50 protein-coding genes (2 of these 50 cut by a window edge) are annotated in these 57,671 nt (G+C 65.7%); 5 read left to right on the plus strand and 45 right to left on the minus strand.

Features of this window, described 5'->3' with window-relative positions; genetic code table 11:
- Positions 1 to 83, plus strand: the 3' portion of a protein-coding gene (locus AB0H49_RS22430; protein ID WP_357254025.1) for a hypothetical protein. It extends 1,159 nt beyond the left edge of the window; the window shows 83 of its 1,242 coding nt (coding positions 1,160-1,242); the start codon falls outside the window, past its left edge; it ends in the stop codon at positions 81 to 83.
- Positions 80 to 1,174 (plus strand): tyrosine-type recombinase/integrase, encoded by a 1,095-nt coding sequence (locus AB0H49_RS22435; protein WP_357254027.1) that lies wholly within the window; start codon positions 80 to 82, stop codon positions 1,172 to 1,174. Before AB0H49_RS22430 ends, AB0H49_RS22435 begins: the two co-directional genes overlap by 4 nt.
- 263 nt (positions 1,175 to 1,437) lie before the next feature.
- On the opposite strand, the gene AB0H49_RS22440 is transcribed toward AB0H49_RS22435, so the two are convergent.
- From AB0H49_RS22440 to AB0H49_RS22550, 23 genes are all read right to left on the minus strand, one after another.
- Positions 1,438 to 2,925, minus strand: coding sequence for a carboxylesterase family protein (locus AB0H49_RS22440; protein ID WP_357254029.1), 1,488 nt, complete (start codon positions 2,923 to 2,925; stop codon positions 1,438 to 1,440).
- Positions 2,926 to 3,173: 248 nt separating this feature from the next.
- The gene (locus tag AB0H49_RS22445; RefSeq protein ID WP_357254031.1) at positions 3,174 to 3,524 is read right to left on the minus strand and encodes a MarR family winged helix-turn-helix transcriptional regulator; all 351 of its coding nucleotides are present in this window, start codon (positions 3,522 to 3,524) and stop codon (positions 3,174 to 3,176) included.
- Between the two features lie 439 nt (positions 3,525 to 3,963).
- Positions 3,964 to 5,001 carry an alpha/beta hydrolase family protein gene (locus AB0H49_RS22450; RefSeq protein WP_357254033.1) on the minus strand — a complete coding sequence of 346 codons (1,038 nt, stop codon included), beginning with the start codon at positions 4,999 to 5,001 and terminating at the stop codon, positions 3,964 to 3,966.
- Between the two features lie 644 nt (positions 5,002 to 5,645).
- A complete protein-coding gene (locus AB0H49_RS22455) occupies positions 5,646 to 6,632 on the minus strand; it encodes a LacI family DNA-binding transcriptional regulator (protein ID WP_357254035.1) in 987 nt (328 codons plus the stop codon).
- A 2-nt stretch (positions 6,633 to 6,634) separates the two neighbouring features.
- Complete coding sequence (locus tag AB0H49_RS22460) at positions 6,635 to 7,885, minus strand: alpha-hydroxy acid oxidase (RefSeq protein WP_357254037.1); 1,251 nt, start codon at positions 7,883 to 7,885, stop codon at positions 6,635 to 6,637.
- Positions 7,885 to 9,348 (minus strand): rhamnulokinase family protein, encoded by a 1,464-nt coding sequence (locus AB0H49_RS22465; RefSeq protein WP_357254039.1) that lies wholly within the window; start codon positions 9,346 to 9,348, stop codon positions 7,885 to 7,887. The genes AB0H49_RS22460 and AB0H49_RS22465 overlap by 1 nt, the downstream gene beginning before the upstream one ends.
- A complete protein-coding gene (locus tag AB0H49_RS22470; protein WP_357254041.1) occupies positions 9,345 to 11,381 on the minus strand; it encodes a bifunctional aldolase/short-chain dehydrogenase in 2,037 nt (678 codons plus the stop codon). Before AB0H49_RS22470 ends, AB0H49_RS22465 begins: the two co-directional genes overlap by 4 nt.
- 53 nt (positions 11,382 to 11,434) lie before the next feature.
- A complete protein-coding gene (rhaI, locus tag AB0H49_RS22475; RefSeq protein ID WP_357254211.1) occupies positions 11,435 to 12,583 on the minus strand; it encodes an L-rhamnose isomerase in 1,149 nt (382 codons plus the stop codon).
- Positions 12,584 to 12,808: 225 nt separating this feature from the next.
- Positions 12,809 to 13,723 (minus strand): SGNH/GDSL hydrolase family protein, encoded by a 915-nt coding sequence (locus AB0H49_RS22480; RefSeq protein WP_357254043.1) that lies wholly within the window; start codon positions 13,721 to 13,723, stop codon positions 12,809 to 12,811.
- Positions 13,724 to 14,113: 390 nt separating this feature from the next.
- Complete coding sequence (locus AB0H49_RS22485) at positions 14,114 to 15,292, minus strand: alpha/beta hydrolase (RefSeq protein ID WP_357254213.1); 1,179 nt, start codon at positions 15,290 to 15,292, stop codon at positions 14,114 to 14,116.
- Positions 15,293 to 15,454: 162 nt separating this feature from the next.
- Positions 15,455 to 16,414 (minus strand): alpha/beta hydrolase, encoded by a 960-nt coding sequence (locus tag AB0H49_RS22490; protein WP_357254045.1) that lies wholly within the window; start codon positions 16,412 to 16,414, stop codon positions 15,455 to 15,457.
- A 445-nt stretch (positions 16,415 to 16,859) separates the two neighbouring features.
- On the minus strand, positions 16,860 to 17,774 hold the full coding sequence (locus AB0H49_RS22495; protein WP_357254047.1) for an SGNH/GDSL hydrolase family protein: 915 nt from the start codon (positions 17,772 to 17,774) through the stop codon (positions 16,860 to 16,862).
- A 274-nt stretch (positions 17,775 to 18,048) separates the two neighbouring features.
- On the minus strand, positions 18,049 to 19,050 hold the full coding sequence (locus AB0H49_RS22500; RefSeq protein WP_357254049.1) for a hypothetical protein: 1,002 nt from the start codon (positions 19,048 to 19,050) through the stop codon (positions 18,049 to 18,051).
- Positions 19,051 to 19,234: 184 nt separating this feature from the next.
- Positions 19,235 to 20,527, minus strand: a complete 1,293-nt coding sequence (locus AB0H49_RS22505; protein ID WP_357254051.1) for an MFS transporter — start codon at positions 20,525 to 20,527, stop codon at positions 19,235 to 19,237.
- Positions 20,524 to 22,122 (minus strand): CocE/NonD family hydrolase, encoded by a 1,599-nt coding sequence (locus tag AB0H49_RS22510; protein ID WP_357254052.1) that lies wholly within the window; start codon positions 22,120 to 22,122, stop codon positions 20,524 to 20,526. The genes AB0H49_RS22505 and AB0H49_RS22510 overlap by 4 nt, the downstream gene beginning before the upstream one ends.
- Before the next feature lie 89 nt (positions 22,123 to 22,211).
- Positions 22,212 to 22,382, minus strand: coding sequence for a hypothetical protein (locus AB0H49_RS22515; protein ID WP_357254054.1), 171 nt, complete (start codon positions 22,380 to 22,382; stop codon positions 22,212 to 22,214).
- Between the two features lie 35 nt (positions 22,383 to 22,417).
- The gene (locus AB0H49_RS22520) at positions 22,418 to 23,221 is read right to left on the minus strand and encodes an SGNH/GDSL hydrolase family protein (protein WP_357254056.1); all 804 of its coding nucleotides are present in this window, start codon (positions 23,219 to 23,221) and stop codon (positions 22,418 to 22,420) included.
- Positions 23,222 to 23,718: 497 nt separating this feature from the next.
- Positions 23,719 to 24,612, minus strand: a complete 894-nt coding sequence (locus AB0H49_RS22525) for an alpha/beta hydrolase fold domain-containing protein (protein ID WP_357254215.1) — start codon at positions 24,610 to 24,612, stop codon at positions 23,719 to 23,721.
- 289 nt (positions 24,613 to 24,901) lie between these two features.
- The gene (locus AB0H49_RS22530) at positions 24,902 to 25,522 is read right to left on the minus strand and encodes a TetR/AcrR family transcriptional regulator (RefSeq protein WP_357254058.1); all 621 of its coding nucleotides are present in this window, start codon (positions 25,520 to 25,522) and stop codon (positions 24,902 to 24,904) included.
- Between the two features lie 45 nt (positions 25,523 to 25,567).
- Positions 25,568 to 26,245, minus strand: a complete 678-nt coding sequence (locus AB0H49_RS22535; protein ID WP_357254060.1) for an SDR family NAD(P)-dependent oxidoreductase — start codon at positions 26,243 to 26,245, stop codon at positions 25,568 to 25,570.
- A complete protein-coding gene (locus AB0H49_RS22540) occupies positions 26,239 to 27,264 on the minus strand; it encodes an alcohol dehydrogenase catalytic domain-containing protein (protein WP_357254062.1) in 1,026 nt (341 codons plus the stop codon). The genes AB0H49_RS22535 and AB0H49_RS22540 overlap by 7 nt, the downstream gene beginning before the upstream one ends.
- Positions 27,261 to 28,121 carry a fumarylacetoacetate hydrolase family protein gene (locus AB0H49_RS22545; RefSeq protein ID WP_357254064.1) on the minus strand — a complete coding sequence of 287 codons (861 nt, stop codon included), beginning with the start codon at positions 28,119 to 28,121 and terminating at the stop codon, positions 27,261 to 27,263. The genes AB0H49_RS22540 and AB0H49_RS22545 overlap by 4 nt, the downstream gene beginning before the upstream one ends.
- Positions 28,118 to 29,023, minus strand: a complete 906-nt coding sequence (locus AB0H49_RS22550; protein WP_357254066.1) for an SMP-30/gluconolactonase/LRE family protein — start codon at positions 29,021 to 29,023, stop codon at positions 28,118 to 28,120. Before AB0H49_RS22550 ends, AB0H49_RS22545 begins: the two co-directional genes overlap by 4 nt.
- A gap of 240 nt (positions 29,024 to 29,263) precedes the next feature.
- Here AB0H49_RS22550 and AB0H49_RS22555 point away from each other — a divergent pair, with 240 nt between their 5' ends.
- On the plus strand, positions 29,264 to 29,914 hold the full coding sequence (locus AB0H49_RS22555; RefSeq protein WP_357254068.1) for a TetR/AcrR family transcriptional regulator: 651 nt from the start codon (positions 29,264 to 29,266) through the stop codon (positions 29,912 to 29,914).
- An 11-nt stretch (positions 29,915 to 29,925) separates the two neighbouring features.
- Here the strand turns inward: AB0H49_RS22555 and AB0H49_RS22560 are convergent, their stop codons facing one another.
- From AB0H49_RS22560 to AB0H49_RS22610, 11 genes are all read right to left on the minus strand, one after another.
- The gene (locus AB0H49_RS22560; protein ID WP_357254070.1) at positions 29,926 to 31,641 is read right to left on the minus strand and encodes a dihydroxy-acid dehydratase; all 1,716 of its coding nucleotides are present in this window, start codon (positions 31,639 to 31,641) and stop codon (positions 29,926 to 29,928) included.
- Positions 31,638 to 34,109, minus strand: a complete 2,472-nt coding sequence (locus AB0H49_RS22565; RefSeq protein ID WP_357254072.1) for a glycoside hydrolase family 2 TIM barrel-domain containing protein — start codon at positions 34,107 to 34,109, stop codon at positions 31,638 to 31,640. The genes AB0H49_RS22560 and AB0H49_RS22565 overlap by 4 nt, the downstream gene beginning before the upstream one ends.
- A 290-nt stretch (positions 34,110 to 34,399) precedes the next feature.
- Entirely contained in the window at positions 34,400 to 36,964 is a 2,565-nt protein-coding gene (locus AB0H49_RS22570) for a family 78 glycoside hydrolase catalytic domain (RefSeq protein ID WP_357254074.1), read from the minus strand.
- Positions 36,965 to 37,041: 77 nt separating this feature from the next.
- Positions 37,042 to 37,320, minus strand: coding sequence for a hypothetical protein (locus tag AB0H49_RS22575; RefSeq protein ID WP_357254076.1), 279 nt, complete (start codon positions 37,318 to 37,320; stop codon positions 37,042 to 37,044).
- Positions 37,321 to 37,547: 227 nt separating this feature from the next.
- Positions 37,548 to 38,294, minus strand: coding sequence for a hypothetical protein (locus tag AB0H49_RS22580; RefSeq protein WP_357254078.1), 747 nt, complete (start codon positions 38,292 to 38,294; stop codon positions 37,548 to 37,550).
- A 15-nt stretch (positions 38,295 to 38,309) separates the two neighbouring features.
- Complete coding sequence (locus AB0H49_RS22585) at positions 38,310 to 39,029, minus strand: hypothetical protein (RefSeq protein ID WP_357254080.1); 720 nt, start codon at positions 39,027 to 39,029, stop codon at positions 38,310 to 38,312.
- 257 nt (positions 39,030 to 39,286) lie between these two features.
- The gene (locus tag AB0H49_RS22590) at positions 39,287 to 41,530 is read right to left on the minus strand and encodes a glycoside hydrolase family 3 C-terminal domain-containing protein (RefSeq protein WP_357254082.1); all 2,244 of its coding nucleotides are present in this window, start codon (positions 41,528 to 41,530) and stop codon (positions 39,287 to 39,289) included.
- On the minus strand, positions 41,527 to 43,752 hold the full coding sequence (locus AB0H49_RS22595; RefSeq protein WP_357254084.1) for a family 78 glycoside hydrolase catalytic domain: 2,226 nt from the start codon (positions 43,750 to 43,752) through the stop codon (positions 41,527 to 41,529). The genes AB0H49_RS22590 and AB0H49_RS22595 overlap by 4 nt, the downstream gene beginning before the upstream one ends.
- A 3-nt stretch (positions 43,753 to 43,755) precedes the next feature.
- Positions 43,756 to 43,890: a hypothetical protein gene (locus tag AB0H49_RS22600; protein ID WP_357254086.1), complete on the minus strand. Its 135-nt coding sequence runs from the start codon at positions 43,888 to 43,890 to the stop codon at positions 43,756 to 43,758.
- A gap of 361 nt (positions 43,891 to 44,251) precedes the next feature.
- A complete protein-coding gene (locus AB0H49_RS22605; protein ID WP_357254088.1) occupies positions 44,252 to 45,172 on the minus strand; it encodes an alpha/beta hydrolase fold domain-containing protein in 921 nt (306 codons plus the stop codon).
- A gap of 33 nt (positions 45,173 to 45,205) precedes the next feature.
- The gene (locus AB0H49_RS22610; RefSeq protein ID WP_357254090.1) at positions 45,206 to 45,718 is read right to left on the minus strand and encodes a phenolic acid decarboxylase; all 513 of its coding nucleotides are present in this window, start codon (positions 45,716 to 45,718) and stop codon (positions 45,206 to 45,208) included.
- Between the two features lie 47 nt (positions 45,719 to 45,765).
- Here AB0H49_RS22610 and AB0H49_RS22615 point away from each other — a divergent pair, with 47 nt between their 5' ends.
- Positions 45,766 to 46,236: a MarR family transcriptional regulator gene (locus tag AB0H49_RS22615; RefSeq protein ID WP_357254092.1), complete on the plus strand. Its 471-nt coding sequence runs from the start codon at positions 45,766 to 45,768 to the stop codon at positions 46,234 to 46,236.
- Between the two features lie 129 nt (positions 46,237 to 46,365).
- Here the strand turns inward: AB0H49_RS22615 and AB0H49_RS22620 are convergent, their stop codons facing one another.
- From AB0H49_RS22620 to AB0H49_RS22665, 10 genes are all read right to left on the minus strand, one after another.
- Complete coding sequence (locus tag AB0H49_RS22620; protein WP_357254094.1) at positions 46,366 to 47,034, minus strand: hypothetical protein; 669 nt, start codon at positions 47,032 to 47,034, stop codon at positions 46,366 to 46,368.
- Positions 47,035 to 47,060: 26 nt separating this feature from the next.
- Complete coding sequence (locus AB0H49_RS22625; RefSeq protein ID WP_357254096.1) at positions 47,061 to 48,020, minus strand: MlaD family protein; 960 nt, start codon at positions 48,018 to 48,020, stop codon at positions 47,061 to 47,063.
- On the minus strand, positions 48,017 to 49,078 hold the full coding sequence (locus AB0H49_RS22630; RefSeq protein ID WP_357254098.1) for an MlaD family protein: 1,062 nt from the start codon (positions 49,076 to 49,078) through the stop codon (positions 48,017 to 48,019). Before AB0H49_RS22630 ends, AB0H49_RS22625 begins: the two co-directional genes overlap by 4 nt.
- On the minus strand, positions 49,075 to 50,181 hold the full coding sequence (locus AB0H49_RS22635; protein WP_357254100.1) for an MlaD family protein: 1,107 nt from the start codon (positions 50,179 to 50,181) through the stop codon (positions 49,075 to 49,077). Before AB0H49_RS22635 ends, AB0H49_RS22630 begins: the two co-directional genes overlap by 4 nt.
- The gene (locus tag AB0H49_RS22640) at positions 50,181 to 51,209 is read right to left on the minus strand and encodes an MlaD family protein (protein WP_357254102.1); all 1,029 of its coding nucleotides are present in this window, start codon (positions 51,207 to 51,209) and stop codon (positions 50,181 to 50,183) included. The genes AB0H49_RS22635 and AB0H49_RS22640 overlap by 1 nt, the downstream gene beginning before the upstream one ends.
- On the minus strand, positions 51,197 to 52,147 hold the full coding sequence (locus tag AB0H49_RS22645) for an MlaD family protein (RefSeq protein ID WP_357254104.1): 951 nt from the start codon (positions 52,145 to 52,147) through the stop codon (positions 51,197 to 51,199). Before AB0H49_RS22645 ends, AB0H49_RS22640 begins: the two co-directional genes overlap by 13 nt.
- Positions 52,148 to 52,194: 47 nt before the next feature.
- The gene (locus AB0H49_RS22650) at positions 52,195 to 53,163 is read right to left on the minus strand and encodes an MlaD family protein (protein ID WP_357254106.1); all 969 of its coding nucleotides are present in this window, start codon (positions 53,161 to 53,163) and stop codon (positions 52,195 to 52,197) included.
- 109 nt (positions 53,164 to 53,272) lie between these two features.
- On the minus strand, positions 53,273 to 54,139 hold the full coding sequence (locus AB0H49_RS22655) for an ABC transporter permease (protein ID WP_357254108.1): 867 nt from the start codon (positions 54,137 to 54,139) through the stop codon (positions 53,273 to 53,275).
- Positions 54,136 to 54,984, minus strand: a complete 849-nt coding sequence (locus AB0H49_RS22660; protein ID WP_357254110.1) for an ABC transporter permease — start codon at positions 54,982 to 54,984, stop codon at positions 54,136 to 54,138. Before AB0H49_RS22660 ends, AB0H49_RS22655 begins: the two co-directional genes overlap by 4 nt.
- Before the next feature lie 388 nt (positions 54,985 to 55,372).
- The gene (locus tag AB0H49_RS22665) at positions 55,373 to 55,969 is read right to left on the minus strand and encodes a TetR/AcrR family transcriptional regulator (protein ID WP_357254112.1); all 597 of its coding nucleotides are present in this window, start codon (positions 55,967 to 55,969) and stop codon (positions 55,373 to 55,375) included.
- Between the two features lie 60 nt (positions 55,970 to 56,029).
- Here AB0H49_RS22665 and AB0H49_RS22670 point away from each other — a divergent pair, with 60 nt between their 5' ends.
- The gene (locus tag AB0H49_RS22670; RefSeq protein ID WP_357254114.1) at positions 56,030 to 56,791 is read left to right on the plus strand and encodes a nuclear transport factor 2 family protein; all 762 of its coding nucleotides are present in this window, start codon (positions 56,030 to 56,032) and stop codon (positions 56,789 to 56,791) included.
- 770 nt (positions 56,792 to 57,561) lie between these two features.
- Here the strand turns inward: AB0H49_RS22670 and AB0H49_RS22675 are convergent.
- Positions 57,562 to 57,671 carry the 3' portion of a hypothetical protein gene (locus tag AB0H49_RS22675; RefSeq protein ID WP_357254116.1) on the minus strand. Its footprint extends 73 nt past the window's final position, so 110 of the gene's 183 nt are visible here — the last part of the coding sequence; its start codon lies off the right edge, out of view; it ends in the stop codon at positions 57,562 to 57,564.

Raw genomic sequence — 57,671 nt, forward strand, 5'->3', positions numbered from 1 at the left:
AGGTCATCGCTGTATATCCACAGCAAGTTGTCGCCGGGGCTCTGTGGGCACACCGTCGTCGAATCTGGGAGCACAAGCCGTGACCACAAATGACGACATCAGCACCGCACTACACCTGCTATCGCGTCTCGGGTTGACCGTCAAAGACCTGCAAACAAGTCCGCACGCGACAGATCCAGTGCCGACGTTCCGGTCCTACATCCACATCGTTTCAGGAAGAATCAACGACAGCACACTCCGCAACTACAGAACATACTGGCGGCACCTCGAAAAGCACTGGGGCGACCGACATCTCGATGAACCAAACCCTGCCGAGATAGAGGCACTGGTCGAAACATACCGAAAACACGCTGCGATTCGCGCCAACACCCGCGATGGACGAAGCGCCGCCCGCATGTTCGTTTCCGCCCTCCGGCATCTCTACCGACACGCCGAACGCGACGGCTTCGTTCACCCCTCCACCAACCCAGCCGCAGCCGTGCGCAAACCCCCACAACTGGCCAGTGCCCGCCACGCCCTCACCCCCCAGCAGATCAACCAACTCGCCCAAGTCGCATCCACCACAGGCAACGACCCGCAACTCGATGCGCTGCTGGTCCGATTCCACATCGAGACCGCATGCCGCCGCGGTGGCGCACTGCGCCTACTTGTAGCGGACCTGAACATCGAGCACTGCCTCGTCAGGCTTCGAGAAAAGGGAGGCACCCTCCGATGGCAACCGATATCGCCAACCTTGATGCGGCATCTCGTCCAGCACGTCCACGATCGAGGCGGCACAACCCGAACCGATCACGTGTTCCGCTACCGCAACGGCCGCCCGATGGGCCGCCGCCGCTACGACACCCTCAACCAGCGTCTTCGCGCCCACCTCCCCTGGGCCGCCGCACTCCAAATCACCGCGCACTGGTTCCGCCACACCACCCTGACCTTCGTAGAACGCGAGTTCGGCATCGCAGTCGCGCGAGCCTACGCCGGCCACACCGGACCCGGCACCAGCTCCGGATCCCGATCCACCCTCATCTACGTCAAGGCCGGACTGCCGGAAGTCATCGAAGCACTCGTCACACTTACCGGCGATCCCCACCCACTCTCCAGCACCGACCAACAACCGCCAATCACACCAACGAAAGCCACAGGGACCACGGAAACGCCACCTGCACACGCGCCCGGTTGAGATTCTCACCGAGCCCGGAGGCTCGGCGCTGCCGGCAGGTACTTCTGCGCGTAGCGGGCTCGAACGATGTTGAGATTCTCGCCGAGCTCGGAGGCTCGGCGCTGCTCGCCCGCCGGATGGCAGATCGCCAACCGTGGAGGCGCCGTTTCCGAAGCTGTCGCTTAGGAGACGCACTTTGAAACTGCCGATCAGCCACGCCCCGAGGGGGGTCGAGCCGGTCAGCATCGCTGCCGGAATTGGGCGGCCAGTTGCGCGCTGCGCAGCTACTCGATCTGGTCGATGCTCGACCACAGGTCGCAATGATGGTCCTGCGCGAACGACGCTGCGGTTGCGACGCGGTCGCTCCCCATCTCGAGGGTGGTACCCGGTTCTGTCGGCCAAGGTGAGAACTCGGCCGTGACTGGATCGCCGGTGTGGGCGAACTGAGCCCAGCTGCGCTGGACATGCCGAGAGAGCACGTCTGCGGCAGGCGGCAGCGGCACGTCCACTCCCATCAATCCGGAAAAGACGTACGGGATTTCGGCTGTATGAAAAGCGCCAGGCAGCACGGGATTCTGCCCCAACGGAGCGTCGTTGAACCGGTATTGCCACACCTGAGCACCGCCGCGCCGGGCGGCCTCGGTTGTGAATAGCGCAGGGCAGGCGAAGAATCCATCGGTGATCACCTTCTCTTTGGCTTTGGCCGGAGCAGCGAACCCCGCCAGAGGATAGCGATCGATCACCAGAGAACTGTTGTCGCCGAACATCTCTCGCACCCACGAGAGGTAGTCATCGCCCGTAGGAATGGTTCCGCGAGCGTAGTCCAACAGAGCGATGAAGGTGGCGCCCTCGTCCGCGTTGCTTCCGACGACCATGGGCATCCCTCGTGCCGCACCGGCCGCCAACGCCTCCTCTGGACCGGAGTTCACGACAACCCCATCTCGGACCGGGGCCCATGTGACCGCCAGTGACGTCAACGCCGCCCCCGGGGAGTTGGCCAGCCGATCGGCTGGCAGCGTGCGCAGACAGTGCAGACGCGTTTCCGGCTCCCCGCAGCCCAGGCTGGCGGCGTAGTTGGTCGAACGCTCGTAGGCGACCTCTCTACTGGGAGGAGAAAGAGGGCTTCGGGCGCACGAGCCGCTCTCGATGATGGCTCGATCGAAGAGATCGCTCGCCAGCGGGGAGGCGATCTGGGTGCAAACGCTCATCCCTCCGGCGGATTCGCCAAAGATCGTTACGTTGTCCGGATCCCCGCCGAATGCGTCCGCGTTGGCGCGAATCCAACGCAGAGCGGCTTGTTGATCGAGCGCACCGTATGTTCCGACGATACCGCCGGTCTCTTCGGACAGCTCGGGCAAGGCGAGAAAACCGAGAGGCCCCATCCGGTAATTGGGGATCGCCACAATCACCTGGCCGTCGCGCACAAGCCTGGCCGGGGAGTCGTATTGAGCGTTGGATCCGAACACGAAAGCACCACCGTAGAGCCACACCATCACGGGCAGCTTGGCGCTGGAAGCGTGCTGCGGGGCGTAGACATCCATACTCAAGCAATCCTCGCTGGACTCCTGCAGCGCCAAACCGTTCGGCAGCAGGGAGGTCTGCGGACATTGCGGGCTGTGCCGAACCGCCGGACGCAGCCCTGTCCACGGGACCGCGGGCCGCGGCGGCGCGAAACGATTCTCACCCGCGGTCGCGGCCGCGAACGGCACTCCGAGATACTTCACCACACCGTCCGCACGGGTTCCGAGAATCGCACCACCTGTGACTGTCACTACCGGGTCCTGAGCCGCGCCGAAGGGTTGCGCACCAACTGCCGGCTGCACAACTGCCGACACGACGACCAACGCCGTCAGGACGACGACCGCGGCGCCCCATCTAGTGATCTTGTGTCGACAATGAAGAACGCGGACCCACAACTTGAAACTCCTGACCAATTACTTTTGATGCAAAAGTACATTAGAGGGTCACCACTCCAAGGGGAACCCCCTCGCCGAGCTATCGCCCCCAGTGAATGCTTCACCTAATCACTCAGCACCCCCAACAACCTCCGCAGCGCCGGCAATGCACCCTCCAGCGCCCGCCTATCGACAGGCGGTAGCTTCGCCAGCGAGTCACGTAACATAGCGGCACTGGCGCGGTCGTATCTGGCCAGCAGGTCGCGAGCCTCGGCCGATGCCACCAGAACGACCACGCGCCCATCGGTCGGCGACGAAACACGCTGAACCAGGCCATCAGCGGACATGGTCCGTATCAAATTGCTTATCGTCGACTGCGCCACCTTGAGTTCGGTCGCCGCAAGACTGGGGGTCGACCCACCCGTCGCCACCAGAAGCCGAAGCAGTTCGATCTGCGCGTCCGGCAGATCAGGCAAACCCTCCGACGCCCTTGTGCGACGCAATACCGCACGGCGGAGCGGGCCCAGTAGTGCGCTGAACTCAGCCTCGACAGATAGCCTTGGGGTCGTTTCGGTTCGACCTGCGGGAGCGTCCATAGGTTCATTCTGCATCGACGCCACCGAGCGTCCGCCGCTTCCGACCTGCCCAGCAGCGTGGTTACGGGCACCGCTCTCAGCGAATGGGACCACCCGGTCTCAGAGTCTTGCTCGACCCGTCGAGGCCGAGACGGGCCGCGGCCGAACACAGGCGGAACTCGGCAGAGGACATCGTGCGGAAGTGCAGCGTGCCGACGAGCTGACTACCGCTGGCAAGACCAGCGAAGATCGCCGCCGAGCTCCCTCTCGACGATGTACCGGTCGGCACGCTGAACCAGATCAATTGCGTCACAACGGTCGCGACATCGTTCCGAGGGTTCTATCCGATGGATGCGGACAAATCCGGGAGCATGCGAAATACTTGATCCTGCCAGTTATTCCAGGCGTGAATGCCGAAGGCGGGGAAGTCGTAGGTGACGTTGGCCGCGCGCAAGGCTGCCATGCGGACCTGAAACGCGCGGGTGTTGACCAGAGCGAGCGCTTCCAGCGCTATTCCGTTGAGGGTGCCGATACTGGGCTTGTCGGTGGCGGTGGGGCGGCCACTGGCCGCGGAGACCCAGACCCGGGTGTTGTTCTCGATCAGCCGGGGCGCGAACACGAACGGGTCCATCCGAAGCCACTTGGGATCCCATGGCGCGGCCATGGAATCGACGTTGTAGCCTCCGGCGTCGATCATGGCGATTCGGATAGCCTCGCGCATGCCCGGCGCGGAGATATTGAGATAGCCGGAGAAGGACCCGGCGAAGCTGAACTGGTCGGGATAGTAGGCGGCGAGGGTCAGTGCGGCGCTGCCACCCATCGAGAGGCCGAACACACCGTTGCGGTTCGGGTTGAATCCGAGCCGGTCCCGCAGCGCGTAACGCAGCTCATGAGTCAGGAAGGTCTCCCACCGATAGGCGTAGGACTTGCCGGGGCCAGCTGAAAAAATCTGCAAGCCACCGGATCCCGAGGACGAGCCACTGGAAGACCCCGAGGACGAACCGCTGGAAGACCCCGAGGACGAACCCGCGCCGGGCTGAATCCCCAGGAAGCTCGACGGGGCGTTCCAGTCGGTGTAGAAACTGGATTGCCCGCCGATCGGCATGACGACGTTGATGTTCCACCGTGTCAGTTCCCGGGCAGCCTCCGTCTCGATTTCCCAACCGTTGAGATCTTCGCGCGCTCGCATGCCATCGAGGGCATAGACGACGCGATCCGTGTTGCCGTCGACGGCGCGAAACACCCGCGAATTGATCGGGCCCATACTGGAGTCCACCCAGAAATCGAATCCATCAGGGTTGAACGCCGCGGATGAGCGCGGGGCGCCGACGATCGCAATGCCCGCCACGACCGCGAGTGACAGCAGCGAAGCCAGCAATTCGCGTGCTGCCCTGCGCTGGCGGGGTAGGCGCCGCCGGGATGGGGTTTCGGAGTTCCGAAACTGCATCATTGACCTTTCCAGGAAGATGGACTGCAAGCCCTAGAAACAGAGATCGTCTAGATCATCTGCGGGAAGCGAGAGCGACGAGATCCGCTGTGGTGCTGCGCTACTCGTTCACAACTGTCGGCGAATCCACTGGTCGCGTTACCCAAATGTGATATAGACCTCACTCGCCGAGGGATTTCAATGACGTCCATCTTCTCGCCGATCTCCCGAATCGATCGTCTGATCGAAGACACGACGAATCCAATTGGTCGGGAAACTCATTCGATCTGCGCGACAAGTCCATCTAGTGCACCCAGCGCGAACGCAAGACGGCGCCCGCCACCACCCGCGATATCGTTTCGTGATTCCGGGTCGAGTGCGCGCGACCCGATCAATCCGACCGACGACTATTCGTAACAGGCGAAGCCATCGGCAGGGCCCTCACCACTCGCCTTCGATGGACCGCGGACCCGCCCGCGCACCGCCTCGATCGCGACGCCGGTGCGAGCGACCGGCCGGGCCCGCTGGCGGAGTTGGTGACGGCTGGCGACGAATACGTGGGACGAGCTGCACGGGGCGTTGCCGATGGAGAGGTCTCATGGGCGTGCGCTCGACGCTCGAGGTACGAGGGTCGGGGTGAAGCAGATGTGCTCGGTGGCGGCACCGCTGTCCGCCGCGGCGACGAGCAGGTCTATGGCGGAGGCGCCGATGAGGCCGCTGGGCTGGCGTATCGATGACAAAGGCACCATGGTGGATTCGGCGAAGTCGATGTCGTCGTAGCCGATGAGCGCGATGTCGTCGGGGACGCGCACGCCGTGCCGGGTCAGCGCTTGCAGGACACCGATCGCGAGCAGGTCGTTGGCGCAGAAGACCGCGTCGGGCCTGCCTGTTGTCCCAGCCAGGATCCGCTCGCCCGCATCGCGGCCTGCCACGACCGTGGGCGCGGGGGTCTCGATCAGCTCCAGTACCGCCCCGGCGTGGTCTTGAATCGCGCTGCGGGCCCCGGTGAGTCGGTCGGCGACCTGCCGTAGCGAGCGTGGGCCTCCGACGAAGGCGATCCGGCGTCGCCCGGTCGAACACAGGTGGTCCACGGCCATTCGGCCGCCGCCGATGTTGTCGACAGCGACGGAGGAGAACGGGGTGCCTGTGCCGTCGCGGTCGACCAAGACCACCGGGATGCCGCGCTTGCTCAGTGCGCGGAGCCGGTCGAGGTCGTCGCCGGAGGGCGAGATCATCAAGCCGAAAACGCGTTGCTCGTCGAATGTTTCGAGGTAGAGGCGTTCACGGTCGATCTCGTCGTCAGTGGAGCCGAGCAGCACGACGAGGTCGTGCTGGGCGGCACGTTGTTCGGCGGCGCGGGCGATGTCGGAGAAGAACGGGTTGCCGATGTCCAGGACCACGAGCCCGACGCAGCGGGAACTACCGGCTTTGAGTTGTCGTGCGGCGTCGTTGCGGACGAAGCCGAGTTGTTCGATAGCGGTGTGCACGCGTGCGACGGTGGCGGGGGCGACTTTCTCCGGTGCGTTCAGGACATTGGAAACGGTGCCGACCGAGACTCCCGCGGTCACGGCGACCTCCTTCATGCTCACCACCGCTGCCCCCCGGGCAATGGTCTGGGGGCGAGTGCGGTCAGCTGGGTGACGTGCTGCGGCGTCAGCTCCTCCAGGCTGGTGACCCCGAGCAGGCGCATGGTGCGTTCGACTTGTTCGGACAAGATGGCGATGGCGCGGTCGACCCCTGCTTCGCCACCGGCCATGAGTCCGTAGAGGTAGGCGCGTCCGATGAGGGTGAAGCGGGCGCCCAGCGCGATCGCGGCGACGATGTCGGCGCCGGAGGTGATGCCTGTGTCGAGCATGATCTCGGTGTCGCGGCCCAGCTCTGCGGCGACCGAGGGCAGCAGGTGGAACGGGACCGGCGCACGGTCGAGTTGCCGCCCACCGTGGTTGGACAGCACGATGCCGTCTACTCCGACATCGACGACCGCGCGGGCGTCGGCCAGGGTCTGCACGCCCTTGACCACCAGCTTGCCCGGCCACTTGTCGCGAATCCAGGCGAGGTCGTCGAAGTCCACGGTGGGGTCGAACATGGTGTCGAGCAGTTCGGCGACCGTGCCCGACCAGCGGTCCAGGGATGCGAAGGCCAGCGGTTCGGTGGTGAGGAAGTCGATCCACCACCGCGGGCGCGGCAGGGCGTCCAGAACGGTCGCCGGAGTCAGCGTCGGCGGAATGGTCATGCCGTTTCGCTTGTCGCGCAGGCGCGCTCCGGCGACCGGGACATCCACGGTGACGAGCAGGGTGTCGAACCCGGCGCGCGCGGCGCGTTCCACCAGGGCCATCGACCGGTCGCGGTCCTTCCACATGTATAGCTGGAACCAATTGCGGCCGTGTGGATTCGCTCGCGCGACATCCTCGATGGACGCGGTTCCCATGGTGGACAACGAGAACGGGATACCGACCCGGCCCGCCGCACGAGCGCCGGCGTATTCGCCTTCGGTCTGCATCATCCGCGTGAAACCGGTCGGTGCGATCCCGAACGGCAGCGACACCGGCGCGCCGAGCACCTGCCATCCGGTACTGACCTTGGAGACGTCGCGCAGGATCGCCGGGTGGAATTCGATGTCGCGGAAGGCCTGCCGGGCGCGTGCGATCGACAGTTCGGCTTCGGCGGAGCCATCGGTGTAGTCGAAGGCCGCTTTCGGGGTGCGCCGTTTGGCGATCGCGCGCAGGTCCTCGATGGTGAGCGCCGCATCCAGGCGGCGCTTGTTCCTGTTCCACTCGGGCTTCTTGAATCGCAGTAGCGGGGCGAGGTCGCGTGGTTTCGGAATCTGCCGTTTCATCAGCCTGCCTTCTCGGTCGCTGTGGTGTGGCGCGGTGTGTACCGCTCGGGGGCGAACGCTGCCGCGGTTGCCGCCCGCAATGCCTCCAGATCGCCGCTGAGCAATCCGTGCGCTCGCGCTTGGATCAGTATGTTCCCGATCGAGGTGGCCTCCACCGGACCCGCCAGCACCGGCAGACCGGCGTGGTCGGCGGTGAGCTGGCACAGCAACCGGTTCTGCGCGCCGCCACCGACCATATGAACCGTGCGCACGTCGGTTCCCGACAATCTCGCCGCGGTGTGGACGCCGTGGGCGAAAGCTGCGGCGAGGCTTTCGATGATCGCGCGCACCATCTCCACCCGGCTCGCCGGGATCGGCAGCTCGTGCTCGGTGTACCAGCTCGCGATCAGGGCGGGGATGTCGCCCGGTGTCAGGAATCGTGGATCGCCGACATCGAAGACCGCGGCCGGAGCGGGGCAGGCAGCGGCGTGGTCGAGCAGTCGGGTCAACTCGACGCGGGTGCCGTCGCGCTCCCACTGCCGTGCCGTCTCACTGAGCAGCCACAACCCCATCACGTTGTGCAGGAATCGGATTCGGTTGTCGGCGCCGGTCTCGTTGGTGAAGTTCGCTGCCCGGCTCGCCGCGGTGAGCACTGGGGCGTTCAGCTCGACACCGACCAGGCCCCAGGTGCCGCACGAGATATAGGCAGCGGTCTCGGGCGCCATCGGTATTGCCACCACCGCCGAGGCCGTGTCGTGTGAGGCGACGGCCGCGACCTGTAGGGAACGGTCCAGCCCGAGTTGTGTTGTCACCGATGGCAGGACAGGGCCGAGAGGTGTGCCCGGGTCGACCAGATCGGGAAACAATCTCGCGGGCAGGCCGACTCGCGCGTGTAGCGCCCGGTCCCAGTCGCCATCGATCCCGAGCAGTCCCGTGGTGGAGGCGTTGGTTCGTTCGGTGACCAGAGTGCCGGTGAGCCAGTACCCGATCAGATCGGGTATCAGCAGGGCTTGCTCGGCGATGTCGAGGTTTCCGTCGAGCTGTTCTGCCGCCAGCTGATAGATCGTGGTGAACGGCAGGAACTGGAGACCGTTACGCTCGAACAGCTCTGACGCCGGTATCGCCGCGTGCACCGCGTCGACACCACTACCGCTGCGGGTGTCGCGATAGTGGTGCGGCAGGCCGAGCAATCGGCCGCCACGCAGCAAGCCGTAGTCGACGGCCCAGGAGTCGATACCGACCCCGAGCAATTCCGGCGCCTGGCGGCCGGCCTCGGCGAGACCCCTGCGCAAGTGCCCGTACAGGCCCGCGATATCCCAGTGCAACGCTGTGCGTCGACCGTTCCACACCTCGACAGGATCATTGGGAAACCTGGCCACCTGCTGGATATCGAGACGGTCGGGACCGACGGTGGCGAGGATGACGCGTCCGCTGGTGGCTCCGAGATCGACCGCCGCGAGCTGCCCGGTGCGCTGGCTCCTCATCGGAGAAAGGCCGCGGCCACGCCCGCGTCGACCGGGACATGCAGGCCGGTGGTATGGGTGAAATCCGCACCGCACAGCGCGAAGACCGCGTTGGCGACATGCTCGGGCAGCACTTCGCGTTTGAGCAGGGTGCGCTGGGCGTAGTACCGGCCGAGGGCGGACTCCTCGACGCCGTAGACGGCCGCACGCTGTGCGCCCCACCCTCCGGCGAAGATTCCCGAACCGCGCACCACGCCATCGGGATTGATCCCGTTGACCTTGATACCGTGCTCGCCGAGCTCGGCGGCCAGCAAGCGAACCTGGTGTGCTTGATCGGCTTTCGTGGCAGAGTAGGCGATGTTGTTCGGTCCGGCGAACACGGAATTCTTCGAGGAGATGTAGATGATGTCGCCGCCGAGGCGCTGATCGATCAGCGCCTTCGCCGCGGCCTTCGACATCAGGAACGAGCCGCGCGCCATCACGTTGTGCTGGAGATCCCAGTCGGCCGCGGTGGTCTCCAGCAACGGCTTCGACAGCGAAAGGCCGGCATTGTTGACCACGATATCGATGCCTCCAAAGGCCAGCACACAGGCGTCGACGGCAGCCTGCACCTGCGCTTCGTCGGTGACGTCGGCGCTGATGCCGATCGCGATATCAGCGGTCCCGATCTCGGCGGCGACCGCCGCGGCCTTGTCGCCGTCGAGGTCAGCGATCACCACGCAGGCGCCTTCCGACGCCAGGCGCCGCGCGATCGCCTTTCCGATGCCAGAGGCCGCACCGGTCACCAGCGCGATCCGGGTGGCCAGAGGTTTGGGTGCGGGCATCCGGGCCAGCTTCGCTTCCTCGAGCGCCCAGTACTCGATCCGGAACTTCTCGGCCTCGTCGATCGGTGCGTAGCGGGAGATGGATTCCGCGCCGCGCATGACGTTGATCGCATTGAGGTAGAACTCACCTGCTACCCGTGCGGTCTGCTTGTCCTTGCCGTAGCTGAACATCCCGACACCGGGGATCAGTACGATGGCCGGGTCCGCGCCGCGCATCGCCGGTGAATCGGCGGTGGCGTGGCGTTCATAGTAGGCGCGATAGTCCTCGCGATAGGCCTCATGCAACTCGGTGAGCCGGGCCTGGCATTCGGTGATGCTCGCCGCGGCGGGAAGATCGAGCACCAGCGGTTTTACCTTGGTGCGCAAGAAGTGGTCGGGGCAACTGGTGCCTAGAGCAGCGAGACGCGGATGTTCGACGGCGGCGAGGAATTCCAGGACGGGTTCAGCGTCGGTGAAATGCCCGACCTGTGGTCGGTCGGTGGAGACCAGACCCCGCAGGAAAGGGGCGAGCGCGGCGGCCTTGGCACGGCGCTGGTCCACCGGCAGCGACGCGTATCCGGGGAGATCAGGCCCGAAAGGGGCTGCGCGGCCGTTGTCTTCGATGAATCGTCGCGCGGACTCGATGATCTCGAGCGAGTGCGCTTCGGCTTCGTCGGAGGTCTCACCCCAGGCGGTGATGCCGTGACCGCCGAGGATCACGCCGATAGCCTGCGGGTTGGATTTCCTGATCTCGGCGATGTCGAGTCCGAGCTGAAACCCCGGCCGTCGCCAAGGGACCCAGATCACTCGATCGCCGAAGATCTTGCGGGCGAGTTCGGGCCCGTCGGCAGCGGTCGCCAGCGCGATCCCGGAGTCGGGGTGCAGATGATCGACGTGCGCGGCGTCGACCAGACCGTGCATGGCGGTGTCGATGGACGGTGCGGCACCACCGCGGCCGTGCAGGGTGTAGTCGAGTGCGGCGACCATCTCGTCTTCGCGGTCGAGCCCCGGATAGACCTCGGTCAAGCCGCGCAGCCGGTCCAGCCGCAACACGGCCAATCCCTGCTCGGTCAATGTGCCGAGGTCACCGCCGGAACCCTTGACCCACATCAGGTCCACGGGTTTGCCGGTGGCCGGGTCGTTTCCGGTGCCCTTGGCGGAAGTGTTTCCGCCGGCGTAGTTGGTGTTCTTCGGATCCGATCCGAGCCGGTTCGACCGGGCGATCAACTCCGCGATCGTGGTGTGCGACATGATGACGTTTCCTCGATTCAGCTAACGGTAGGTTCAGCGGTCGGTTCTGGATATCAAGCGCCCCAGCCTGATTGATTGCCGCCGATTCGTTCGGTGTCGATCTGCCGCTGATAGCCGGACCGCGCGAAGGCGGCCATGGGGTCCTCGGGCAGACCACGCTCGGCGCGCCAGCGGGCCAGCCGGGGGCGGACATCGGTGTAGAAGGCATCCATGAACACAGCGCTGGCCCCCAAGACATCGCCGGATTCCTGCGCTGCGGTCAGCGCCTCGGTGTCGACCAGCGCCGCGCGGGCGGTCATCTCCTGCACGTTGAGTACCGATCGGATCTGGCCGGGGATCTTCGCTTCGATGTTGTGGCATTGGTCGAGCATCAGCGCTACCCCGGAATCGGGAGCGAGGCCGCCGCCGCGGATCACTTCGAACAGGATCCGGAACAGCTGGAACGGGTCGGCCGCGCCGACGATGAGATCGTCGTCGGCGTAGAAGCGGGAATTGAAGTCGAACGAGCCGAGTTTCCGCAGCCGCAGCAACTGGGCGACGATGAATTCGATATTGGTCCCCGGCGCGTGATGGCCGGTGTCCAGGCAGACCACCGCCCGCTCGCCGAGTGCGGCAACGTGAACATACGCGCTGCCCCAGTCGGGGACGTCGGTCATGTACATGGCGGGTTCGAAGAACTTGTATTCCAGCACGAGCCGCTGATCGGCGCCGATGTGCTGATAGATGGCGGCGAGCGATTCGCTGAGTCGGTCCTGACGCCACCGGATGTCGCCTTGGCCGGGATAATTCGTGCCGTCGGCGAGCCAGATCTTCAGATCCCGCGACCCGGTCGCGTTCATCACCTCGATGCACTCGAGATGATGGTCGATGGCCTTCTGTCGCACCTTCTTCTCGACATGGGTGAGACTGCCGAACTTGTAGTCCTCGTCCTGAAAAGTGTTCGAGTTGATGGTGCCCAGCCCGATGCCGAGATCTTCGGCGTAGGTTCCCAGCGCGCGATAGTCGGCGACCGTGTCCCACGGAATGTGCAGTGCCACAGTCGGCGCCAGGCCGGTCAGCCGGTGGACGGTGGCCGCATCGGCGATCTTCTCCTCGACGGTGCGCGGTGTGCCCGACGCCTGGAACACCTTGAATCGGGTGCCGGAGTTGCCGAACGCCCAGGACGGCAACTCGATCGACAGGTTGTCCAGCAGTTCTTTCATCAGTCTCATCAGCAGCGCGCCCCCACTTCGCCGGCGGGCACGATCGCGTCGTGGTCGCCGACGACACGGCCGAAGCATTCGATCTCGATCTCTCGCAATGACTTTCCTAGCTTCCGGATGCGAACAGGGGTTGATGAGGGGCCTGATGATGAACAGGACTGCCTGCGGCAGACCCACCGTGGTCAGACCGGCTTGATAAAGGCTGGCCAGACCGTTTGAAACGTTTCAATCAGCTTCGCGAACAGTCGCCAGTATCTCCTTCGCCGCGTTCGCGTGGCCCGCCGCGTTCGGATGCAGGGGCGTTCCGCCAGGCTTGAGCGGAATCATTCCTTCCAGCCACCGCTCCTCCGGAGCCGCGCACGCATCGTGTCCCCGCGTCGATTCGATCAAGTCGACGTACCGAGCGCCATGCGCGGCGGCCTCCTCCTCCATGACCGCGTTGAGTTGTTCGAGGCGTGACTGCACGTAGTCCGCGTCGGCGGGCAGGATCGGTTGCACGTCGGGGCATCCACCGGGCCGAAAAGCGGTGGGGTAGCCGACCATGACGATCTCGGCGCGAGGAGCACGGCGTCGGATCTCTTCGATCACCTCGCCATAGGTGCCCCTGAACTCCTCGACCTTATCGGCGTAGACGTCAGTGCCGTTCGAGTTGTTCGAGGCGGCACAGGAATAGCCGCTCAGGTGCGTCGGGTTGAGGCATATGACCGCGAGACGGGCCAACCCGATGTCGTTGCCGCCGATACCCACCGTCACCAAAGTGGTGTCCGCACTGAGCGCGTCGTACTGGGGCGCTTCGGTATACCCGGTCATACTGACCTGTGGTGCGGCGAAATCAGCGACGTCGGCGCCGCCACACGTCACATCCCGGAATTCGGCGGCTCCGAGTTCCCGCGCGACCAAGCTCGCGTAGTCGAACGCGGAGCGGCTGCACAATCTAGAAGAGACCATCGGCTCGATCCCCACCCCCGCCGCGTACGAGTCGCCCATGGCGACGTAGACAGTGTCGTGAGCGGCCTCCGCCGACGACAAGCCGCCGACATACGCGTGGCCGGTGAACGCCGCGGCCGCCCCCAAGCATGTTGCAAGGAGCGCAGATCGACCTCGGAATCTCGTCTGGATATTGAGAGTGTTTTTTGCCATGAACGGAAATAATACCCGTCAGGTGATTGTCCGATAGCGAAATCGGCAGCTCAGATTCCCTGAAGGATCTGCTTGGACAGCGATCGATCTCGTTGCAGGACAACATGCTTCGCCGTGAGCTACGGTCGACGAGCTGCGGACGGCGATAGTTGCTCCCGACACTGCTATGCGAATTCCTCGGCCTTACGCGCAGCCGGGAACACCGCGCCGACATGCGCACGTATTCCTCGCGCCGGCAACAGTATTCACACAATGACGACTCGGCAGCCGAACCCGACAAGAACTCCCAAGAAGAAAATTCGCAACTCCATGCCGAATTCCATGCCGCCCAGGTCATCTTGTCAAACGGCCTGATGGAACATCGAGGCCAGTTGCCGTCAAACACTCCGCCTACCTTCCACTCTCGGACCGAATGCCGCAGAACGCTTCCACGTGCGACGCGAACCAGTTGAGCGTCACTTCGCGATACACCTGGCAGCCGATGGAGCCTTCCTCATCGAAGCCGTGACCGGAGTACGGCACCTCGAGCGTCTTCACCTTCACCCCGGCGCCGCGGAGACGTCGCGCATAGGCGCGGATTGTCCAAGGCGGGACAAGGTGATCGCGGGTACCGAAAGCCAGGAGCGTCGGGGGCGTGTCGGAGCGGATGTGCGTCGACGAGTCGACGGCGTCGTAACGTTCGGGGTACATGTCAGGAGATCCGCCGGTGTAGCGCTCGACGAGCGAGCGCAACCACTTCCGAAGCACCAGATCGGGGCTGTCGCTGATAGCGCGCAGATCGGTCGCTGGGTAAAGCGCGCTGATCGCGCTGACAACTACTGGCGTCCCTGAGCTTTCGAGCACCCACTCCCCTGCCGCGATGCGGGATCCGACGTTGATCACGAGGTTGCCGCCGGCGGATTCGCCGACCAGAGCGATACGCCGCGGATCACCGCCGAAGCGGTGCGCGTTCCGCACCGCCCAACGGATCGCCTCGGCGATCTGGCCTTCCTGGACGTCCCATAGATGCCGTTCTTCGCTGGACAGGCTGTAGTCGACTCCCATCACCAGGTATCCGCGGTCGGCGAACCAGCGCGCATGACGTGGGGTGCTGCCACTGTTGCGGTCGCCGGCCACCCAGCCTCCGCCGTGCACCATCAGGATCACCGGCGCGAGTCCCTCGGGCGCGACGGCTCTCCATACCGACAGCGACAGGTCTTGATCTCCCTCTGTCGTGTAGACCTCATCGGCGTCCGGGGTCAGATCCACCTGCGGACGTCGGATCGCCGATGCGAGACTCACGAACACGTTCTCACGCCGAGCGAGCCTCAGCTGGCGGACGCCGTTCAGCGCCGCGCCGAGGAAAGCCAGCACAGCGGCCGCCAGCACCAGCCATCCACCTGCCGACGGGGACCAGGCCAGGAGAACGCCCGCGGCGGCGGTCACGCTCAGCGCGATGAGAGCGACCGCGAAGATCCTTGTCGAGGCCATCGCCCCGGCGATCGAGAACCCCACGAGAGGGAAGTACTGCCCGCCGACACAGAGAAAGAGCAGCACAGCGGGGACCCCTACGACAGCCGTCGCGATCATGTGCAGCACAGCATCTCCTTGCACGTCATTTGGCACCTCGGCGAACCGACTTCATTGGCCGGACCACGAATGCGCCCAAAGGCGACAGAGCGATGCCCAGCAGGGAGTGTTCGGCGTAGCCGAACATCAGGCCAGCCCCACCGGGCTCAGGCGCGGCCGCCTTCACGAATCCGTCCGACCGCGAACCCAGCCGGCCATCTCGGCGACGGAGCGGAGGAACGCGGCCCCGCCACCCCGCCCCAGGTGGCCGTGGTAGACACCCGCTTCCACCCGCTCCGTCACCGGAACCCCTGCTTGGCGCAGCTGATCGGCGAACAGCTCACCCGAGGCCCGAACCCCGTCGTACTCGCTGTTGATGATCATCGTCGGCGGGAAACCGCGCAGGTCCGCCTCGACACCCGGCATGCCGTAGGAGAAGGCCTGCGAGGCGGGCACTCCGAGGTAGTTCTCGACGACGATCTCGACGAGGTCCGGTGAAGGGCGCAGCATCGGAGAGAGGCCGGCGATCTTGCCCGCGAGCTCCTCGCTCGGTTCCGGGAGCACCGGGTGGAGGATCGGATAGAGCAGCAGCACCGACGCGGGCGCTGCCGTGCCGCGATCGCGGAGCCGTAGAGCAGCGCCCGCGGCGAGATTGCCGCCTGCGCTCGCCCCGCCTATCGTGATGCGTTGCTCGTCGGCGCCCAGAGCGGCTGCGGTGGCCACCACCCAATCGAAGGCCGCGACGACGTCGTCGCTCGGCGCCGGATAGTGCAGACCGAGCGCGAGCCGGTAGTCGACGGTCACGACCACCGCATCCGCCCGCACGCAGATCTCCCGCGCGACCGCATCGGATTCGGGCATGTCGAGGTCACCACTGAAGAACGAACCACCATGACACCAGACCAGCAGCGGGCGCTTCTCCTTTACCGAGAGCTTCGGCAGGTAGGCGCGCACTCGCAGGTCGCCGCCGTCGGTCTTCAGGATCTCGTCGCGCACCACGGTCTCCGGAGCGACGTAATCGGCCTCACCGGGACGAGGACCTAGCAGCCATTGAATGAGCTCGGCGTCGCCGCCTTTGAGCGGGTCGGTGGACTTCCAGTCCGCGGCGCGGGCCTGGAGCCAGTCGAACAAGACGTCGCTCATGATGATCCTCCCAGAGCGCCGAACGGATGCGACGCTGCGTTTCGAGTGCGTGAGCACCTGATCGGCACTCTACCTTAAATTCATCCAGTTGGGAGGTTTTCAGTGCCATCTGCAGTCGCCCGGGGACGGAGCGCGACAAGGCCGCATGGAGAGCGCGGCAAGGGTGGAGGCCCGGCACACCTATGCGCCGTGCCGCCGACCTCGTCTCCGGACATCCAGCCGCCACCGTGGACGTACACGACCACCGGCGCCGGGGATTCAGAAGAGCGTGGCCTACATACGGCCATGGGTGGGAACCGTCCGCGGACGGGACCGTAGGCGACGACGTCATCGGGTCGCACGGACTTGATCGGCCGGATCGCGAACGCGCCGAGCAGCGACAGCACGATCCCCGCCGGGAACAGCCCCGCATAGCCGATCACCGCGATGAATGGGTTGAAACGTTTCAATTACTACGTTGAACAGTCGCCAACACCTCGTTCGCCATGTTCACGTAGCCTGCCGAGTTCGGATGCAATGGAGCTGCGCTGGGATCGACGGGAACCGGTCCTTCCAACCACCGCTGGTCCGGGGATGCACACGCATCGTGTCCCCGAGTCGACTCGATCAGGTCGACGAATCGAGCGTCGTGCGCGGCGGCTTGCTCCTTCATGACCGCGTTGAGTTGTTCGATGCGTGCCTGGAGGTAGTTTGCGTCGGCGGGCCACATCGGTTGCACGAGTGGGCATCCACCGGTCCGGAAGAATGTGGGGTACCCGACCATGACGACTTCGGCGCGAGGGGCACGGCGGCGGATCTCTTCGACCATCTCGCCATAGGCGCCCGCGAACTCCGCGATCTTGTCGGCGTACACGTCGCCGCGGTTCGATTTGTTCTGGGCAGCACAGGAGTCGCCGAGTCGATACACCGCTCTGAAGCAACTGATCGCAAGACCGACCAACCCGATGTCGTTGCCACCGATACCCACCGTCACCAAAGTGGTGTCCGCACTGAGCGCGTCATACTGGGGCGCTTCAGTCTCATCGTTCTCGCCGATCCGCGGTGCGCCGAAATCAGCGACCTTGGCGCCGGCGCACGTCACATCCCGAAACTCGGCGGTCCCGAGGTCCCGTGCGACCAAGTGCGCGTAGTTGACCGCGGAGCGGCCGCACAATCTGGAAGAGACCATCGGCTCGATTCCCGCCCCCGATGCGTACGAGTCGCCCATGGCGACGTAGACGGCGCCGTGAGCGTCTGCCGCTGACGGTAAGCCGCTGGCGTATGCAGGGCCGCCCAACATTGCGCTCGCTCCCAAATACGTTGCGAGAAGAACGGATCCGCCCCGGAATCTCATCTGGATATTGAAAATATTCTTTGTCACGGCGGGAAGTTTACCCGGCCAGTTGACAGTCCGGCAGAAAATCGGCGGCGAACAGCTCCCGAAGATTCGACAAGATGGCGGCGACTGTCGTTGCAGGGCAGCGTATTTCGCTGTGGCGACGTCAAACACCGCGCCTAAATCCGCCATCGAATACCCCGAAAGAACGTTGCAACTCCACACCAAATTCCGATGCGCCGGGCCGCCGAGCCGCTATCTTTCGCCAGACGGGTCTGAATGAAAATATAGAGGCTGTTTCCAGAGGTTTGGCCACGAATCACCATACGTTGGACAGGCTTTGCGACCAGTTTGGCTCGGGACGAAAGAACTCGCCCTCCTGCTCGAACGGTGCTTTGCCGTCTGCGGCGCCCTGCAACTGCCACATCAGCCAGGCCGTCGAGTACCCGAGGTAACCGTATGCCCCTTGCCCGCAACCCGCGTCCAGGCAACCGGGATTGCCTCCGATGTCGCCATGGTGGGTGTGCTCCAATCGCGCGTACGCCTTCTGCGCGGTCTCCGGCACGGCGTCGTACCAATCGGGCGTACCGGAGTCCGAGGTACTGCTCCACTGGAAGATCGACGCACTCACCGCTGAACCGGCATAGGTGTCGGGAGTGACGCCGCAGCACCAGCCCGCGAAAAACCCTGGTGCGGTGCGGAAACCGACGTATGTCGTGAAAATGGGGCTCGCGTGTGCGTGGAGATTCGCGATTGCCGCACCGCCTTGCGAATGTCCAGCTGCACCGACGTTCGTCGTGTCCACCTTGTCGTGGAAAACACTCGACGGCAGCTTGTCCTGCTCGAATATGTAGGTGGCGGCGTCGGCTGTGGTTCCGCCGTCACCTGTCTGATCATCGCGAGAGGCGACGACGATGAAACCCCAAGAGGCCAGGTGCTGCAAGTAGTACGCGTAGACGGCAGGCGTCTGCCCCGACCCGTTCGCCCAGGCGATCACCGGATGCTTGAACCCGTCCTGTTGCCCGGGGAGCGGATTCGCGCCGAGGTCCGAGGGATACCAGATGTCGCACAGTCGTTGCTCGCGATCGCATGCCTCGGTCGACACCGTCTGGCTCACCGCCCACGGACCCTGAACCTGGTTCTTCGCCTCGATCGGCCCCTTGGGGGTGTAGCCAGGCACGTCCTTGGACACCGGAGGAACTGTCGAGCCCGCAGATCCCGACACAGGTGGAATCGGCGCGTCCGCTGACGCTGGAATCATGACGGTGAACATCAACCCAACGATCGCCATGACGGCGGCGCCATTCTCCTTGCGGATCATCTCTTTGCCTCTCTTGCTTCCAGGATGATCGTCCCAGGGAGCGTCGAATCGACGTCACGCTGCAATTCGAGCGCGTGAGCACCTCGCCGACAGGCAATCACTAAAGCATCCAATTGGATGGTTTTCAACGTGGCCCTACCTCTACTCGGCGAAGGAGCCTGACCGGCTTCGGCATCGGTCCAGATCAACGCACGGACTTGATCGGCCAGATCGCGAACGCACCGAGCAGCGACAGCACGATGCCCACCGGGAACAGCCCCGCATAGCCGAACACCGTGATGATCGCGCCGGCGCACGCCGGACTGATCGTCTGCGGAAGCGTCGCCGCGATGTTGATCACGCCCAAGTCCTTGCCGAACGACTGTTCGGACGGCAGCACCTCGCTCATCAGCGCCGTATCGATCGCCCCGTACATTCCGAAGCCGAGACTCAGGACGGCGACCATGATGAACCACGACGTGAGCGTTGGCCACACCCACGGCAGGGCCAGTGCGAGCGCCATTACCACAGAGGCTCCGAACACGAACGGCTTGCGGCGACCAACCTTGTCCGAAAGCGGTCCGGCCACCAAGTTGCTGAGGACGACGCCGGCCAGCCCGATCACGCCGATCACCGGAATCACCTCCTGCGGCCGGTCGACGCCAAGGTAGCCCGAGAGGAGGTACAGCTGATATCCACTCACCATGAAGTACCCGGTGAACAGCAGCAACCTCGCGCTGAACGCCCAGAAGAAGTCCGGATGCTCGATCGGGTTGACCCAGAACATCCGGACGAAGTCGGTCCACCGAAATCGGTCCACGTGTATATCCCGGCTGGAGTGGTCGGGATTGAACAGAACGAAAAGGACCAGTGCGACAAGGGTGGTGACGGCGAAGAAGAGATAGCCGACAGCGGCATTGCCGAAAAACAGCGACCCGACCACCGATCCGAGCAGGAGGCCTGCCATCAGCGCGATGCCGCCTGCTGCGGCAAAGGTGCCCCGTCGGCGGCGTGGAACGCGATCGGGGAGGATCGCGGACAGCGGCCCCTGGACGAAGCTGTAGGCGACCTGGACGAGTGACCACGCGATGCAGATGGCTACCAGGCTGTCCGCGCAGGCGAGGCCGACGAGCGCCAACCCTCCGGCGAGCGCGCCGATCACCATCCAAGGCGCACGTCGCCCGAATCTGCTGCGAGTGCGGTCCGAGATATGACCTGCGATCGGAGCGGCGACCATCGTGCAGAAGGCGCTGATAGTGAGCACGACGGCGAGGTTGGCCTCCTTGTTGGCAGCGTCGAACAATTCGAGCTGATGAGGAAGGAGAAGACCAGGGATCGCACCCCCGATCATCGACACCACCATGAAGGTAGGAAAGAACGAGACGATCAGGCCGTTCACCGAGCCGCGCACGAGGGGCGGCGGCTCATCGTTCCCGCTAGCGGTGGTGATGACGGTGGAGTCGGCGACGGGTTCCGATCGACCGGATTGCGTCGTCATGCGTGGTTGCTCCTCTTGGATCTCTGGTCTGCGCATCGAGCGCTTCGCACCGCCGTCGTGGCGACGGGCAGATGCAGCTTCGAAGCGCCGTTCGCGTGGTGGATCTCATGTCGGTTCTGGTGCAGGGTCGCCGCGGCGAGCGGGTTCTCGCCGGTGCCCGGATTCCGGGAGAACTGCGGGAACGAGCCGCCCGCGATGATGAGGCGCACCCGGTGCCCCGCCTGGAACACATAGGCGGTGTCGTTGAGTGTCAGAGCGAGTGCGCCGACACCGCTTCGCCGCTGATAGGTCTCGGTGACGTTCCGCGAGCGCCCCTTCGGATCGACGTCGCTGACGCGGATGAAGACGTCCGCATCGCACCGTTCGGTTATGTGCTCGAGCAGCACGGACGGCGCGCCCAGCAGCCGCAGATCCGCGCCAAGGGGGGCGGAGTCGTACACGAGCACGTCTTCTCGCTCGGCGTACGCGGTATCGTCCTGGTATCCGCCTGCGCTGATGAGGTTGCCGCCGATCGTCGGCGTCGGCCGCGCCGGGTCGAACACGAAGGAGCTCTCCGCCGCGCCGGGGCCTGGTACGTCCTCATCGAGCCGCCCGCCGGGATGCAGGTGCAGAGTCGTGGTCGTGACGTCGGCCGGTGGCCATTCGCGCAGCTCTATCCAGCGCTTTCTCCCCCCGAGCTGGACCCGCACCGGCGCACGCCGGCGAAGGTCGCCCACGCCCGCGAGATATGCGTCAAGCCAGTCCAGCGTCTCCGGTCCGATGACCGGCTGTCCACGGAAGATGATGTCGATATGGGTCCACGCGCCGACTGTGAGGGCGACGTCGACGCCACGCTCGCGGAGCCGCGCGTACTGCTGCATCGATTGGGGCAGGAAAATGTCTTGCCAGCCGGCGAAGATCAGCGTCGGAACGCGGCTGTTCTCCAGCGCATCGGCGTGCCGTTCGGACGCCCAGTACGGATCGTCCAGATCATCGCGCTCCAGCCGGTCCAGCGCCCATCGCCGCCCCGCATCGGTGAAGAAGTCATGGGCGCCGGGGAGGAACGGCACGGCCTCGATCATGGCGTCCACCCGCTTCCGCATCGCCGCCCGCGTGCGCATGCTCCGGAACGGATTCGGGTCCTCCGGCGATCCGACATCCGCGCTCCAGCCGACCAGATCGAACCGGAACGACCCGGTGCCCCACGAATGACGAATGAAGTCGTGCGGCGCCATCGTCACGACGGCGGCCGCGAGATCATCGGGCGGGTCGGACATCAGGGCCCATTGGGCGTATCCGTGATAGGAGCCGCCGATCATGCCGAATCGCCCCGGATACCACGGTCGCTCCCGCATCCACCTCACGATGTCCCACATGTCGCCCGCCTCACTACGCATGGGGTCGAGCTCGCCTTCCGAATCCGCCGTTCCCCTGCTGGAAGCGAAAAGGGTGGTGTAACCCTGCCCGGCGAAGGCGCGCGCGAAGCCGACCGCCATCGCTAGCCCGCGCCCGTACGGACCGGCGACAAGCAGGACGCCCTTGGAGGGCACGACAGGTGTGTAGAGGTCGGCACCCAGCAGGATGCCGGCTCTCGTCGGGATCCGCACCGTCTGCATCCGCCAGGGAGTGGGTTTCGGCAGCCGCGCCCGGAGCGCGTGGAACCGGCTCGAGAGCGGCAGGACCGGCTTCGACGCCGACCACGGACTCATCGCCCGGCCCCAACCGGAGTGAGGGAGCCGGCCCTGTCGCGAATCAATCCGGCCATCGCGGCCGAGTCGAGGAACGGTGCGCCGCCGCGGCCCAGATGCCCGAGCGGGTTGGTCGACTCCCACCCTGCGGCGCGGGCCTGCGGCCGGTCGAAGAAGATCTCGTTCATTGTTTCCTTCGTAGAAGAGGTACTCCGGTACTCGATCAACCCGTGACCGCTTGGAGGGCGGCGAAGTAGCCGTAGCGGTATCCGTCCGAGTTGGGGTGAAGCGGTGCGGGAAAGCTCGCCGCGGGGTGGATCCACGCAGCGGAGGAGCAGACGCCGTGCCCGGCGAACGTGGAGCGCGCGTCGACGAAGTGGAATCGCGCGTACGACGAGCGCGCCGCGAGAGCGGCGTTGAGAGCATCGACGCCATCGTTGAGTGCCCGGCGTTGCGCCTGACTCGGTGTGAGCGGGCCGGAACAGGAGGCGTTCGACTCGTACAAATGCGGATACCCGAGGACGTAGACATCGGCGCTGGGCGCCGCCGCACGGATCGCGGCGTAAACCGCGTCGATCTTGACCATATGGCCGGGCAGGCCCGCCTTGAACTCATCGATCAGACGCAAGCACGTTTGGTCGCTGCCGAGCAGGCATGACGAGACCTGATCCCCCAGCGCGACATCGTTGCCGCCGATGGTGATCGTCACGACGTCGGTCTGCGCGTTCAGACCGGACAACTGCGATTCGAGCACGTCGTCACCTACCGCTCCGCCGCAGGCGGCGTTGACGAACGACTTGATGCCGTGCGCCTGTGCCCACAGCGTGGGGTAGCCGTTGGCGCTTCGGCCACAGGAATCGATCGAACCCGCCGCACCTAGTCCGGCGGAGAAGGAGTCCCCGAGCGCCACGTAGGCAGTGCCCGCGCCGTACGAGGGATCTGCGGCGTGAGCGGGAACAACAAGGAGGGCGGATGCCGCGGCCAGCGGAAGGGCGGCGGCGAAGAAGCGAGCGTAGCGACGTTGCATTGTGGCTCCAGAGATGGTGATTCACGAGGATGCGCAGCATCCCGGTGAGGCGCAATGCTACCGCTAAAACCGCACAATTGGATGCTTTTTGAGCGATTGATTGTCTGCGAAGCCTCCAGCACCACCCGAACGGTCTCGAAACAGCCCCGCGGCCCCCATTCCGCCGCCGATGTACGTCGTCATAACAACGCTGCGTCGACCTTCGAGGAGCACATGGCCGACCACGCGCGATCTGGACACGCCTCGGCCTGCCCGATCGCACTGCGTTGACGTTCAGCTTCCCCGGATCGATGCGGAGTCGGTCGCGGCAGTCGATGGACATTCCGGCACCCGTTCCGCACAAGGGAGACCGACTCCACCCGGCCACCGACATCGCGACAGTCGCACCACGACCTCGCCGCCTGGATGCGCAGTCGGATGCCTCGCCCGGCACAGAGCTCACGCTCCGGAACCTGGCGGCGCTGGAAATCGTCTCGGCGATCGCGAGCCCAGGAAAGTCAGGGCTGAGCCGCACCATCGGCAGCGATGAATCCGAGGCCGGCGAGCCAGTCCTCGAAGCGGTCGATCCAGGTGTCGATCACGCCTCCGGTCGGCCTCATGCCGAAGCCGTGGTCGGCGCTGTCGTAAACGTGCGCGTCGACCGACGCCTGCCGCGTTCGCCACGCGTCGACGAGCGCGAGCACATCGCCGGCACAGAAGGCGTCACGCGCCCCCACCGCCGTGAACAACGGTGGCGGGACGTCGGGCAGCGCCCACGCGGCGGAGAGCCGACCACCATAGATACACGCGAGTGCATCCGGGTACTGGTCCGCGTCCGCGTACCCGAGCACGGCCGCCGCGGCGTAGGCGCCGGCCGAGAACCCGATCACACCGACCCGACGGGGGTCGATACCCCACTCGCCCGCTCTCTCTCGAACGACCTCTACCGCCCGGGCCACGTCATCCACCGCCTGCCGCTGACCGATCCCAGCCATATCCGCGACACCGGTCGCGACACTGCCGCTGCGATGGGCGGCGACGAGTTCCGACACGAATCGCTCGGCGAACTCCGCCTGCGTGCTGCCGGCGTCGCGCAACCGGTACTTCAGCACGAACGCGGCGACCCCGCGATCACGCAGCCACTCGGCGGCTTCTGCCCCTTCACTGTCCATCGACAGCATGTAGAAGCCGCCGCCGGGCGCCACGATCATGGCCGCCCCTGTCGCGACAGCCGGGTCGGGCAGATACGGCGTGATGGTCGGCGCCGTCACGTTGCGGACGCGGTGGCCACCGGACGGGTCTTCGAAGACCGTCTCGCGGTCATCCATACCGATGGGTGCCGGTCGGATCGGGATCGATAGCCCGTCCTCGCGTCGCTCGATGATCTTCGCTGCCGAAAGTTCCGCGACCATCGCCGCCACAGCGACATCCGCACTCCGAGAACTAGAGGTCTCAGTCATCTTCCGCCTCCGAATCCAGCTTGCGCGATGCGCCCGAGCACAGCTTCGAAGCCATGCCGACTCCGCGGTCGAATCGCCATCGGCAACGCTAACACAAAAGCATCCAAGTGTGCGTTTTTAGATTCGCGGGCGCCCCGCCTTCGTCAGCGCAAGCCCCCACCTCACGGGCGAGCTGAGGCCCGCGCACCGCGGCGCTGCGATGCGCGCAGCTACCCCACGGACGGCAGGAGTCAGCTCGCGCTCAGGCTTGCCCGAGCGGCACGGTGATCAGCGATCCGACAGCGAATTCGAGCTCTCCGACGAGGTCCCTGTCCCGATCCCACATCCAGAGCTGCTGCAGGCCGACAGTGGCCGCGAGCACAACGCGCGCCGCCTGAGTCACCGTGATCTGGGGTGCGAGCACGCCGTCGGCCTGGATCTCACGGAACGCGCGCACGAGAAGCTGCTCGGCGCGGGCGTACGTCTCGACGAAATACGGATGGGCGGGGTGCTCGGTCACAATCGCCTCGGCCGCGAGCGTCACTTCGAGGTCGATCAAGGCCGGCCGGTCGATGTTGCGCCGCGTCGCCGCGACCCACTCCCGCAGCACTCCCACGCCCCGGGGCCTAGCCGAGGCCCCCTTCTCCAGCGCGGTCTCGTCGCGCCTGCGCAGCACCGCTGCCAGCAGCGCCGCTTTCGTCGGGAAATGATGCCGCATCCCCGCATGGGTCATGCCGACACGCTCGGCGATATCCCGCAGCGAACCATCGCGGAACCCTGACTCGGAAAACACCTGCATCGCCGCGTCGACGATCTCCTCGCGGCGGCGCGCCGACTTGGCGTACTCACCCCGCGGCCCGCGCGCACGAGCGATCTCTCCCATGCCCTCACCGTAGTTGACGATGGCGGAGCACATGCGAGCGAACGATCAGTAGGTGGCGCGGCCTCCCGAGATGTCGTACACCGCGCCGGTGGAGAAGCTGACCGCATCCGAGGCGAGCCAGGCGATCAGTTCGGCGACCTCCTCGGCACGCCCGACGCGCTGCATCGGAATGAGGCTGGTGATGTGAGCCAGCACGTCGGCGGCAGTCTTGTCGTTCATCGGCGTAGCGATGACCGCCGGAGCGATCGCATTGACCAGGACCCCCGTCTTCGCGAGTTCCTTGCCCGCGGACTTCGTCAACGCGATGACCGCTGCCTTCGAGGCCGAGTACACGGACAAATTCGGGTTGCCGTCTTTGCCGGCGATGCTGGCGAGATTGACCACCCGCCCCCAACCGCGAGCGACCATGCCAGGGATGAACGCGCGCATCATCGCGACCGTGCCCACGACGTTCACCTCGAGTGTGCTCCGCCATTGGTCGCCCGTGGTCGCCACCAGCGGGGCATTCGGCCCGACGACGCCAGCCGAGTTCACCAGAATGTCCACCGGGCCGACGCGATCCGCGAGCGCGGTCACGGCGGCCTCCTCCACGATGTCGACCACCTCGTCCGCCTCGCCCGCCCGGTCGACGGTGACCACTCGGATACCCGCACAACGCAGACGATTCGCGGCGGCCGCACCGAGCCCGCTCGCTCCCCCGGTGACGATCGCTGTCCTCAACATCGACTCCTTCGTTTCAGGTCGATCAGCGTCTTGGGTCCCGGGCCCGCGCCGGGAAGCCGGCCGCCGGAAAGGACGTCCGTCGCCTCCTCCAACGAGACGATCGCCGATACAAGAGGGCCGGGATCAACAGTCCCACTCGCGAACGCGTCGATGGCCGGCCGAAGTCCGGCCGACGCGCCGAGGACTCCGACGAGCGTCACATCCTTCAGAGCGATACCCCGGCTGTCGACGCGACTCGGCGAACCGGCGAGCCCCACCAACGCGACTCGCCTTCCCGGTTCGACCAAGTCGATCGCGAGCCCTGGAAGGTGCGAGGCGTTGGAGGCGTCGACGACACCGTGCCATGCGAGGCTCGGGAGAGTATCGCTTGTCCACACGCCGTCGAAACCCAGCGTGCGGGCGAAGTCCAGCGAACGGCCTTCGAGGCCGAGCAGGTGCACCTCGACCCCCACGGCATGCGCGAACATCGCGCACAGCAGTCCAATCGTTCCCGGCCCGAGAATCAGCAGCCGCTCGCCCGCTACGACTCCGGCGCCGTCGAGGGCGCGCCATGCGTTGCCGGCGGGCTCGATCATCGCGGCGGCGATGTCGTCGATCGAGTCAGGGATGGCATGCAGCGCTGAGACGGGAACGGCGAGCCGCTCTGCCAGGGCGCCCGGCCACCCGCCTCGGACGCCGATCTCGTACCGCGCCGCACAGACGTGCGCGCGACCCGCAGTACAGCGCTGGCACCGACCGCAGCCGAGCATCGTGTCACCAGTGACCCGCCGACCGATATACGCCGGATCGACGTCGACGCCGACCTCTAGGACGCGGCCAACCCATTCGTGGCCGATGCGCAGCGGGTACCGGGCGTTGCCATCGTGCAGGTATGCCATCGAGCCGTCGAAGAATTCCATATCGGTGCCACAGATGCCGACCTTCGAGACCCCGACGACGACCCCATCGGGCGCAGGACTGGGCGGCTCGACGTCCGCGACGCCGCCGATGCCCGGCTCTGTGATCACGTATGCCCTCATCGCGGTGCGACGACCCGTTGACGCTGCCGTCCGAGACGGTCGATACTCACGTCCATGACATCGCCCTCCTGCAACCAGATCGGAGGGGAGAACCCCATGCCCACTCCGGGGGGTGTCCCGGTGTTGATGAGGTCGCCGGGTTCCAGCACCATGAACTGGCTGATGTACTGCACGATCGTGAATGGATCGAAAATCATCGTCGACGTGGAGCCGTCCTGCCGACGGACCCCGTTCACATCGAGCCGCATGCCCAGGTCCAAGACGTCGGCAACCTCGTCCTGGGTGGCGAGCCAGGGACCCGCCGGGTTGAATGTCTCCGCCGACTTGCCCTTGAGCCACTGCCCGCCGCGTTCCATCTGAAAGGCGCGTTCGCTGACGTCGTTGACCAGGATCCAACCAGCGATGTGCTCCCTGGCCTGCTCGGGGCCAGCTAGATAGCTCGCTCGCTTGCCGATGACAATGCCGAGCTCGACCTCCCAGTCGACCTTGGTCGCGCCGCGCGGGATCCGCACATCGTCATTCGGTCCGATGAGAGTGTTCGGGGATTTGGTGAAGAGGATCGGCTCCTCGGGGACCGCCTGTCCGGTCTCAGCGGCGTGATCGCGGTAGTTCAGCCCCACACAGATGATCTGATGCGGACGGGCGATCGGCGCACCCAGACGCTGCGATCCGAGCTCCCGTGCCTGTCCCCTCGCATGGCGTTCGGCGACGATCCGGCTGGCCTCGTCGAGACGCCCCGCCCCGAAGAACGCCTCGTCGAGATCGGACGTGACGTCGGAGAGGTCGATGTACGCGCTGTCGGAGACCAAGGCGGCGGGGCGCTCGCGCCCCGGTTCGCCGATGCGGACGAGTCTCATTCAGTACCTTCCTGGGAGATGGGTCCTCGCCACGGCGCGACCGGAACTCCGGGCACGGCCACCGAAGCCGTGAAGAGCGCGCCGGAGGCGGGATATCGTTCGAGCTGGGCGGCGCCGAGATCCTGCCGCGCGGTGGTGATGACCAGCGTGCCGAGGTCGGTCCCGGCGAACCCGACGCTGGAGACATGAGGGGCTGGCACCCGGATGACGGCATCGTGGACACCGTCCCGGTCGTACCGCCGCACTTGCCCTGTACCCCACACGGCGACCCACAGGCCGCCGTCCCGGTCGGCGCAGATGCCGTCGGGAATCCCGGTCAGGCCATCGATGAAGACCTCTCGCCGACCCGTGCGCCCGGTCGCGGGGTCGTAGTCGCGGACATAAATCGTGCGGCGGAGCGAATCGACGCTGTACATGCGGTCACCGCTCGGCGACCAAGCGATTCCGTTCGACAGGGTGAGATCGTCGTCGATAACCGTCATCTCACCGTCGTCCTCGATCCGCACGAGCACTTCGGACTCCGATGGCTGTTCCAGAGAGAGGGTCCCGAGGTACAGGCGGCCTGCCGGATCGGTGCTCGCATCGTTGATCCGCCGACCAGAGCGTGGCGGCAGGATTCGACTGAACACTCGCCGGTTGCCTTCAGGATCGATGATCAGCACGGTTTCCGCCGCGGCGACCGCCAGCGCCCCCGTCTTCGACACAGCCACCGATCCCACGGTGCTCGAGAACTCGAGATCCTGTACGGCGGTGATCGACCCGTCACACTCGAGCACACCCTCGTGAACGAGGCCGCCATGGATGTCGACCCAGAGGAGTCGAGCGCGGACAGTGTCCCAGGTCGGGCCTTCCGACAGCACGCCGCACATCCGCGTCGCTCTGAACGCCGGGAACTCGATCACGAAGGGCTCCTGGGTGAAGTGGGCGGGCGCGAAGCGATCGCTCCGCATTCTAAAACCACCCAAGTGGATTGCATTTAGCCTATCGCCTTCCTGCGGGCCGCGCCATGCACTCGACCGAGCGGAGGGAGCGCTGCCGCTCGGCTTCAGCGGCAAGATCCTCCGGCGTGCGCTTGTCGCTCGCTTCGGTGCGGATTCGACGCAAGACGGCGGCCCGCGTAGTCCTCCTGGGAGAATGGTGAGATGACGGCGACCGACCAGCACCGCGATACCAGCTCTTCCGCGCGACCCACGGGGCCGGGAAGTCGCGGCACATACGCGAAATCGTCGGCGCGGCGGCGCGAGATCGTCACCGCGGCGGTAGAGATCTTCTCCAAGTACGGATTCCGGGACGGCTCGCTCCGGGATGTCGCGGAGCGAGCCGGGATCACCCACGCCGGGATACGCCACCACTTCCCCACCAAGGTCGACCTGCTACAGGCGGTGCTTCGCTGGCGGGAGCGCGAATCACTCGCCAAGGGCAACCGCACCCAGGTCGACGGGAGCGACGCCGTCGACGCGTGGATCGAGGCAGTCGCCGAGAATGTCACCAATCCGACCCTCATCGAGCTCGAGTTCGTACTGGCCGGCGAGGCCGCCTCACCCGATCACCCGGCGCACGGCCACTTCGTCAGGACGTACTCCAAGGGCGAGGAGATCCTTCGCCGCGCGTTTACGCTCATGCAGGAAAGAGATCAGCTGCGCGACGGCGTCGATCCGGCTCTCGCCGCCCGGTCGCTCCTCGCGGCCGCTCAAGGCGTCCAGACCCTCTGGTTGCGCGACCGGCGAATCGACATCGCCGATGTGCTTCGCGCGCAGGTCGCCGTGCTGCTGCGCGCCCCCGAACCCGCGTAACCGCCCGCGGTTCAGTGCGATTCCCGGCTGATGTCGGCGCCGCTCGATCCGACGAGGAAATCCAGATCCGCGCCCGCATCCGCCTGGAGAACGTGATCGACATACAGCCGCTCCCACCCTCGCCGGGGGTTCGCATAGCCGCGCACCGTTGCCTCGTCGACGGTGCGGCCGGCGAGTTCGTCCGCCGGGACGTCCAGATCCAATCTGCGCGCCGGGACGTCGAGCTCGATCCAGTCGCCGTCCCTGACCAACGCCAGTGGTCCGCCCGCGGCCGCCTCCGGGGTCACGTGCAGCACGACCGTTCCGTACGCCGTCCCGCTCATCCGCCCATCACAGACCCGCACCATGTCGCGCACGCCGCGCTCGAGGAGCTTGCGCGGCAACGGCATGTTCGAGACCTCCGGCATTCCGGGGTATCCCTTAGGACCACACCCACGCAGAACCAGGACGGAGTCCTCGTCGACGTCCAGGTCAGGATCATCGATCCGCGCGCGCAGATCCTCGATGCTCGAGAAGACGACCGCGCGGCCGCGATGCTTCAGCAGGTGCGGTGACGCGGCTGCGGGTTTGACAATGGCGCCGCGTGGTGCCAGTGATCCGCGCAGCACCGCGATCCCGGCGTCAGGCCGCAGCGGGGTCGCCCGGGGAGTGATCACCTCGGAATCCCAGATCCGCGCGTCGCCCAGGTACGCCACGAGCGGGCGGCCGGTGATGGTGAGCGCGGTCGGATCGAGCAGGTCGCGCACCTCCCGCAGCACCGCGAGGAAGCCGCCGGCGCGGTGGAAGTCGTCCATGAGGAACGCGCCGGCCGGAAGCAGGTTCACCAGGAGCGGGACGCCGGCGCCGATGCGATCGAAGTCGTCCAGGGTGAGGTCGATACCGAGCCTGCCCGCGATGGCCAGCAGGTGCACGACGGCGTTCGTGGAGCCGCCGATGGCGGCCAGCGCGACGATCGCGTTGTGGAAACTCCCCGTCGTCAGGAAGCTGGTCGGCGCACGCCCCTCGGCCACGAGCTCCACGGCGAATCGCCCGGACTCGTGCGCAGCCGCCAGGAGCCGGGCATCCGGCGCCGGGGTCCCGGCGAGGCCGGGCAGCACCATGCCGAGCGCCTCGGCGACGAGAGCCATGGTCGAGGCCGTGCCCATTGTGTTGCAGTGGCCCTTGCCGCGGATCATGGCGGACTCCGAGCGCCGGAATTCCTCCTCGTCGAGTCGGCCCGCGCGCACCTCTTCGCTCGATCGCCAGACATCGGTGCCGCAGCCCAACGGCACCCCGCGGAAGTGACCGGTCAGCATGGGTCCCCCGGGCACGACGACCGCGGGAAGGTCGACGGACGCTGCCGCCATCAGCAGCGCGGGGATCGTCTTGTCACAGCCGCCGAGCAGGACGACGCCATCGATCGGGTTCGCCCGAAGCATCTCCTCCGTCGCCAACGCGGCCATGTTCCGCCACAACATCGCCGTCGGTCGCACCTGGGTCTCGCCGAGGGAAACGACGGGAAGCTCGAGCGGGATCCCGCCGGCTTCGTATACACCGTTCTTCACCGACTGGGCGACCTCGGTGAGATGCGCGTTGCACGGAGTCAGATCCGAGGCCGTGTTCGCGATCGCGATCTGCGGACGATCGGCGAAGTCGCCCGGGACGCCTCTACGCATCCAGGCGCGATGGATGTAGGCGTTGCGATCGGCGCCCGCGTACCACTGGGCGCTACGTAGCGATGCGCTCATCTCATCCCCTCCGACGAACCGTCGACGTGCGGCGCTTCCGCATCAACTGTGACCTCCACGCTGCCGGCCGCCTCGCTCACCGCCCGCACACGGATCTTCCCGACGCCCGTCGGACGGATGATCGCGAGCAGTCGCCCTTCGAAGGTCTGATGCACGTCGCTGCCGAAGCCCTCTTCGTCATCCGGCTTCGCGCTGGAGAGCCCGGCGAGGACGCCCGGACCGTCCACCGCCACCTGCACCCGCTCCGACCCCTCGACGGACAGGGTTCCCGCGACGTCGCGCAGTTCGAGGTGCACGTAGGCGAGGTCGGATGACGTCGCCGTGATCCGCTCCTTCTCTGCACGAGCGCGAAGCGAAGGGACGCCCCGCAGACTATGGAGCGAGCTCCGCGCGATCTCCTCGCCGCCGCGGCGGGCAACGGCGACGAGTTCCCCCGGCGCGTAGCGCGCCTCGAAGCGGGCAATGAACGCCCGCGAGCTGTCGCCGGCGGTCACGCCCACTGGTGTGATGCCCAGGCTCTCGCCATTCAGTACGAGCTCGACCTCGTCCGCATCGGCGTACACGTCGATGATGACGGGCGAGCCCAGCGGTACGTCCCACGCCCAGCTGCTGAGGACGTCGTCCCAGGCCCAGCGGCTCCGCACGAGCGTCCGGCCGTGCCCCTGCGGCCGGTGCACGGCGATGTAGGGCTCCGTCCGCAGCCCCCAGACCACCTCGCGCCAGTAGGAGATCGGGCGGCGCACGCCGTTGATGTCGATGGTCCCGGCCTGCGACGTCAGCCACGGGTACGGAGAAGCCATGCCCGTAGGCGGCAGGGGGTCCCCCTCGTAGTAGGCCCGCCCGGTCCCCACCTCGCCGAGGTGGTCCCATGCCGTCCACGCGAAGTCACCGATGACCTGCGGATGCTTCTCCACCAGCGTCCAGAGCCGATCGAGCCGGCCCGGGAATGTCTCGGTACCGACGATGATCCGATCGGGGAACAACTCGGCATCGAGGTCGTATCGCGCCTCGGCGTAGTTGATCCCGGCGACGTCCACCTGCGCGTGCGCCTCCTCGGTGAGTCGCGTCACCCGCTCCGACGATCCGACGGCACTGGTGCTGTCCGCGGACAGCACCGCGTTGAAGTCGAAGGGAACGCTGTCATCGTGGGCGGTGACGACGGCGTCGATCACGGACACGAGTCCGTTGACGGCGTTCGTCACCGGTCGTGTGGGGTCGAGTGCGCGCACCTTCTCCGCGAGACGCCGACCCCATACCGCGGCGCTCGGGCGCCCGATCTCGAGGATCTCGTTGCCGATCGAGTACATGATCAAGCTGGGGTGATTCCGACCGGAAGCTACCAATGCCTCCAGGTCACGCTCCCACCAGTCCTGGAAGGTGAGGGACGTGTCATAGGAACTCTTGCCCGTGGTCCAGACGTCCGTGAGCTCGTCCATCACCAACAGCCCTATCCGGTCGCAGGCGTCCAGGAACGCGCGGCTGATCCCGTTGTGGGCGCTGCGCACGGCATTGAAGCCTGCGGCTTTCAGTAGCTCCGCCCTGCGCTGCTCAGCCCGGTCGATCGCCGCGGCGCCGAGGGGGCCGTTGTCGTGATGGACGCACCCGCCGCGCAGCTTCACGGTTCGGCCGTTCAGCCGGAAGCCCCGGATCGGATCCACCTGGATCGTGCGGATGCCGAAGGAGGTCTCGTCGGTGTCCACGACGGTGCCGTCCGGGTCTGTGAGCGTGGTCTCCAGGCGATACAGCGACGGGCTCTCGATGTCCCATATCCGCGGCTCGCGGATCCAGTGGCGCAGTCGCACCACCGCGGAGTCGCCCGGCAGGACGGTGACCGGCGCCGTCCGCTCCGCGACCGCCGACCCGTCCGGCGCTACCACCCGCGTCCGCGCCCGGACGACGCGTGTGCCGCGCGTGTCGTTGCGCACGGTGACCGCGACGGCGAGCGTCGCCACGCTCTCGTCGATCTCCGGCGTCGTGATCACCACGCCGTCGAGGGGGATGTGCACGGGTTCGCTCACGACCAGCCACACGTTGCGATAGATGCCCACGCCCGTGTACCACCGGCTGTCCTGGTGCGCCCTGGCCTCGACGCGGATCCGGTTGACCTCACCGTGCTTCAGGTACGGATCCAGCGTCGCCGTGAACCGGCTGTACCCGGAGGGATGCTGCCCTACGAGGTTGCCGTTGAGGTAGACCATCGCGTCGCGGTACACCCCCTCGAACTCGAGCAGGACCGCGCGCTGTGCCCACTCCAGCGGAACGTCGATGGACTTCTCGTAGACGACATGCGCACTCGGGTAGTAGCCGGAGTGACTGCCGTTGGGGCTGCACGGGTCACGCGGCAGATCACCCATCGCGTCGTGCGGAAGCACCATGTCCGCCTGCGGCGCCGGCGCGACGATCGCCGCGAACAGGTACTGCTTGGGAGCGACCTTCCACCCCTCGTTGAACGATTGCCGAATCACCATCGATCCCTCCATGCCCGGTGCGTATCGGACCTCGCCCGAACGTAGCCGCAATGCTAACTTAAAACCACCCTAGTGGATGTTTTTCAGGCTCCATATCGCCTTTCCCGACCGCCGACGTCGACCGACTCGAAAAGCCAAGCCCATGCCCATGGGGCGGAAGCGGGCAGATCGCCTTCGCGGATCCCAGCACGGGAGCGTCCTTCAGCTTCTTCTCGAACGCCATCGTTCGCGACGCGATCGGCGCGACGCGGAATCAGCGGCGTGGCCGAAGGCGCGAGGCCGAGTCCGGTTCAGAAGCGATGCGAACCGCTTCCGACCTCGTGCCGCTCGCCGCGCCAGTGAACGGTGGCGGTCGTGTTGCACGGAACGACCACCTCGAGCTCGTCCTGCGTCCAGCGCACGGCCAGTTCGCCGAACTCGGTCAGCAGACTCCGCGAGCACCACGTCAGCCGGGTGTCCGCGCGCGGCGCGATGACGGCGTGCTTGTATCCCGGCGCCCCCATCTTGATGCCCGCGACCTCTCGGCAGATCCAGTCGTCGACGCATCCGAAGGCGTAGTGATCAAAGCTCGACACACCCGGCGTCCCGTCCGGCGCGATGGCCTTCCAGTTCTCCCAGATCGCGGTCGCTCCCATGTCGACCTGATACAACCAAGACGGCTGCCTGCGCTCCCAGAGCAAATCGATCGCGATGTCCGCCCGGCCGATCCGGACGAGTACATCGAGGAGATACGGTGTGGCGAGAAAGCCGGTATCCAGCAGCCCGTCGTTGGCCTCGATGAGCTCGACGAGCCTGGCAGCGTACGCCTGCCACCGCTCGGCGGGGACGAGGTCGAACGCGAAGGCGAGCACGTATCCGCCCATGAGTTTCGTCGGCAGCTCGTCGCCCGTCATGAACACGCGCTGGATCGCATCCTTCATCGCCTCTGCGTGGGCGGCGTACCGGTCCCGTTCGTCGCCGAGGCCGAGGATTCCCGCGATGTCGGCGAGAAGCCGGACGGATCGATATCCGAAGAAAGGCGCGACGTAGGCCGCGGATTCCTTGGTCGTCTCGAAGTCGCCACCCTTCTGCTCCCGGCTGGGGATGAGCCACTCTCCGAAGTGGAAGCCGGTGTTCCAGAGATAGCGGTCGAGCTCCTCGGGTAGGTCACAGGGCCCGCGCTCGGCACGCGCGGTGGCGATGATCGTGTCGCACCACGACGACATCGAGGAGAAAGACTCCCGCAGCACCATGGTGTTCCCGGTGGCCCGGTACATCTCCCACGGCACGATGACGGCGGCGTCACTCCATCCCGCGATGCCCGTGACGCCTTCGGTGCCGTACTGCTCGCTCATGGAGAGCGACAACCGCTCGTAGGGCGTGGTGAAGGGCACCGTCATCGGGACGACTCCGTGGTCGTGCTGCTCGGCGGCGAGGTTTCGCAGCCAGGCCGTGAGAAAGGAGGTCACGTCCTCGTTGACGAAGGCCGCGGGCGTGTAGATCTGGATATCGCCGGTGAACCCCGCCTTCTCCCTGGTCGGGCAGTCGGTGGGGATCGACATCATGTTGTTTCGCTGCGACCAGAGCACGTTCTCGTGCAGCCGGTTGAGCCCGGCGTCCGAGCACTCGAAGAAGCCGGTGCGCTCCTTCGGCGTGGTCAGGAGGACGGCGGTGAAGTCCTCCGCGCGCACGACCGGGAGACCGGACACCCGGACATATCGGAAGCCGTGGAAGGTGAACAGCGGCTCGTACTCACGAGGGGTTCCATCCGAGACGTAGACGTCCTTCTGGCCGGCATAAGTCGAATTGAAGTAGCCGCCGTCGACGGTCGGCACCTCGAAGTGCTCGAGGGTCACCTCGGTGCCCGCAGGCGCGTCGATGCGGACACGGATCCGCCCGGCGATGATCTGTCCGAAGTCGACGATGACGTCCCCGTCAGGTGAGGTGTCGACCGTGCGGGCGGGCAGGAGCTCCATCGGTCGGATCGGATCAATCGGTTGCGCCACGAGGTTGCCGCGTCCGAGGTCGATCACCTCGACGGGCCGCGGGTCCCCGAACGCCGCGGTCGCGTCGTATCGCTCGCCCCAGTACAGGTCGGATGATCGCACCGGCCCGGTCCGGCAAGTCTCGGTGCCATCCGATGCGATGGTCTCGACACTGCCGTCCTCGTAGTGGACTTCGAGCTGGAAGAGGATCGCTGGCATGGTGCGCAGCTCATGGCTGAGCGGGCGGGTCGCCGGACAGAAGTACCACCCGTCGCCGACGTACAGGGAGAGTTCGTTGCCTCCCGCACGTAGCTGGGTGGTGACGTCGTAAGTCTGGTAGTACAGCCTGCTTCGGTAGACCGAGAACTCGGGAGCGAGTTCCCGGTCGTCGATCCGTGCGCCGTTGAGGCTGGGTCGATAGGCCCCCAGCGCTGTGGCATAGAGCCGCGCGCGCCGGAAGCCACCCCGGACGTCGAACCGGCGGAGGAACTCCACCGCGGGCGGCTGGGTCCCGTGCCCCCAGTCGACGTCGGCCTGCTGACGCGGAATGGTACTTTCCACCCACCTGCCCACCCAGTCGTCGTCGAGGAACGCCGTCTCGAATTCAGCGGACGCCGTGGCGATACCGCTGTGATTGTCTTCGACGCGAACCGACCAGCGGTAGGGCGTCCTGCTGCGCAGAGGCGGTCCACCGTACTCGACGAAGGACTGCTGTTCGCTGTGCACGATCCCTGAGTCCCAGACGATGCGCTCGCCGTCGTCGACGGTGAGCCGATAGGACCTCTGCATCGTGTCGGGCACGGTCCCGGCGATATTCCAGGAGAACTCCGGCGTCTGGTCGATACCGAGCGGGTCGATGCGGTGCAGAGTTCTGAGACGTTCCAGACGCATCAGCTGTGCTCCTTGACTATTGAGGGGATGATTCAGGTGCCGCCGGAGTCAGCCAGTGCCGCCGATTGCCGCGCGCGTCACGCCGCGGTCGTCAACGCGACCCACAGTGCCACCGAACCCGCGATCTGCAGCAGCAGCGACAAATTCCAAGACCGTTGCGCGCCAGAATGTTCGCCAATTCGGCCTAAGCAGATACTGGCGAGCACCGCACCGGCGGCTCCGGCCAAGGCCAGCAACATGACCGTCGACCAGCAGCGCACCAGATCGGCGGTCGGCGCACCGACCGCGATCCAGCACAACTGGCGATGCAGTCCCACCGCGGCCCCGAGGTGAAACGCCGCCGCGAACAACTTCATCGCGATCACCGCACGAGCTCCGCATGAGACGGCTGCCCCACCCCGAGCCGCCCCGAGTACTTCATCGCGGTGGTACGGAATCATCGCGCGCCATGTCATCCTGCTGTTGGAGTGCGGCGAGAAACCGGTCCAGTATCGCGCGCGGCGGCGCCTCACATGATTCGGGACGATGACCTTGCGGACCTCGGATACGTTGGGGTAGAGCATCTTTCAAGATCTTTCTCCCGTTACGATGACGAGCCGGTCTCGAAGCCGTCGCTGGAGCCCGAGGGCAGCCGAAGAGCAGGTTCTGGCACTCCGGTGCCGTCGGAATTCAACGCTTCGTCCTGACCGGCGTAGGGGCTTTGCCCAGGTGGCGATTGAACGGTGAGGATATAGTTCCAGCCGGATCCGGCCAGCGCCGCGCCGCCGCCGACCAACGTGCCTGCGATGCCGCCGGCGCTGGCGAAGGCGGCGACCGCGGCCGGTGTGATGGTCAGGCACGCGGGGCCGGTGATCAGGCAGGAACTCAGTCCCAGCCCGAGACCGATGACCGCGCCGACGAGCGTTCCGATGGCCGAGCCGGTGCCCATGTAAGTGCCCAGGTCGCTGGCGAGCTGGGTGAGGGCGAGCTGTTCTTCCATCGGCGAGGCGACCGGCCCGACAGCGGCGGCCCTGACTGCTTGCAGATCCGGGGTGAGAGTCAGGGTCCGTGCGTCATCGGAGATCGCGTGACGCACCACGAAGCGCTGCTGGTTCATCTCGATGGCCGTGGGAATCAGTGTCACCGTGTCGCCGCGCTGGTCGACTACGGCGACCGACTGGTCCTCGGTGTGGTCGAACACGGCGTTGTCGAGGGTGACGATCACCGAATCTCCGGCGAGTGCGGCCCGGAACCGTCCCGGTTCGTGAGGTTGGGCCTGCGCCGAGGCGCTGGCGACGGTGATCGCCGCCGCGGCGGTCAGCGCGGCGAAAACCGTTGTGGGATAACTCATGCGACTACTCCTGCGCTACTGCGGTGTGTCGGCGGCGGGGGCGCCACCGACCTTGCCGCGGGTGCGGTCTGCGTACTTACTGCCTCCCTCGGGCGCGGTGAGCGTGGTGAAGTACTCGTAGGCCGCGCCGAGGGCAACGGGACCGCCGCCGAGGACGAGGCCGACGATGCTGCCGACACCGGCGGTCAGCGCCATGGTCGGCAGGACGGCCACGACGCATCCGAGGCTGATGGCAACGCAGCTGGCGCTGGCGAGGGCGAATCCGATGCCGAGTCCGAGGACGGAGCCGATCGCGGTGCCGACCAGGCTGCCCAGGGAGGTTCCAATGCTGACGGCGTTGATCAGATCGTTCATGGCGAGCTGGTTTTCCAGTGCGGACGCGACCGGCTTCAATGCGTTTCGGTCGAGCGCTGCCAGATCAGGCGTCAGTGTGAGGGTACGGCCGTCGGTGGAGAGTTGTTGCTGTAGCGGTAGGCGTTGCCCGTCCAGGGAGGCGGTCGAGGGCAGCATGTCGAGGACCTGACCGGCGTCGTTGCGCACGGCGATGCCGCCCGAGTCGTCGGCCAAGGCGAACGTGCCGTGGTCGAGGCTGGTCACAACCGAGGTCTCCGCGAGCGTCATGCGATAGGAGACCGGTTCGACGGTCGGGGCGGGGTCTGCGGACGCGACGGTCATACCGGCCGCGACAACAGCCGATGCGGCCGCGGCGACGAATGTCGATTTGTAAATAGTCATTTGCTTGTTCTCGAATTCATGCGAATGGTGTGCGCCACCGAAACGGGTGACGTGCGCCGATCCCGAGAGAGCTCGGCGTCGTCCGGTTCGACGTGTTCGGCACCGCAGTCGGACGACCCTGCCGTGCTCGTATCAGTTATGGTCAGTGCGGCAAAAGCTTCGCGGCCATGCGCACCCGGCCCCATTGGCCGGAGGGAAGATGATGAAGGGGACTCCGAACCGCAGTGCGGCGGTAGGGGGCGCGAAGTACGGGCAGGTCAGACGGACACCTCATTTGTGTGGGTCATCGCCATCAGCGAATCCAGGGCACCCCCCGGAACGCTGAGGCCGAGGATGTTGGCGATCTTCTGCATGGGCAGGGACCCGAGCATGCGCAGCGCCTGCGGTTGCACGACCGCGGCGAGCAGTTCGGACTGCAGCGTCTCCAGCAGCGCCGGTCCGACGATCGGGTGGTCGAACCACTCCTGCAGCGTGGAGCGCAAGGTGAGTTTCCGGATGATCCGATCGCCGACGAGCACCACGGTCCCCTCGGCCTCGACGGTCAGGGCGTCGCGGCCGAGAATCACCCGGTACTCGCCCGGTGTGACGACCCAATCGGAGAGCTCGATGTCCCAGTAGGCGAACGCACGGCGCTCCAGTACGAGTTCGACCTCGACCGACTCGCCCGCGCGGACGTGAACCTTCGTGAAGGCGCGCAGCTCGCGGGCGGGGCGCTGAACTTCGCTGCGGCCGGTCGGATCGACATAGATCTGCACGACGTGGGCGCCATCGCGATCGCCGATGTTGTCGATGATCAGACGGACGCGGGCCTCGTCGTCTCCGGTGGCAACCACCACGAAGTCGCGCGCGCGGAAGCTCGTGTAGCTCAGACCGTGCCCGAACGGGTATCGAACGGGCACTCCCCTGGTGCAGTAGGACCGGTACCCGACATGCAGGCGCTCGCCGTAGACGACGTGCCCCTGCTCGCCGGGGAAGTTCCCGAACGCGGGGGTGTCCTCGATCCGGAGCGGAATGGTCTCGGCGAGCTTGCCGGACGGATTGACGACCCCGTAGAGGATGTCGGCGATCGCACTTCCCCCGGCCTGGCCGAGGAGGAATCCGTCGACGATCGCGTCGACCTCGTCGTGCCATCCCTCCAGGCTCACCACCCCGCCGTGCGACAAAACCACCACCACGTTCGGCGCGACGGCGCTCACGGCGCGGATCAGCTCGATCTGCGCCGCGGGCAGGTCGATCGTCACGCGATCGAATCCCTCGGACTCCTCCGCTTCGCTCAGGCCGGCGAAGACGAGGGTCACTTCGCTGGCCCGCGCGAGCTCGACGGCTTCGTCGCGAAGGGAGTCCTCGTCGCCGGTCTCGTCCAGCGGGAATCCTGGCGCGAACTCGACTGCGCGCCCGGCGTGCTCCGCGAGCGCCTCGAGGAAGGAATCCACCCGGGTGGCGTTGACATGCGAACTTCCACCGCCCTGGAATCGGGGGGTCCGCGCGAACTCACCGATCACGGCCACCCTGGTGTCCGCCGCGAGTGGCAGGGCGCCCTCGTTCATCAGCAAGACGGCGCTCGACGCCGCCGCCTCCCGCGCGAGGCGGTGGTGCTCGTCGTGGTCCACCGAGCCGGGCGCGCCGCCGCCATACTTCGCAAGGCCAAGCACCCGCTCGACGCTCCGGTTCAGGTCCGCTTCGGCGAGTTTACCGGCCTCCACGGCCTGCGTCAGCTGCCGGACGCTCCTGCCGCCGGTGGCAGGCATTTCCAGGTCGAGTCCGGCTCGCACCGCGGCGACAGGGTCGTGGACGGCTCCCCAGTCGGAGATGACGGCACCGCCGAAGCCCCACTCGCCGCGAAGCACATCGGTCAGGAGCCAATGGTTCTCGGAACTGTAGACCCCGTTGATCTTGTTGTATGCGCACATCACGGTGGCAGGCTGCGCCTGGGTGATGACAAGTTCGAAGGCGGGGAAGTAGATCTCGCGCAGAGTGCGCTCATCCACCTCGGCACTGACCCGCATGCGGTCGGTCTCCTGATTGTTGGCGGCGAAGTGCTTCACCGAAGCCCCGACGCCAGTGCTCTGCAGACCGTTCACGTAAGCCGTCCCGAGAACTCCCGACAGGAGCGGGTCCTCGGAGAGGTACTCGAAGTTGCGTCCGCACAGCGGCGAGCGCTTGATGTTCACTCCGGGCCCGAGGACGATATCCACTCCTGCCGAACAAGCCTCCCGCCCGAGGGCCTCGCCGATCTTCTCGGCGAGGCCCGGATCCCAGCTCGAACCGAGCGCGACCGCGGGCGGGAAGCACGTCGCAGGAAGGCTCGGCTGCATGCCGATGTTATCGCCGCCGTCCTCCTGCACCCGCAGCCCGTGCGGGCCGTCGGAGAGGCGGACGGTCCGCACTCCGGCGTCCTCGATCGAGTGCGTAGACCACACGTCGCGACCGGAGAGCAGGGTCGCCTTCTGCTCCATGGTCAATGCGGAAAGCTCTACCGTTCGGTTCCGCGTCTCGGTCATCGTCCCGCTTCCTCCTCGACAGATACTTCGTGGGCGCCGGACCGCAGCACGCGCAGGCTTCCGTCCGGTAGGTGCAGATCCGCTTCGACGCCGTCCGGCACCACGCACTCGATGGTGATCACGGAATCGCTTTCGCGGCGCCAACCGCACTCGACAGCACCGTGCGGCGTCCGGAGTGTGCCGCGTGCCCAGTCCAATCCCGGTCCCGGAGTCGGCTCCAGACGCACGCGCGAGTACCCGGGCGCGGCCGGCCGGATACCCGCCACGCACTGGTAGAGCCAGTCGACGACCGCACCCAAGGCGTAGTGGTTGAAACTCGTCATCGCGCCCGGATTGACGCTGCCGTCGGGCAGGAGCGAGTCCCACCGTTCCCAGATCGTGGTCGCACCCATTCCGACGGCGTAGAGCCAGGATGGCAAGCCGTCCTCCAGCAGCAGCCGGTACGCCGTCGACACGTGCCCGGTCTCGGTGAGTGCCCAGGTGACGTAGGGCGTCCCAGCGAAACCGGTCGCGACACGGAAACCGCCCTCCTCGACCAGTCGCGCGAGCCGCGCCCCGGCCAAGGCGGTCTCCGCGGCGTCCAACAGCCCGAAGCGGATGGCGAGGGCGTACACGGCCTGCGCATCGGAGTGGATCCGGCCATCGGCCTCGACGTAGTGGCGGCGGAAGGCGTCGCGGGTGCGCCGTGCGAGCTCCTCCCACTTCCCTCGATCCTCATCGAGCCCCAGTTCGCCCGCGGCGGACGCGGCGAACCGCGCGGTGCGATACAGGCAGGCGGTGGCGACGACGCCCGAATCGGCTTTCGCGGCCAGCGGGCGGTCGGGCGGCGCAGTCGGGTCGAGCCAGTCGCCGAATTGGAATCCCGTGTCCCACAGTCCGTTCTCGGACAGCCGGGGAAGGATCGATTCGAGATGGACGACGAGAGCCGGGTAGTGCTCGGCCAGGCGATTCGCATCGCCGTACGCCCACCAGAGCGCTTCGGGCACCCATGCTGCGGCGTCTCCCCAGATCGCCGTGGGGCCGAGGATGGCGGCGTGCGCGCCCAGCGCTTCCCTCGGCACGAGCTTCAGCACGTTGGGGACGACGAACGGGACGTAGCCGGCGCGCTCGGTCTCGGCGCGCAGGTCGAGCAGCCAGCTGTGCAGCAGGTCCGCGCAATCGAACTGGTAGCACGCGCTCGCGGCGTACACGGCGATGTCGCCCGTCCATCCAAGTCGCTCGTCGCGTTGCGGACAGTCCGTCGGCAAGTCGAGGAAATTGCCCTTCTGCCCCCACACGGAGTTCTCGACCAGGCGGTTCACCCGAGCATCCGAGCATTCGAAGAAGCCCGTGCGCGTCATCCGGGAATGGACCACGACCGCCTCGATGGCATCCCCGCCGAGTTCGCCTGGGAATCCGGTGATCTCGACGTATCGGAATCCGTGGAAGGTCAGGGTGGGCTCGAACACATCGTCGCCACCGGAGAGCACGTAGACATCTGTCGCGCGAGCACCGCGCAGCGGGCGCAACGCGAGCTCCCCGTCTTCGAGGACCTCCGCGTGTCGCAGTGTGACCTCGGTGCCCACGGGTCCGGTGACCCGGAGTCTCGTCCAGCCCACCAGGTTCTGCCCGAAGTCGATGAGCGTCTTGCCGGAGGGCGATGTCCAGATCCTCGAGGGTGCGAGAATCTCCTGACGCTCAATGGGCGGCTTGATCTGCGGCACGAGCGCGGACCGGTCGAACTCCTCGACGGTGACGCCGAGCGAGTGCGACGCGGCAGACGCATCGATCCGCACGCCGTCGTAGAGGCTGTTGTCCGAGACCGGCGCAGTCCTCGCCTCCCACCCCGGTCCGGTCGAGAGGCGCTGTATCCGCCCACCCTCGTAGGTCAGCTCCAGCTCGCCGACGAAGCCGATCGTCTTTCCGTAGTCGAGCCCCAGCCCCTCGAAACCCAGCTTGCCCCGCCACCACCCGTTCCCGACCAGCACATCGAGGCGCGATCCATCGCGGATCAGGGACAGCACGTCGTATTCCTCGACCGGCAGGCGCCATTCGTACGCGCTCCACCCGGGTGCGAGCACCCCCGCGCTCACCGGCTCACCGTCGATCCGCGCCTCGAAGACGCCGTGGGCGGTGCCGCGAAGCACGGCTCCGACGAGAGGCTCTGCGGAGTCGAGAGCGATGATCGTACTGAGGACGAAAGCCTCGCCATCCGCTGTCAGCAGCTGTGCGCTCTCGAGCATCGGTCACGCACCCGCCTCGGCGAAAGCCTGCTCACGTCGCTTGTCGCGCCGTTCTGGCTGAGCATCGAGGTCGGAGACGGTCACAGCGTGGAACAGTCGCATCACAGCCGCGCCCGTTGCCGCCTTCCACCGGAACATCGTCGGTCCCATCCTTGTCGCTATCGACCGGGCTTCGCGCCGGCTCCTTCTGGGAACCATACCCGAAAACCACCCAACTGGATGACTTTCGCTGAACAATTACATATGCCCATCCCGACCCGGAGCGCGAGCCCCGCAAAACGCGCTGATCGCGAACAGGGGTGTAGCCGAGAGCCGAAGCCGCCGGTCCCGCGGAGTTTGCGAACGGTGTTGCAGCCCGACCCGTCACCGTCGGTCCCGCGAGCACCTCGGAGCCACTTCGAGACGGGAAACCCGACACCGCCATTCGGGGAGCGACCACCCCGTCGTAGAGCGCAGCGACGCAGGATGGAACCCGCCGATGAGTCGGACAGTGCGCCGATCAGGGACGCTGCGCCGTGTCGGCCAAGGCGCGGCGGACTTGTTCGACGAGCAGTCTGTAGACGTTCTCCGTGGTGGTTCGGCTGCTCGGGTCATAGAGGTTGTAGGCGTGATCGACGTCAGGGACGTCATAGTGCAGCGCCAATGCCCCTGCTTGTCGCAACGCGTGCGCGAATCGCACGCCTTCGTCGCGTAGCCGGTCCAGCGCGCAGGTGATCACGACGGCGGGGGCGATCCCAGCGATGTCACGGGAGTTCTCGCCCCATGCGGGCGAAGCCAATGCGTCGCGGCGCGTGGGCGGGTGGGGAATGTAGGCAGCGTTGAAGATTTCACACAGCCAGGGCGTGATCATGGCTCGCGGCGCCTGTGCGTTCTTGTCTTTGCCCGGGGTGACCAGATCCAGTGGTGCGTAGTGAACGACCTGCAGGCGCAACGGCGGCGTGCCGAGGTCACGCACGAGCCGCGCCGCGCCCGCGGCGATGGCGCCTCCCGCGCTTTGGCCACCGACGCACAATCGCGTTCCATCCCAGTCCCGCCCAGTCGCGGCGGCCCAGCTCAGTACGTCGTAGGCCTGTTCGACGGGAACTGGGAACCGATGGGCGGGAGCCAAAGCGTAATCGACGTTGAGGACGGCGATTTCAGCGTGCACAGCCAGATAGCGACACCATGGATCGTCTTGCTCGTAGTCACCGAGGACAAATCCGCCACCATGGAAGTTCACGTATATCCCGCGGGCGGGGGCGCTCCGCGGTGGGTGATAGACCGTCGCACGCACATCGCCGTGGCGGGTCGGAATGGCCAGTTGCGTCGTGGCCGCCGTGAGATCGTCGAAGCGAAGCGCGTGGGCGGGTTCCAGGCGCTTGACTCGTTGAAGGAGCCGCGCCGCGAGGTCAGCGATGAAGGGTGCGGACAGAGCCGACATCCGAGACTCCCAGGCCAAGGTGATCGCGCGGCATCAGCCTCGCCCCACAGGGACCGGCGGGGGCGCGTCGATCACCGATTCGTCGTCCACGCCGATGTACTCGAGCGAGGCGATGGTGGCGAATTCGGGCACGACGTGGACCGGGTATGTGGGCCCCTGATCGCGATAGGCGCGCATCGAGTCGAGGTGATCATTCTGGAACAGAACGGTTTTCGCCGGGTTGTCGGCAACCCAGCGAGGGAAGAAGATCGTTCCGTGCAACCGCCGTTGGCCGGGCATGACATTGACCACGACCGAGGTCCCGGTGGGCTCATGCCAGGAAATCTTGTGGACGCCGTCGGCGAGCTGGACCAAATCGACAGTCTGGTCACGAACCCAGCGGCCGCCGACCATTCCCGAGTGGATGCGGTAGTCGATAGTCGTGGCGTTCTTGACATACATCTCGTAGGTCCAGCCGTTGTCGTAGGTGTAGATGAACCGGTACCCGATCAGCGTGGACTGTTGAGGCGCCTGGCCATCGACTACCGCGGCGGGGAGTTCGCTCATACAAGTAGTATTGTCACAAAATTATTTTGTCGCAAGGAGTATTTGGCGTGACGGAGATCATATCGTCGGCGCGGGAGTTCGCCCAGCTGCTCGGCCCGCTTCGGCGTGCGGTGCTCAAGACGACTCGGCAGGCCGCAGGGCTACCCGACCTTTCCGAGCCACAGATCGAGGTACTACGCCTGCTGTCGGACGAGGGACCGGTGGCGCCCTCTCGCATAGCGACCGCCTTGCAGATGGCCCCCTCCACGCTGAGCAATCTGCTCAAGGCGATGACCGACGCAGGGTTGATCGAACGCGCCCGACGAGCCGACGATCAGCGGCGAGTCGACGTCGCGATTTCGTCACTCGCCCGGGAACTGCTGGAAACCTACGACGCGACCAGCCTGCGAACCATCGAGAACTTCCTCGACGACCTCGCCGACCATGAGCAGGCGGTCTTCGAGGCGGCTGTCCCGATCTTGCGCCGCATGTGCGCCACCTTCGCCACCACCACCGAACACGCCGCGAACCACGACTAGAGCCCCCAGGTGCTTGGATTCCGGAGTATGCCGCAGAGCCCGCGACGCGGAAGCCCGCGTCTCGACGGGACTGGTGCATCGGTTACACCAATCGCGCGACAACGCGCCGGGCCAGGCCATTCGATGGCGCTACTTCACTGGCAGTGCGCCATCCAGGCCACCGACGTCGGTGATCTTCCAGTCGGCGTTCCTGTCGACGGTCAGCGAGTAGGTCACGGTCGTCTGGACACCATCCGGGGTCTGCACGCTGGTCGAGGTGACGTTGAGGAAGACGTTCACCTTGTAGACGCCATTGGCCTCGGAGATCACCACGGCCGTGATCGGGGCCGCCTTCGAGGTCCATTGCAGTGGCAGGAGAATCTGTTCGAGCTGCGGGGAAGTCGCGTCGAACTTGGCCGCGAGCTGCGGGGTGGTGTTGGCTTTGAGCTCGTCGAACCACGTTTTGGTGTCTCGGTAGTCGATCGTCGATGCGCCTACCGCGTAGTCGGTGGCGACTTCCTGCGCGCGCCCCGCATCGGCGGTACGGGAGTCGCGATCGGCGAGGTCGCCCTTCACCCCCGTGTAAAGGACTGCGAGCGTGCAGATTCCGGCAACCAGCGCAGCGATGACCGATGCGACAACCACCGTGGACAGTCGAATCGCGATGCTGCGCGGCTGATGAGCTCCGCCGTCGCGATCGACGCTGTCGCCCGATACAGCCTTGACAAGAAGGTCCGTGTCGCTATTGCCGGTCCGTGTCGAATCGGTATCGACGTCGTGGTCGGCGGCCGATGTGCCCATGCCGAATATCTCCTTCACGCTGGATTGTGCAGGACCTGCGCGGTTCATTTCAGGTCGATCCGCAAATGAACAGCTCCGTCCGCGCCGACGGAGTTGACCGCCTGGGTGATCAACGTGCCGATATCGATGCCGCCGGCAGCGTTCGTCATATCGGCGACCAACGGTTGCAGTACCGGGGCCAGTTCAGCGATGCCGGGCCCGACCTTGTCGAGGAATTCGTTGAGCTGCCGCAGGAACGGCACGAGACCATCACCGGTGGTGAAGTCCTCGGCGGCGCGCTTGGCGACCAGCCCGTGGCCGGCTCGATCGATGGATTCGTCCAACCTTTCGGCGAGTTTCAGCCACTGCGAACCCGCGGCCTGCAACGATGGGCCCACCCACGCTATGTCGGTGGAGATGGATTGCAGATCGGCGAGCAACTGCCGGATCTGGTCGGAGCGACTGAGCAATGTCGCCGCGAGCAGCTTCGTCGACCGCTCCAATCGCGGGACTTCCGAGGCGGTGCCCTCGATCGCGGTGGAGAAGCCGTCCACCAACGAACGCACGATCGTCGGGTCCAGTTGGTCGATCAACTCGACGAGCCGCAGCGACAGATCTTGGATCGAGACGGGCGCTTGCAGTGCGCGTGTGTCGATCACCTGGTCGTCCTCGATAAAGGGGCCCTGGTCGCGCTGCGGAATGAACAGCAGGTAGGGCTCGCCCAGTGCGGACAAGTTCTCGATCCGCAGAGTACTGGCGACCGGAATCCGGTATTCGTGGTCGATCCGGATCTGCGCCTGGACACCGCTCGCGACCTTGCGGACCGAGGTGACCTTGCCGACCTCCACACCGGTGAGCAGCACCGGCGAACGCGGTCCGAGCCCACCCGAGGTCGGCAGTATGAGCTCGGCCGTGACGAATTTCGCGAAGGGATCGAACTTCAGGACGCCGAATGTCGTATACGCGATGCCGAGGGCGAGCACGACCACGATCGCGCCGAGCGACACCACAGATCTCAGGCTCACCGTACGGCTCCGATCATGCGCAGCGCTTCGACGATCTGGTCGGTCTGCTCCGTTTCCGACACTCGCGTCGCGGTCACATCGACCTTCGGTCCGAGCGCGGCGAATGGGATGAGTTTGTTCTGAATCAAATCCACCAGCTTCTTCATGTTGGACGAAGCGGAAACATCCAATGGATTGCCGGAGAACAACACCGGGACAACCGATTTCGCTACCCCGTCCAGACCTGAGACCAGCGGGGCGAGCCACACCGCATTGCGCGCGATGGGACCGAGCAGTGTCGTGATCACGATGATCTGCAGCACGGAGTCGAACACGCTCACGACATGGTCCCTGCCGTCGTCGGTGAGCATCACGTTCAGTTTCTCGCGGTTCTCGACGAATACATCGGTGGTGGCGATCATCCCGTCGAGCAAATTATCGACGGATGCGAGATCGGCGGCGATGTCCTCGATGTTCTGTCCGAGGACATTGAAAGTGTGCGCGGTGCGCGCCGGATCCTCGGGCAATACGGCATCGAGCTGGCGCACGATGTCCTGGAAGCTGTCGACCACGCCGCTACCGATGGCCGATGCGAGGGCCGCCATGGTGTCCTCTATTTGAGGGGCCTGGGAGGTCTGCGCCAATTCGATTGTCGCGCCAGGCATCAGCACCGAACTCGACGTGCCGACGGCTGTCGCGAGGGCGATGTGGACATCGCCGAGCGGAGTCGCCTGGCGCAGTTCGGCAGTCGTGCCCGTCGGCAGCCGCACCGACTCCATGATGTTCACGTGCGCGACGACGTACCCTGCGCCTGCCTCATCGGCTCGGCCGGGGCTGCGGATCTCGACGCCGGTGAGGTTGCCGACCTCCACGCCGTCCGCCATGACCTTCGCACCTCGCGGCAGGTTCAGCACATTGGCGAAATGGATCTCGAGCGGATAGGTGTCTCCGGATACCGTCGTCCCGGGCACCGGGATCGCCGCCGGATCGAAGGCGCAACCGCTGATCGTTACCGAGAGCACGATCGTGGTGGTGATGGCGGCAGCCCACCGACGCCGCACGGCCGTTTTCCGCCTCACCGCGCACCAACCGATCCGAAGACGAGCTGGGCTGCCTGGATGTTCACCAGTCCGTTGCTCGGGTCAGCGGTGCACCCGCCCGGAGTGATCGCATTGATCGCCGCACAGACTCGAGCGGCATCCGGTTCGGATATCGCGACCCGTGGCGGTGCGTAGGCCAGCGATATGCGCTGCGTTTCGGGGTCGACCGCTCCGGTGAAGGCACCAGCGATCGCGGGTGCCATTTGGACGACCGCGCGCAGTTCGGCAACGCCCGCGGACAGCATTTGCGGCAGATTCTCGACGGCATCGAGGCGGCGCAACAGCGGTCCGCCGAACATGATGGTCAGATCGTTGAGCGCGGGCAGCAGATCCTGCAACTTGTCGACCGAGGCGATGATCTGCGGCAACGATCGCTCCGCGATGTCGAACAACGCCTCGGACATCCGCGTCACCGCCAATTCGATCTCCTCCCAGTTGTTCTCGGCGCTCCGCAACAGCGTCGCGAGGGCATCGATGGTCGCGCCGAGATGCCCGATCGCAGCGTCCGGCGAATTCAAGGCTGAGCCGAGCTTGTGGATGAGCTCGTTCACGGACGCCGCGGTGCCATCTGTCGCGGTATCGAGGGCTTGGAGTCCGCCGATGATGAGATTTCGATGTGACGGATCGTCAGCGCCGTTCAGCTGGTCTGCCAGATCGCCAATGGCAGCGAATGTTTGCGTCAGGCTCTTCGGCGTTACCGTTTTCGTGATGCACCGGGTGGGTTCCCAGCTCGGTCCCGTCGGTGCCGTTCCGATGATCGCGAGCCGCCGGTCCGCGATCAACGTGTCCGACACCGTGGCCGCACCCGCGTCCGGTGCGAGCTTCCGGTCGGCGGGCAGATCGAATTCCACTCGCGCTTTATCGCCCTCCGGGAGGACGCGGGTGATTCTTCCTTCCGCAATTCCCAAGATGGACACCGGACTTCCCTCGAACAAGCCGATGCTGTCGGGCATCAACGCGCAGTAGCTCCGCATCTTCGGCATGGGCCTGGCTACCTGGAACCCGATGGACGCCACCGCCGCGAGGAGGACGATCAGCCCGAACGACAGGAATCCGCGCGAGCCGAGCATTCGCTTGAACATCAGCAGGCCCTCCCCGGCATCGGGATACACAGCGCAGGTGCGGGCCGAACCGATCCCGAGTGGTCGATCGCCAGGCCGCCCGACGGAGAAACCAAGGGAGTGATCTTCTCGCCCAGTGTGTGGACCGAGTCGAGCAGTGTCTTCAGCTTGGTGACCAACTCCTCGATCGGAGGTATCGAGTCGGCGAGCGGCCGCGCCATCGGTTCCAGCGTGGTATCCCAGGCTCGACCGAGCGGCGCGAGGCCCGTCACCACTTGTTCCAGCGAAGTCAGGGTCGACTCGGTCTGATCGATGTTGGCCAGGATCAGGTCTTCCAGCAGCCGTATCGAGTCGATGATCCCCTTCGTGATCTCCGGATGATCGCGCAATGTCGACAGGTACTCGTCGGCGACGGCAACCGCGCGGGAAACGTCGGCGTTCTGCTTGTCCAGGACGTCGACGATGCTGTTGACACCGGTCGATACCTGGTCGAAGGATTTCGGGCTGTCCTTCAATGCCTTCTGCAGGGCACCGAGATTGTCTCGCAGAACGCCGCCGTCGATCTGCCGCACCGGTTCGATCGCGTCCTGGAAGAGTTCGGTCAAGCTGTACGGAAGGATCACACGATCGGCTGGAATCGGTTCGTCCAGTGCGTCGATGCCTGCCGGAACCAATGCGATGTAATGCCCGCCGACGATGGTCAGCATTCGAATGTCGATGCTCGTCTGTTTGCCGAGGAACACGTCGTCCTCGACGGTGAATCGCATCTCCACGTGATCATCCTTGGCCGTGAGAGTTTCGACGCTCCCGACGGCGATGCCTGCCAACCGCACCTCGTCGCCGACGCGCACAGCGGCGGCGTCGGCCATCAGCGCTGTGTAGGTCCTTGTGCCGAAATCGATCACACGCGCCATTCCCAACGCAGCGGCAACCACGAGCACCGCGGCCAATCCCGCTATTCCCCATCGCAGGTCGGACTGCGCCCGTGACTTCCCTTCGGGAGCCTGTGGCTTCCAGCGAATCCGATACCACCGGGTCAGCGTTTGCACAATGCGATCCTTTGTCCACGGATGAGTACCTGCAGGGGTTGCGGCGCCTCCGCTGCGCCGTGCGCGCAGGAGGTGTCGGCGACGCTGTTCGGAACCGCGGCTGCGAGCGACTGGATCACACCGGGCAATCGATCCATCGTCTCGACCAGTCGCCGCGGATCGGGTATGGCGTCGCGGATCAGCTGATCCAGGTACGGATTGGGGTCTCCGGTCAGGCCGAGCGTATTCAGCAGGCTTCTCACCGGTTCGAGCACCGGCGGGATGATCTCGCCGAATTCGACCAAGCCGGGCAACTTCTGGTACAGCGCGGTGAACAGGTCGATCAGCTGTTGGACCAGTGTCATCGTGTGCGTCGACTTGCCGCCCAGGTCTCCGGCGATTAGACCGAGGTTGCGCACCAAGGTCGAGATGACAGCCTGACGATCCTTGACGTGCTCGCTCAGCTTGCCCATGGCGTCGAGCGCGGGGCCGAGTCCGCTGCCATCACCCTCGATGACCGCCAGCATGCTGGTGGCGAACTTGTCGATATCAGCGGGCGACAGCTCTGCCAGCACCGGTTGCAGACCGTTGAACAGGCGGGTGATGTCGAATGCCGGAACCGTCTGATCGGTACCGATGACCTCGTCGGCAGGATGCTCTACGCTCGGTTCGGGTAATTGTCGGATATCCAGATACCGCTGACCGGACAGGTTCTGGTACCTGATCGCGAGTGTCGTGTTGGCGAAGATCTCGTAATCGTCAGCGACCGTGAAGCGGATTCTAGCGTTCGCGCCATCCAGCTTCAGTCCAGTGACCTTACCCACCCGGACGCCGTACATACGGGCGTCGTCACCGACCTTCAGACCGTTCGCATCGGTGAAAATGGCGGTATAGCTTTCGGTCTCGCGCCCGACAGGACGGGAGACGATCTGCAGGACGGCCACCAGGAGCACGACCATCACGGCTCCGAACCCAACCACTCGGAGAATCAGCGAGGGCGCGGACCTCATCGCACACCCCCGTCGAGTGGCGCGGACGGAGCCGGGGGCCCGGCCGTGCCGAACAGCGGCGTCGCCAGCGCCGGAACACCGCGCAGGTCGACATCGACATCGAGTACCGGCCCGCTGGGGGTGTCGTGCAGGCTCCTGTCGAGGCGGTCGAGCAGCACGCCGAGTTCGGAACCGGTGCGAGCAGGCGCGGCGACCGATGCGGCGAGGGTTTCGAGAAGCGGCGCCAGCATGGTGACGTGCCCGGAAAAGTGTTGTTTACCGATTGCCAACGTGTGGTCGAGAGTTGGCAAAAGGTCGTTCTTCAGCATGGCGAACGTGTCGTCGAAACGGCGTTGAGCGGCCGGGTCGGCCATGAATTCGTTCGAATAGAAGCTGTACAGCAGTTCGATGGCGCCGTTCAAGGTGTATGGGGCACCCTTCATCGCGCTGCCGAACTGGTCGAACAAGAACGGCACCGGTACTCGCTGGGTTTCCGCGATGGACTGCGCCGTTACCAGAACCGCCTGCAGCAGCGGGGTGAATGCCTTGACGCCGACGTTGATCTCGGATAACAGCTCGGCGAGCTGGGGCGTCAGTACATCACCGGTGAACTGCCCGAACGCATGCAGCAGGGACGAGATCGTCGCGTCGGTGGTTCGATCGGCGTTGTCGCCGGTCAGATCCACCACGACATCGTCGGTCAAGGCGGCACCCCCCTCGCCCGGCCGCAGCACGATCTCGCTGATTCCGAACAGGTTGGCAGGCGCATAGGCGACGCCCAACGTGTCCGTGAGTCCGGGTAGCTGGGAACGGTTCAGCGCCAACTGGATTCGCTGACGACCGACTCCGGCGAGCTCGACCGAATCGACGGTGCCCACACGGACTCCGGCGAGTCGTACATCGACACCGGCGCCGACGCCCTCGCCGACGTGTTCAGTCAACAGCGTGACCGACAGCCGGTCGGGGTCGCTGCCGGTCGGCGCCAACCGCCACCCGACGATCAGAACAGCGGCGAGTAACAGTGCGGCGGCACCGGTGATCCGCGAACTTCGCGCGGAGACCGCCACACCTGGCATTCCATAAGCAGGCATCGTGTTATCCCGAGAAAGTAATGGGCGAAGTGAAGCCCCAGAGAACGATGGTCATGACCATGTCCAGCGCGATGATCGCTACCAAGCTCGCGCGGATGGCACGCCCGGACGCGGTACCGACTCCTTCGGGTCCGCCTGTGGCGAAAAACCCTTGATAGCAATGGATCAAGATCACCGCGACGGCGAAGACCAGCACTTTGATCACCGCCGCGACGATGTCCCACGCGACCACGAACTGAGAGAAGTAGTGGTCGTAAACACCAGGCGGGGCCCCGTGCACCGTGGTCACCACCGCCGCGGTGGCAAGATAGGACAGGACGAGCGCGATCAGAAAGGTCGGCACGACCGCGACCGTTCCAGCGATCACCCTGGTAGTGACAACGAACGGCACCGAACGGACCCCGAGGGATTCCACGGCGTCGATCTCCTCGGAGATGCGCATGGAGCCGATCTCGGCCGTCATTCGGCAGCCGGCCTGCGCGGCGAACCCGACACCGGCAGCGATCGGGGCCAGCTCGCGGGTATTCGCGAACGCCGAAACCAAGCCACTGAGCTGACCGAGCGCAACGAGATTCAGCGCGCTCCATGCCTCGATACCGATCGAGGCCCCCACGGCAGCGCCCATCACCACCATGACCGCGGCCGTGCCGCCACCGACGATGACCGACCCTCGCCCCCAGGTCATGTCGGTGATCATCAGCACCGTCTGCGCGCGATAGTGCTTGAGGGTCAATGGAATCGAAGACAGGACCTGCAAGGAGAAGCTGAGCACGAACCCCACGGTGTCGACAATCGACATGGACCGCTTCGCTCTGGCGCGCAGCCAGCGCAGGGGTCGCAGCAGCGGCGGAACGTAACCCGTTGCCATCATGCGAGTTTCGTGGGGAGGTACATGGCGACCACCTGGGTGATCAGTACGTTGACCAGTGCGATGGAAACAACCGACAGGATGACCGCGGCGTTCACACCGTCGGCGACTCCGCGCGGCCCACCCTTTGCCTCGAGCCCACGCTGGCAGCCGATGACCACGACGAGGTAGCCGAAGAGCACGGACTTGCCGATCGACACCCACACATCGGCCTGCGTGGTGAACGTGCCGAACGACTCCCAGTAACTACCGGGGGTCACCCCGAGAGCCGCGATGGAGACCAGGTATCCGGCCGCGATTCCTATCACGATGATCAAGATGTTCAGCAGCGGCGCGACAAGCAGCATCGCCAGCACCCGTGGAACCACCAGGCGCTGCACCGGATCGATGCCCATCACCTTCATCGCGTCCACTTCTTCTCGGATCGTCCGCGCGCCGAGATCGGCCGCGATAGCCGCGGCGCCCGCGCCACCCAGCAACAGACCGGTGGCCAGCGGCGCCCCCTGCTTGATCACACCCAGCCCGCCCGCAGCGCCGATCAGCGCGTTCGCACCGAGTTCGCTGATGATATTGCCGACCTGCGCCGACACGATGACACCGAACGGCACGGCCATCAGAACGCCTGGCACCGCGGTGACCTTGATCAGGAACCACGCCTGAATCAACGTCTCCCGCCACTGCAGCCGGAGCCCGGCGGCATCGATCGCGGCGATCTTGGCCGACTCCACTCCGGTCCTCATCGCCCGGCCGAACGTCGCGAGACTCGACCCCACCGTCCCAGCGAAGTTCTGGCGCAATACCTCTATCGCCGACGGCTCGGATGCTCGGGCCGGCTGCGCGGCCGACATCACGCGTGTCGCATTCGATTGGTAGAGAACCGCATCGCACGGTCAGATCCGACAGTCACAACAACTTCCATTCCAGCTTTCCCGCGTCTACATGACCCTTTTGGACGCCGCACCGTCACCGTGATGGGCGTCACAGCGGCCCACTGTATCAGGAACCAATTGCTTTCGGAAGCGGTCGATGCAAGATTTAGCGCCTTCCAAGCACGATCACGGGCCCAGTCGTGCGCAATCTCATGGTTATTGCGAAGTCGAAGACCTCACGAGACCGGGGACGCAGCACTCGGCGGAACATATTTCGTCGACAGACTTCACGATCGCCGGACTTGCCTCAGCGCCCTCCGGAATGAACGATGCGAGGATCTGGCGACTCGAGCATCAAGCTGTCGATTCAGCGTTCGACACCGATTCCCGAACCGATCAGCTGCTTGGCAACCTTGGTGACATGATCGACGAAGGCGCGGCGATCGGTGCCGAGGCTCCCCTCGGTCCACTCCACGAACAGCGAGATGAGCGCCCCGAAGAGTGCGGAGAATCGCATCCTGACCACGGGGTCATCGGGTGAGCCGCCGATGAGGTCGCCCAGCGCCGATACCGCGACCCCAGGACCGGTCTCTCGCACGTGACGCCGCAGGCCGACGTCCGCGAGGGGCTCGACCAGAAGAATGCGGCAGATGCGTGGGTCGGCTTCCATGAGGCGGGCGGCGGCATCGAAGACGCCATGCAGGTCGCCGGAGGCCACCGCCGGCGCGACTGCTTCCTCCATCCGCGACAAGGCGGCAGCGTACACGGCATGCAGGAGCGCCTCGGCATTCGGAAAGTTCTCATAGAAGAACTTCTGGCTCAACCCCGCCTCGCGGCACACCGCGCGCATTCCCAGCGCGGCGACGCCGCCGTGGCCGACCACTTCGACTCCGGCGTCGACCAGTCGGTTTCGCCGTTCGGCGACACGATCCTCCGCCGCCCGGCCGCCGTAGCTCCTTGACACAGCGCCACATTATCAGCACGATCCTAATTAGAAACCACTTGCTTCCTGATGGAGAAGTCGATGTTCGACGATGAGAAGTTCCAACAATCGCTTCGCGAGCCGCGGCTCGCGCATCCGATACCTCGGATCCTGAACAACCGGGCCGAACCCGTCGAGGTCCTCGATGAACAGGCCCTCACCACCATGACCCAGGCATGGTTCGACGAGTACGAGAAGAAGATCGAGTTCTACGGCGCGCACGGCCTGGACATTGCCTGGACCCTCGAGTGGGCGAAGAAGTACTGGTGGAGCTGGCAAACGCGGGACATGAGCTACAACCACGAGCTCTACACCAAAGATCTGCGCTACAAGGACGTGACGACCCTGGGCGCCACCATGGTTGGCCTGGATCAATTCGTGGAGTACAACTTCGCCTTCTTCGATGCCATCCCCGACTGGCGTTACGACCCGATCCCCGGACAGTCCTACCTCGACGTGACACCAGAGGGCGAGGTTCGCATGGTCGTCCGCTACTACGGCAGCGGCCACCTAGTCGGCCCACTGAAACTTCACCCCTACGGCACCGACGCCGTCGCCATCCCTGGCAACGGCGCATTCATCCAGTGCACGGCGGTCGACCGGTACCACTTCAACTCCGACCACCTGATGTACGAGGGTGAAACGCTCTACGACCTGATCGACGGCGTTCAACTGGCCGGAATGCTGCCCGGCCCATCGTCCAAGAGCTTCAAGTGGTTGATGCGCAGCGCAGCTCTCGCGACTCGGGTGTCGACGCGGCTCAACCAAGCCACCGCCCATGAGCGCGGAATCCTCATGCCTTGAATACCGCACGTCCAACGGCGGACTCCAGGGCTCGTGCCGACGCGATCTGGTTGAGGCCGCGAGCAGTTTGTGGGGAACGCTCGGCCGGGGCCGCCCAGCCGAGCGTTCGCCGTGGCCGGCCGTTCAATTCGGCGGCGACCGCGCCGAGGCGTTCCGGAGTGGCTTAGCGAGTGTCTCGTTCGATCAGGCGCCGATAGCCGTCGCGCCGAGCTCGCCGATGATCAGGTCGCCTCCCCTGCGCCCGGCTACCGCCCGGTCGGAAACCCCGGCCGGGCGGTCACTGATCATGACCATCGACGTGACTGAACGCTTCTGACGCGCCGGGGTCTGGCGTAGCGGCTCGCGGGTGAGCGCATCCGGTGCGCAGAGTTTTGGCCAGTTCGCGGTGTAACTCTCCGCGACCATAAACGAGCGGTTGGCAGATCGGCTCGTGGACCACGTGCATGCCCTCGGGTGCGGTCGGCTTCTGACAGGTAGCGACCGCGGCTCGCTGATCACGGTGACGGCCCGAGAAACAATGTTTCGCACGGCAGGCGCCGCAGCGCGCGACACTCGTCCGTGGCGTATCGAACCAATTCGATTGTGCACCAACGCTTGCGCATCCAATCGTGGATCAAGTTGCGCGTCGCCGCCCCGGTGGTCGCGTAGTCGAAAACCATATCGGCCAGCCAGATTCGCACATGGACGTCACCGTCGGGCGGGAACCATCCTCCAGCGGTCATGCCCGATCGCGATCCCGAAGACATTATCGTGTCAGCCTTTCCGCATATTCATGACGGTTCGCGCACGCCTTGGCCAAGGTCGGGACGATAGAACTCCCAGCTCTCCACGGCGTAAACAGACTCCGTTGGAATTTCGAACTCGGCCGCGCGCTCACGTA

The organism is Nocardia sp. NPDC050713 (assembly GCF_040654315.1).
Classification (GTDB): Bacteria; Actinomycetota; Actinomycetes; order Mycobacteriales; family Mycobacteriaceae; genus Nocardia.

Coding starts and splice junctions, on each gene's coding strand:
- AB0H49_RS22500 (WP_357254049.1), bottom strand. CDS start 19,050: ATGATCCGCAAGGAGAATGGCGCCGCCGTCATGGCGATCGTTGGGTTG.
- AB0H49_RS22535 (WP_357254060.1), bottom strand. CDS start 26,245: ATGTTGAGGACAGCGATCGTCACCGGGGGAGCGAGCGGGCTCGGTGCG.
- AB0H49_RS22655 (WP_357254108.1), bottom strand. CDS start 54,139: ATGATGGCAACGGGTTACGTTCCGCCGCTGCTGCGACCCCTGCGCTGG.
- AB0H49_RS22545 (WP_357254064.1), bottom strand. CDS start 28,121: ATGAGACTCGTCCGCATCGGCGAACCGGGGCGCGAGCGCCCCGCCGCC.
- AB0H49_RS22570 (WP_357254074.1), bottom strand. CDS start 36,964: ATGCGTCTGGAACGTCTCAGAACTCTGCACCGCATCGACCCGCTCGGT.
- AB0H49_RS22470 (WP_357254041.1), bottom strand. CDS start 11,381: ATGTCGCACACCACGATCGCGGAGTTGATCGCCCGGTCGAACCGGCTC.
- AB0H49_RS22595 (WP_357254084.1), bottom strand. CDS start 43,752: ATGCTCGAGAGCGCACAGCTGCTGACAGCGGATGGCGAGGCTTTCGTC.
- AB0H49_RS22515 (WP_357254054.1), bottom strand. CDS start 22,382: ATGAACGAGATCTTCTTCGACCGGCCGCAGGCCCGCGCCGCAGGGTGG.
- AB0H49_RS22455 (WP_357254035.1), bottom strand. CDS start 6,632: ATGAAGGAGGTCGCCGTGACCGCGGGAGTCTCGGTCGGCACCGTTTCC.
- AB0H49_RS22480 (WP_357254043.1), bottom strand. CDS start 13,723: ATGGCAAAAAACACTCTCAATATCCAGACGAGATTCCGAGGTCGATCT.
- AB0H49_RS22645 (WP_357254104.1), bottom strand. CDS start 52,147: ATGGTCGTGCTCCTGGTGGCCGTCCTGCAGATCGTCTCCCGTCCTGTC.
- AB0H49_RS22580 (WP_357254078.1), bottom strand. CDS start 38,294: ATGAGTTATCCCACAACGGTTTTCGCCGCGCTGACCGCCGCGGCGGCG.
- AB0H49_RS22525 (WP_357254215.1), bottom strand. CDS start 24,612: ATGGTCGCGGAACTTTCGGCAGCGAAGATCATCGAGCGACGCGAGGAC.
- AB0H49_RS22575 (WP_357254076.1), bottom strand. CDS start 37,320: ATGAAGTTGTTCGCGGCGGCGTTTCACCTCGGGGCCGCGGTGGGACTG.
- AB0H49_RS22555 (WP_357254068.1), top strand. CDS start 29,264: ATGACGGCGACCGACCAGCACCGCGATACCAGCTCTTCCGCGCGACCC.
- AB0H49_RS22510 (WP_357254052.1), bottom strand. CDS start 22,122: ATGCAGACGGTGCGGATCCCGACGAGAGCCGGCATCCTGCTGGGTGCC.
- AB0H49_RS22460 (WP_357254037.1), bottom strand. CDS start 7,885: ATGAAACGGCAGATTCCGAAACCACGCGACCTCGCCCCGCTACTGCGA.
- AB0H49_RS22590 (WP_357254082.1), bottom strand. CDS start 41,530: ATGACCGAGACGCGGAACCGAACGGTAGAGCTTTCCGCATTGACCATG.
- AB0H49_RS22490 (WP_357254045.1), bottom strand. CDS start 16,414: ATGAGCGACGTCTTGTTCGACTGGCTCCAGGCCCGCGCCGCGGACTGG.
- AB0H49_RS22565 (WP_357254072.1), bottom strand. CDS start 34,109: ATGGTGATTCGGCAATCGTTCAACGAGGGGTGGAAGGTCGCTCCCAAG.
- AB0H49_RS22605 (WP_357254088.1), bottom strand. CDS start 45,172: ATGTCGGCTCTGTCCGCACCCTTCATCGCTGACCTCGCGGCGCGGCTC.
- AB0H49_RS22520 (WP_357254056.1), bottom strand. CDS start 23,221: ATGCAACGTCGCTACGCTCGCTTCTTCGCCGCCGCCCTTCCGCTGGCC.
- AB0H49_RS22585 (WP_357254080.1), bottom strand. CDS start 39,029: ATGACTATTTACAAATCGACATTCGTCGCCGCGGCCGCATCGGCTGTT.
- AB0H49_RS22505 (WP_357254051.1), bottom strand. CDS start 20,527: ATGACGACGCAATCCGGTCGATCGGAACCCGTCGCCGACTCCACCGTC.
- AB0H49_RS22635 (WP_357254100.1), bottom strand. CDS start 50,181: ATGTTCAAGCGAATGCTCGGCTCGCGCGGATTCCTGTCGTTCGGGCTG.
- AB0H49_RS22600 (WP_357254086.1), bottom strand. CDS start 43,890: ATGTTCCGGTGGAAGGCGGCAACGGGCGCGGCTGTGATGCGACTGTTC.
- AB0H49_RS22530 (WP_357254058.1), bottom strand. CDS start 25,522: ATGGGAGAGATCGCTCGTGCGCGCGGGCCGCGGGGTGAGTACGCCAAG.
- AB0H49_RS22660 (WP_357254110.1), bottom strand. CDS start 54,984: ATGTCGGCCGCGCAGCCGGCCCGAGCATCCGAGCCGTCGGCGATAGAG.
- AB0H49_RS22465 (WP_357254039.1), bottom strand. CDS start 9,348: ATGAGGAGCCAGCGCACCGGGCAGCTCGCGGCGGTCGATCTCGGAGCC.
- rhaI (WP_357254211.1), bottom strand. CDS start 12,583: ATGAAAGAACTGCTGGACAACCTGTCGATCGAGTTGCCGTCCTGGGCG.
- AB0H49_RS22670 (WP_357254114.1), top strand. CDS start 56,030: ATGTTCGACGATGAGAAGTTCCAACAATCGCTTCGCGAGCCGCGGCTC.
- AB0H49_RS22540 (WP_357254062.1), bottom strand. CDS start 27,264: ATGAGGGCATACGTGATCACAGAGCCGGGCATCGGCGGCGTCGCGGAC.
- AB0H49_RS22485 (WP_357254213.1), bottom strand. CDS start 15,292: ATGATCGCGACGGCTGTCGTAGGGGTCCCCGCTGTGCTGCTCTTTCTC.
- AB0H49_RS22610 (WP_357254090.1), bottom strand. CDS start 45,718: ATGAGCGAACTCCCCGCCGCGGTAGTCGATGGCCAGGCGCCTCAACAG.
- AB0H49_RS22560 (WP_357254070.1), bottom strand. CDS start 31,641: ATGAGCGCATCGCTACGTAGCGCCCAGTGGTACGCGGGCGCCGATCGC.